50 protein-coding genes (1 of these 50 cut by a window edge) are annotated in these 56,968 nt (G+C 66.2%); 27 read left to right on the forward strand and 23 right to left on the reverse strand.

The annotated features are described in order from the left end of the window. The 3 genes from DDT93_RS24405 to DDT93_RS24415 all read right to left on the reverse strand — a co-directional run. Positions 1–127, reverse strand: a 127-nt coding sequence (locus DDT93_RS24405) for a GTP-binding protein (protein WP_232825566.1), incomplete at its 3' end; no start/stop codon positions are given. 125 nt (positions 128–252) lie between these two features. Further along, positions 253–855: a hypothetical protein gene (locus DDT93_RS24410; protein ID WP_109468538.1), complete on the reverse strand. Its 603-nt coding sequence runs from the start codon at positions 853–855 to the stop codon at positions 253–255. A 128-nt stretch (positions 856–983) separates the two neighbouring features. Continuing rightward, entirely contained in the window at positions 984–3,416 is a 2,433-nt protein-coding gene (locus tag DDT93_RS24415; protein ID WP_109468539.1) for a DNA topoisomerase IV subunit A, read from the reverse strand. A gap of 203 nt (positions 3,417–3,619) precedes the next feature. On the opposite strand from DDT93_RS24415, the gene DDT93_RS24420 reads away from it, so the two are divergent. The 6 genes from DDT93_RS24420 (at position 3,620) to DDT93_RS24445 (ending at position 8,020) form a co-directional block, all read left to right on the forward strand. Then, entirely contained in the window at positions 3,620–4,351 is a 732-nt protein-coding gene (locus DDT93_RS24420) for an SH3 domain-containing protein (RefSeq protein ID WP_157960284.1), read from the forward strand. Positions 4,352–4,430: 79 nt separating this feature from the next. Further along, the gene (locus tag DDT93_RS24425) at positions 4,431–5,258 is read left to right on the forward strand and encodes an SDR family NAD(P)-dependent oxidoreductase (RefSeq protein WP_109468541.1); all 828 of its coding nucleotides are present in this window, start codon (positions 4,431–4,433) and stop codon (positions 5,256–5,258) included. A gap of 76 nt (positions 5,259–5,334) precedes the next feature. Next, a complete protein-coding gene (locus DDT93_RS24430; RefSeq protein WP_109468542.1) occupies positions 5,335–5,541 on the forward strand; it encodes a twin transmembrane helix small protein in 207 nt (68 codons plus the stop codon). Next, positions 5,542–6,114 (forward strand): cob(I)yrinic acid a,c-diamide adenosyltransferase, encoded by a 573-nt coding sequence (locus DDT93_RS24435; RefSeq protein WP_109468543.1) that lies wholly within the window; start codon positions 5,542–5,544, stop codon positions 6,112–6,114. It begins immediately after the preceding gene. 221 nt (positions 6,115–6,335) lie between these two features. Further along, complete coding sequence (locus tag DDT93_RS24440) at positions 6,336–7,094, forward strand: electron transfer flavoprotein subunit beta/FixA family protein (protein WP_109468544.1); 759 nt, start codon at positions 6,336–6,338, stop codon at positions 7,092–7,094. After that, positions 7,094–8,020: an electron transfer flavoprotein subunit alpha/FixB family protein gene (locus DDT93_RS24445; protein ID WP_109468545.1), complete on the forward strand. Its 927-nt coding sequence runs from the start codon at positions 7,094–7,096 to the stop codon at positions 8,018–8,020. Before DDT93_RS24440 ends, DDT93_RS24445 begins: the two co-directional genes overlap by 1 nt. A 38-nt stretch (positions 8,021–8,058) precedes the next feature. Here DDT93_RS24445 and DDT93_RS24450 read toward each other — a convergent pair whose 3' ends face one another. After that, positions 8,059–8,886 carry a DUF6473 family protein gene (locus DDT93_RS24450; protein ID WP_109468546.1) on the reverse strand — a complete coding sequence of 276 codons (828 nt, stop codon included), beginning with the start codon at positions 8,884–8,886 and terminating at the stop codon, positions 8,059–8,061. A 202-nt stretch (positions 8,887–9,088) separates the two neighbouring features. Here DDT93_RS24450 and DDT93_RS24455 point away from each other — a divergent pair, with 202 nt between their 5' ends. Continuing rightward, the gene (locus tag DDT93_RS24455; RefSeq protein WP_109468547.1) at positions 9,089–9,964 is read left to right on the forward strand and encodes a 3-hydroxybutyryl-CoA dehydrogenase; all 876 of its coding nucleotides are present in this window, start codon (positions 9,089–9,091) and stop codon (positions 9,962–9,964) included. Between the two features lie 16 nt (positions 9,965–9,980). Here DDT93_RS24455 and DDT93_RS24460 read toward each other — a convergent pair whose 3' ends face one another. The 4 genes from DDT93_RS24460 to DDT93_RS24475 form a co-directional block, all read right to left on the reverse strand. Further along, on the reverse strand, positions 9,981–11,546 hold the full coding sequence (locus DDT93_RS24460) for a hydantoinase B/oxoprolinase family protein (protein WP_157960285.1): 1,566 nt from the start codon (positions 11,544–11,546) through the stop codon (positions 9,981–9,983). Continuing rightward, complete coding sequence (locus tag DDT93_RS24465; protein WP_198654963.1) at positions 11,543–13,324, reverse strand: hydantoinase/oxoprolinase N-terminal domain-containing protein; 1,782 nt, start codon at positions 13,322–13,324, stop codon at positions 11,543–11,545. Before DDT93_RS24465 ends, DDT93_RS24460 begins: the two co-directional genes overlap by 4 nt. Further along, positions 13,321–13,812: an ureidoglycolate lyase gene (locus DDT93_RS24470; protein WP_109468550.1), complete on the reverse strand. Its 492-nt coding sequence runs from the start codon at positions 13,810–13,812 to the stop codon at positions 13,321–13,323. Before DDT93_RS24470 ends, DDT93_RS24465 begins: the two co-directional genes overlap by 4 nt. 130 nt (positions 13,813–13,942) lie before the next feature. Then, the gene (locus DDT93_RS24475) at positions 13,943–15,340 is read right to left on the reverse strand and encodes a hypothetical protein (RefSeq protein ID WP_109468551.1); all 1,398 of its coding nucleotides are present in this window, start codon (positions 15,338–15,340) and stop codon (positions 13,943–13,945) included. A 235-nt stretch (positions 15,341–15,575) separates the two neighbouring features. Here DDT93_RS24475 and DDT93_RS24480 point away from each other — a divergent pair, with 235 nt between their 5' ends. The 9 genes from DDT93_RS24480 to DDT93_RS24520 all read left to right on the forward strand — a co-directional run bounded on the left by DDT93_RS24480 (position 15,576) and on the right by DDT93_RS24520 (position 26,105). Then, positions 15,576–16,466: a LysR family transcriptional regulator gene (locus DDT93_RS24480; RefSeq protein ID WP_109468552.1), complete on the forward strand. Its 891-nt coding sequence runs from the start codon at positions 15,576–15,578 to the stop codon at positions 16,464–16,466. Positions 16,467–16,571: 105 nt separating this feature from the next. Continuing rightward, positions 16,572–17,060 (forward strand): formate dehydrogenase subunit gamma, encoded by a 489-nt coding sequence (locus tag DDT93_RS24485; RefSeq protein WP_198654964.1) that lies wholly within the window; start codon positions 16,572–16,574, stop codon positions 17,058–17,060. Beyond that, the gene (locus DDT93_RS24490; protein ID WP_109468553.1) at positions 17,057–18,577 is read left to right on the forward strand and encodes a formate dehydrogenase beta subunit; all 1,521 of its coding nucleotides are present in this window, start codon (positions 17,057–17,059) and stop codon (positions 18,575–18,577) included. Before DDT93_RS24485 ends, DDT93_RS24490 begins: the two co-directional genes overlap by 4 nt. Before the next feature lie 79 nt (positions 18,578–18,656). After that, positions 18,657–21,575 carry a formate dehydrogenase subunit alpha gene (fdhF, locus tag DDT93_RS24495; RefSeq protein ID WP_109468554.1) on the forward strand — a complete coding sequence of 973 codons (2,919 nt, stop codon included), beginning with the start codon at positions 18,657–18,659 and terminating at the stop codon, positions 21,573–21,575. A 4-nt stretch (positions 21,576–21,579) separates the two neighbouring features. Further along, complete coding sequence (gene fdhD / locus DDT93_RS24500; protein ID WP_109468555.1) at positions 21,580–22,398, forward strand: formate dehydrogenase accessory sulfurtransferase FdhD; 819 nt, start codon at positions 21,580–21,582, stop codon at positions 22,396–22,398. Then, a complete protein-coding gene (locus DDT93_RS24505) occupies positions 22,388–22,606 on the forward strand; it encodes a formate dehydrogenase subunit delta (protein ID WP_109468556.1) in 219 nt (72 codons plus the stop codon). Before fdhD ends, DDT93_RS24505 begins: the two co-directional genes overlap by 11 nt. 173 nt (positions 22,607–22,779) lie before the next feature. Next, a complete protein-coding gene (locus tag DDT93_RS24510; RefSeq protein WP_109468557.1) occupies positions 22,780–23,580 on the forward strand; it encodes an HAD-IIB family hydrolase in 801 nt (266 codons plus the stop codon). Next, complete coding sequence (locus DDT93_RS24515) at positions 23,573–24,805, forward strand: glycosyltransferase family protein (protein WP_109468558.1); 1,233 nt, start codon at positions 23,573–23,575, stop codon at positions 24,803–24,805. The genes DDT93_RS24510 and DDT93_RS24515 overlap by 8 nt, the downstream gene beginning before the upstream one ends. A gap of 184 nt (positions 24,806–24,989) precedes the next feature. Further along, positions 24,990–26,105: a Do family serine endopeptidase gene (locus DDT93_RS24520; protein ID WP_232825561.1), complete on the forward strand. Its 1,116-nt coding sequence runs from the start codon at positions 24,990–24,992 to the stop codon at positions 26,103–26,105. Positions 26,106–26,309: 204 nt separating this feature from the next. Here DDT93_RS24520 and DDT93_RS24525 read toward each other — a convergent pair whose 3' ends face one another. Next, entirely contained in the window at positions 26,310–26,762 is a 453-nt protein-coding gene (locus DDT93_RS24525; RefSeq protein ID WP_232825562.1) for an Lrp/AsnC family transcriptional regulator, read from the reverse strand. Between the two features lie 119 nt (positions 26,763–26,881). On the opposite strand from DDT93_RS24525, the gene DDT93_RS24530 reads away from it, so the two are divergent. Next, the gene (locus tag DDT93_RS24530; RefSeq protein WP_109468559.1) at positions 26,882–30,286 is read left to right on the forward strand and encodes an indolepyruvate ferredoxin oxidoreductase family protein; all 3,405 of its coding nucleotides are present in this window, start codon (positions 26,882–26,884) and stop codon (positions 30,284–30,286) included. Positions 30,287–30,370: 84 nt separating this feature from the next. Next, the gene (gene cueR, locus DDT93_RS24535) at positions 30,371–30,766 is read left to right on the forward strand and encodes a Cu(I)-responsive transcriptional regulator (RefSeq protein ID WP_109468560.1); all 396 of its coding nucleotides are present in this window, start codon (positions 30,371–30,373) and stop codon (positions 30,764–30,766) included. A gap of 45 nt (positions 30,767–30,811) precedes the next feature. Here cueR and DDT93_RS24540 read toward each other — a convergent pair whose 3' ends face one another. Beyond that, complete coding sequence (locus tag DDT93_RS24540) at positions 30,812–32,470, reverse strand: amidohydrolase (protein WP_109468561.1); 1,659 nt, start codon at positions 32,468–32,470, stop codon at positions 30,812–30,814. A gap of 220 nt (positions 32,471–32,690) precedes the next feature. Between DDT93_RS24540 and DDT93_RS24545 the strand changes: the two genes are divergently transcribed. The 6 genes from DDT93_RS24545 (at position 32,691) to DDT93_RS24570 (ending at position 39,429) form a co-directional block, all read left to right on the forward strand. Beyond that, on the forward strand, positions 32,691–33,809 hold the full coding sequence (locus DDT93_RS24545; protein WP_109468562.1) for an ABC transporter ATP-binding protein: 1,119 nt from the start codon (positions 32,691–32,693) through the stop codon (positions 33,807–33,809). 3 nt (positions 33,810–33,812) lie between these two features. Continuing rightward, positions 33,813–34,757 carry an ABC transporter permease gene (locus DDT93_RS24550; RefSeq protein WP_109468563.1) on the forward strand — a complete coding sequence of 315 codons (945 nt, stop codon included), beginning with the start codon at positions 33,813–33,815 and terminating at the stop codon, positions 34,755–34,757. After that, positions 34,750–35,607 carry an ABC transporter permease gene (locus DDT93_RS24555; RefSeq protein ID WP_109468564.1) on the forward strand — a complete coding sequence of 286 codons (858 nt, stop codon included), beginning with the start codon at positions 34,750–34,752 and terminating at the stop codon, positions 35,605–35,607. Before DDT93_RS24550 ends, DDT93_RS24555 begins: the two co-directional genes overlap by 8 nt. A gap of 76 nt (positions 35,608–35,683) precedes the next feature. Then, complete coding sequence (locus DDT93_RS24560) at positions 35,684–36,703, forward strand: ABC transporter substrate-binding protein (protein WP_109468616.1); 1,020 nt, start codon at positions 35,684–35,686, stop codon at positions 36,701–36,703. Between the two features lie 72 nt (positions 36,704–36,775). Then, on the forward strand, positions 36,776–38,008 hold the full coding sequence (locus tag DDT93_RS24565; RefSeq protein WP_109468565.1) for a serine hydrolase domain-containing protein: 1,233 nt from the start codon (positions 36,776–36,778) through the stop codon (positions 38,006–38,008). Further along, positions 38,005–39,429: an amidase gene (locus DDT93_RS24570; RefSeq protein WP_109468566.1), complete on the forward strand. Its 1,425-nt coding sequence runs from the start codon at positions 38,005–38,007 to the stop codon at positions 39,427–39,429. The genes DDT93_RS24565 and DDT93_RS24570 overlap by 4 nt, the downstream gene beginning before the upstream one ends. A gap of 125 nt (positions 39,430–39,554) precedes the next feature. Here DDT93_RS24570 and xseA read toward each other — a convergent pair whose 3' ends face one another. After that, entirely contained in the window at positions 39,555–41,117 is a 1,563-nt protein-coding gene (xseA, locus tag DDT93_RS24575; protein ID WP_109468567.1) for an exodeoxyribonuclease VII large subunit, read from the reverse strand. Between the two features lie 85 nt (positions 41,118–41,202). Between xseA and purD the strand changes: the two genes are divergently transcribed. Beyond that, a complete protein-coding gene (gene purD / locus DDT93_RS24580; protein ID WP_109468568.1) occupies positions 41,203–42,471 on the forward strand; it encodes a phosphoribosylamine--glycine ligase in 1,269 nt (422 codons plus the stop codon). Between the two features lie 88 nt (positions 42,472–42,559). On the opposite strand, the gene DDT93_RS24585 is transcribed toward purD, so the two are convergent. Next, entirely contained in the window at positions 42,560–43,219 is a 660-nt protein-coding gene (locus DDT93_RS24585) for an FG-GAP repeat domain-containing protein (protein WP_109468617.1), read from the reverse strand. A gap of 182 nt (positions 43,220–43,401) precedes the next feature. Next, on the reverse strand, positions 43,402–43,725 hold the full coding sequence (locus tag DDT93_RS24590; protein WP_109468569.1) for a 2Fe-2S iron-sulfur cluster-binding protein: 324 nt from the start codon (positions 43,723–43,725) through the stop codon (positions 43,402–43,404). A 213-nt stretch (positions 43,726–43,938) separates the two neighbouring features. Here DDT93_RS24590 and DDT93_RS24595 point away from each other — a divergent pair, with 213 nt between their 5' ends. Both DDT93_RS24595 and DDT93_RS24600 read left to right on the forward strand, forming a co-directional pair. Further along, positions 43,939–44,475 (forward strand): peptidoglycan-binding domain-containing protein, encoded by a 537-nt coding sequence (locus DDT93_RS24595; protein ID WP_232825563.1) that lies wholly within the window; start codon positions 43,939–43,941, stop codon positions 44,473–44,475. 75 nt (positions 44,476–44,550) lie between these two features. Further along, on the forward strand, positions 44,551–45,225 hold the full coding sequence (locus tag DDT93_RS24600; protein WP_109468570.1) for a Crp/Fnr family transcriptional regulator: 675 nt from the start codon (positions 44,551–44,553) through the stop codon (positions 45,223–45,225). Between the two features lie 641 nt (positions 45,226–45,866). On the opposite strand, the gene DDT93_RS24610 is transcribed toward DDT93_RS24600, so the two are convergent. The 10 genes from DDT93_RS24610 to DDT93_RS24655 form a co-directional block, all read right to left on the reverse strand. Next, positions 45,867–47,348, reverse strand: a complete 1,482-nt coding sequence (locus DDT93_RS24610; protein ID WP_109468572.1) for a DegQ family serine endoprotease — start codon at positions 47,346–47,348, stop codon at positions 45,867–45,869. A gap of 196 nt (positions 47,349–47,544) precedes the next feature. Continuing rightward, the gene (locus DDT93_RS24615; protein WP_232825564.1) at positions 47,545–47,742 is read right to left on the reverse strand and encodes a DUF2065 domain-containing protein; all 198 of its coding nucleotides are present in this window, start codon (positions 47,740–47,742) and stop codon (positions 47,545–47,547) included. Continuing rightward, positions 47,739–48,650, reverse strand: a complete 912-nt coding sequence (hflC, locus tag DDT93_RS24620; protein WP_109468573.1) for a protease modulator HflC — start codon at positions 48,648–48,650, stop codon at positions 47,739–47,741. The genes DDT93_RS24615 and hflC overlap by 4 nt, the downstream gene beginning before the upstream one ends. Next, on the reverse strand, positions 48,650–49,834 hold the full coding sequence (hflK, locus tag DDT93_RS24625) for an FtsH protease activity modulator HflK (protein WP_109468574.1): 1,185 nt from the start codon (positions 49,832–49,834) through the stop codon (positions 48,650–48,652). Before hflK ends, hflC begins: the two co-directional genes overlap by 1 nt. Positions 49,835–49,899: 65 nt before the next feature. After that, a complete protein-coding gene (gor, locus tag DDT93_RS24630) occupies positions 49,900–51,261 on the reverse strand; it encodes a glutathione-disulfide reductase (protein WP_109468575.1) in 1,362 nt (453 codons plus the stop codon). A 79-nt stretch (positions 51,262–51,340) separates the two neighbouring features. Beyond that, on the reverse strand, positions 51,341–52,129 hold the full coding sequence (gene rpiA / locus DDT93_RS24635) for a ribose-5-phosphate isomerase RpiA (RefSeq protein WP_109468576.1): 789 nt from the start codon (positions 52,127–52,129) through the stop codon (positions 51,341–51,343). A 338-nt stretch (positions 52,130–52,467) separates the two neighbouring features. Next, the gene (locus DDT93_RS24640) at positions 52,468–54,669 is read right to left on the reverse strand and encodes a 3-hydroxyacyl-CoA dehydrogenase NAD-binding domain-containing protein (RefSeq protein WP_109468577.1); all 2,202 of its coding nucleotides are present in this window, start codon (positions 54,667–54,669) and stop codon (positions 52,468–52,470) included. After that, positions 54,670–55,152, reverse strand: coding sequence for a cupin domain-containing protein (locus DDT93_RS24645; protein ID WP_109468578.1), 483 nt, complete (start codon positions 55,150–55,152; stop codon positions 54,670–54,672). Then, on the reverse strand, positions 55,152–56,363 hold the full coding sequence (locus DDT93_RS24650) for an acetyl-CoA C-acetyltransferase (RefSeq protein WP_109468620.1): 1,212 nt from the start codon (positions 56,361–56,363) through the stop codon (positions 55,152–55,154). The genes DDT93_RS24645 and DDT93_RS24650 overlap by 1 nt, the downstream gene beginning before the upstream one ends. Before the next feature lie 11 nt (positions 56,364–56,374). Further along, a protein-coding gene (locus tag DDT93_RS24655) for a glutathione S-transferase family protein (protein WP_109468579.1) crosses the window boundary here: on the reverse strand, positions 56,375–56,968 show its 3' portion. Its footprint extends 45 nt past the window's final position; only the last 594 of its 639 coding nucleotides appear in the window; the start codon falls outside the window, past its right edge; its stop codon occupies positions 56,375–56,377.

Consider the following 56,968-nt stretch of genomic DNA (forward strand, 5'->3'; position numbering starts at 1 on the left):
CGTAGGCTTTGAAGTCACCAAAGTACTTGGTGATCGCTGCGGTCAGCGTCGTCTTGCCGTGGTCAACGTGACCGATCGTGCCGATGTTGACGTGCGGTTTCGTCCGTTCAAACTTTGCCTTTGCCATGTCTTTTAGGCGCCTTTTGATATCTGGGTCGCTGGGACCGTGGGTTTCGTCTCTGCGCGGGCGACATAGGGGGTTCAGGGGGGAAAATCAAGCAGATCTCGCCCCGCCCGCGCCTGCCGTGGTCGCTACTCGGAGACCGCCTGCATTTCGGGGTGGTCGACCACCGCCTCGGTGGCCGCACCCGCGCGCGGCTCGAACCATCCCTCGGCCTGCCGCTGCTCTGCCATCCAGGCCTCGATCTCGTGCACCGCGTTGCGCGCGAGGCCCTGCATCTGCTCTTCCCGCGTGCGTTCGCGGCCGGAGCCCAGGAAGAAGCTTTCCTGCGTCGTGGTCTCGTAGATGGTGAACTGTTTCGGCGACGGGTTCAGCTTTTGCTGGGCGGCGTCGTCGAACACCGTGACGTTGAGGATCAGCGCGGATTTCGGGTTGTAGAGCACCGGCACGCCCTTGGGCGCCAGCGCGTAGCCTTCGACGGAAATACCGAGGTGGTACAGCTGGTTGCCCTGGTACCGGCCAAAGCGTTTCGCCACCACCGGCTTCAGAACCGCGACCCATTCCTCTGGCGTCGCATCGCGCGAGACCGGGCCCTTCCGGGCCTTGTCTGCGAGCACCACGTTGTAGCCCAGCCGGAAGACTCCGAGGTCGGCCAGCGGTGCGTCCGGGTCGGGTGCGGCGGCACATCCGGCGAAAAGGACCAGCGCGGACAGCAGGGAAATCAGTCGGATCATGAGGCCTCTCAGCAGCGTCGTCTCAGATTTTCAGTCGGGATGGACATAGATCAGCCCGGCGCACCTGGCAAATCGCAAGGCGGCAACCTGCCGCCCCCGGAGCCCCGAAGGGCACCGGACGGCCCCCCTCAGGTAAAGCTGTTGTCACGCGGGAACCCTCGCGGTGCCATCCGGCCGGACCCGGCGCGCTTGCCGATCCATTCTTCCAGTTCCGTCTCGGTCCGGGTGCGACCCGCCGGGTCCTTCCAGCTCAGGCCCTCGGCCAGCACGAAGGTGGTGGCATCACTCAGCCCGCCATCCTTGTACTTCTGCAGCCGGACCCCCTTGCCGCGACCCATCTCGGGCAGCTCGTCCGCCATGAAGACCAGCACCTTGCGGTTCTGGCCGACCACCGCGACGGCATCGCCCCGCAGCGGTTTGCAGACTTTGGCGCGCACGTCGTCCTTCACGTTCAGGACCTGCTTGCCGCTGCGCGTCTGCGCGACGACCTCGGCCTCGGGCACGAGGAACCCGTCCCCGGCGGAGGAGGCGACCAGCAGCTTGCGGTCCGGCACGTGGATGAACATGTCGATGATCTCGGCCTCGTTCGGGAGGTCGACCATCAGGCGCAGCGGTTCGCCCATGCCGCGCCCGCCCGGCAGGTTGGCGGCGGAGAGCGTGTAGAAGCGGCCGTTCGAACCGAAGATCAGCAGCTTGTCCGTGGTCTCGGCATGGAAGATGAAGCGCGGCCCGTCCCCGTCCTTGAACTTCAGTTCGCGGTCGAGATCGATGTGGCCGGTCATCGCGCGGATCCAGCCCATCTGGGAGCAGACGACAGTGATCGGCTCGCGCTCGATCATGGCCTCGATCGGCACTTCCTCGGCCTCGCCCGCCTCTTCGATACGGGTCCGGCGGGCGCCGCCTTCGAAATCCTTGCCGAATTTCTGGCGGGTGGCGCGCAGCTGATCGGCGATGGTGGACCACTGACGGTCCTCGTTCTCCAGCAGGTCCTCGATCCCGGCGCGTTCTTCCATCAGCGCATCGCGCTCGCGCACCAGGGCTTCTTCCTCCAACCGGCGCAAGCTGCGCAGGCGCATGTTGAGGATGGCCTCGGCCTGAACGTCGGAGAGGCCGTTCTCGCGCCCCTCGTAGCTCTTGGGCGCGGTGTTCGGCGCGTCGTCCTCGAGGAAGCTCGGCGCCAGCGCGTCGAGATCCTGCACCAGCCTCAGCGCGGAGACATCGACGCCGATCAGCGGCGAGCGATAGTCGCTCTCGGAGGTGGCGCGCACGATGGTGGCCTGGTGCGGATGGCTCCAGTCCTCGTACATCAACGCCGCCTTGGGGTCGTCGTCGTAGCGGATGATGTCGATCACCCGGTCGAGGTTCAGGAAGGCGGTGATCAGGCCCGACAGCACCTCGAGCCGGTGGTCGATCTTGCCCATGCGGTGGCGTGACCGGCGCAGCAGCACTTCCTGCCGGAAATCGAGGAAGGCGCGCAGCACTTCCTTCATCGAGCAGACCTTGGGCGTCACGCCGTCGATCAGCACGTTCATGTTCAGCGAGAACCGCACCTCGAGATCCGAGTTGCGGAACAGCATGTTCATCAGGACTTCGGGGTCCACGTTCTTGGACCGGGGCTCCAGCACCATGCGCACGTCATCCGCGGATTCGTCGCGGACATCGGCCAGGATCGGCACCTTCTTGGTCTGGATCAGCTCGGCGATCTTCTCGACCAGCTTGGACTTCTGGACCTGATAGGGGATCTCGGTGACGACGATCTGCCACTGGCCGCGCCCAAGGTCCTCGACCTCCCAGACACAGCGCAGACGGAACGAGCCGCGCCCGGTGCGATAGGTCTGGGCAATGCTGGCAGGCGATTCAACGATCACGCCGCCGGTCGGAAAGTCTGGCGCCGGAACGTATTGCAGCAGCGTGTCGTCGCGCGCGTCCGGCGTCTTGATCAGGTGAAGGCAGGCGTTGCACAGCTCGGCGATGTTGTGCGGCGGAATGTTCGTCGCCATGCCGACCGCGATGCCTGCCGCGCCATTGGCCAGCAGGTTCGGGAACTCGGCCGGCAGTACCACCGGCTCCTGCAGGCGGCCATCGTAGTTGTCGCGGAAGTCGACGGCGTTCTCGTCGAGCCCCTCCAGCATCGCCTCGGCGACGAAGGTCATCCGCGCCTCTGTGTAACGGCTGGCGGCCGGGTTGTCGCCGTCGATGTTGCCGAAGTTGCCCTGCCCGTCGACCAGCGGGTAGCGGACGTTGAAGTCCTGCGCGAGGCGGGCCATCGCGTCATAGATCGCCGCGTCGCCATGCGGGTGGAAGTCCCCCATGGTGTCGCCCGAGATCTTCGCCGACTTCAGGAATCGCCCGTTCGATGCAAGCCTGAGGCGACTCATCGCGTAGAGGATTCGCCTGTGAACAGGCTTCAGACCGTCCCGCGCGTCCGGCAGAGCACGGTGCATGATGGTCGACAGCGCGTAGGTGAGATAGCGTTCGCCAATGGCGCGCCGCAGCGGTTCCGCTACTTCGCCGCCCTTGCCGGGCTCCTCCATGTTGGGGTCATCAACCAGATCACTCATAGATGCTGTGGTACAACGGGCACGAGCCGGGGTAAAGCAGCCTTAGAGGCTTATCCACATGCTTGGCGCGGATCGTGTCGTGCCGGTCAGCCCCTCGGGAAAATCCCCTCTGTCATGGAAAATCGACCGATTTTTCTGTAAGATATGGGAACCGAATGCTGCCAAGCGTTTTTCATTATCAGTGCTTTTGTCGGGGGAGCGTCATGCCACGCTATATTCTTGTTTCATTCATTTTCATGGGCTGGGCCTTTTACGAGTTGAGCGGAGGCGCGGATTTCATCGCCCCGACGCGGGAACCGGTGGTCGAGGTGGTTGCCGCCGCCGAAGCATCGCCCGCCCCTGCCCGTCCCGAACCCGCAGCCGCGCGTCCGGCACAGCCGGTGGAACAGCCGCAGGTCGCGGCACTCCAACCGGCCACGGAGCGGACCGCTTCCGCCCCCACCCGGACCGAGGCGGTGATCCTTCAGGCCAGTTCGCGCCCGCTGGAGGACAGCCAGATGAACGCGATCCCGCAGTCTGCCCTTGGCGCGCGGGTCAACATCCTCGACGGCCTGTCGCAATTCTCCAACCGCCCCTCGCTCCACATGGTGAACGGGGTGCAAGTGGCCTCGCTTGGCAATGACCGCCCCATCGGCCTGCCCGAAGAAGAACCGGCGCAGGTGGCCGAACCGGCACAGCCGCAGGCCGAGGCGGAGAACTATGCGGACTCACCGGCGGTCTCTGACATGCGCGAGGTGGTCGGCTCTCATGTCAACATGCGGACCGAGCCCACAACCCAGAGCGACATCATGGCCCGACTGGACCGCGGTCACCCGGTCGAGGTGCTGGGCGACAACAAGCGCGGCTGGCTGCGAATCCGCATCATGCCCGAGGACCGTGTCGGCTGGATCGCCGAGCGCTTGATCAGCCCCTCGGAAACCATCGCCTTCGACTGAGCATCTACCGGCAGGCGGGAATTGCATTTCCGCAGGGGACCGGCATAGCTGTGCGTGACCTAGACAAGCAGGACACGCCATGGCCAGAACGATCCTCATCACCGGCTGCTCCTCCGGCATCGGCTACGATGCGGCGCATGGCCTGCGCGCGCGGGGCTGGCGGGTGTTCGCCTCGTGCCGCGCGCATTCGGATTGCGACCGCCTGCGCAGCGAGGGGTTCGACGCCCCGAGGATCGACTACAACGACACAGCCAGCATCCAGTCCGGACTGGCCGAGGTTCTGGAGGCCACGGGCGGCACGCTCGATGCCCTGTTCAACAACGGCGCCCATTCCCTGAACGCTGCCATCGAGGACCTGCCCACCGATGGGCTGCGGGCGATCTTCGAGGCTAATTTCTTTGGCTGGCACGACCTGACGCGGCAGGTGATCCCGGTGATGCGGACGCAGGGCCACGGCCGGATCGTGCAGTGTTCCTCGGCACTCGGCTTCACCTACATGACCTGGCGCGGCGCCTATTCGGCCACCAAGCATGCCCTGGAAGGGTACACCGACGTGCTGCGGCTGGAGATGCGCGGCACAGGTATCCATGTCAGCCTGATCGAACCCGGCCCGATCACCACCGCCTTTCGGCGCAACGGGATCGCCCCGTTCGAGCGCTGGATCGACTGGCAGAACTCGCCCCGCCGCGCGGGGTACGAGAGCCAGATCATCCCCCGAATGTACCAGAGCGACGCGCCGGACCGGTTCGAACTGCCGCCCTCCGCCGTCACCGCCAAGCTGGTGCACGCCCTCGAGGCCGCGCGGCCCCGTCCCCGCTATCTCGTCACCGTACCCACCTACGTCTCGGCGTTGCTGGGCCGACTGCTGCCGACACGCCTGCAGGACTACCTGATCTCGCGCATCTGAGGGCGGGACAAATTGCCGTTCGCCTTTTGGGCCTCACCGCGCTAGATCCTGCGCTGACTCAACAGGAAGGACACCGATGTCCGGTCTCTACGCGCTGATCCTCGTGATGCTTGCCGCTGTCGTCATCGTTCTGGCGATCGGCATCGGCGGTTTTGCCAAGGGTGGCCAGTTCAACGCCAAATATGCCAACAAGATGATGCGCCTGCGGTTGCTGTTGCAGTTCCTCGCGGTGGTGCTGATCCTGCTCTTCGTCTTTCTGCGTGGCAAGTTCGGAGGGTCGTAAGTGGTTGTCCTCAACAAGATCTACACCCGGACCGGCGATACGGGCGAGACCGCGCTCGGCGACAATTCGCGGGTCGCCAAATACGCGCCCCGCGTTGCCGCCTATGGCACCGTGGACGAGTTGAACGCCCAGCTTGGCGTCGCGCGGCTGCATGCCAAGGACGAGACCGACGCGGCGCTGATGCGGATCCAGAACGACCTGTTCGATCTCGGGGCTGATCTCTGCCGCCCCAACATGGCCTCCGACGCCGAGGCCGAGTACCCGCCGCTGCGCATGATCCAGTCGCAGGTCGACAGGCTCGAAGCCGAGATCGACGCCATGAATGCCGATCTCTCGCCACTGCGCAGTTTTGTCCTGCCCGGCGGATCGCCGCTGGCCGCGCATTTCCACGTCTGCCGCACCGTGGCCCGCCGTGCCGAACGCCTGACCGTCGAACTGGCAAGCCGCCAGGATGTGAACCCGGCAGCGGTGAAGTACCTGAACCGACTGAGCGACTGGTTTTTCGTCGCTGCACGCACCGCCAACGATCAGGGCCGCGCAGATGTGCTCTGGGTGCCGGGCGCCAACCGCTGAGGATCGTAGCGATACGAACGGAAGAGTTTTCGCCAGCCCGTGTAACGGATAGCGCTATCAACGCCGGAGATCCGAAACCCACGCCCGCAAAACGCGACGTCTAACGTCGAAATGGTGACGATTTTACCCTGTTTCCGAGTGTTAACCCCCGCTATCAACTGCGGGAATGAATCAAGGATCGAGTCGGATTGCGGCTCATAAGACTGAGGAGAGAACCGCATATGAAGGTACTGGTACCTGTCAAGCGCGTGATCGACTATAACGTGAAGGTTCGCGTGAAAGCGGACGGAAGCGGTGTCGATCTGGCCAACGTGAAGATGTCGATGAACCCCTTTGACGAAATCGCCGTCGAAGAGGCGATCCGTCTGAAGGAGGCCGGCAAGGCCGAGGAAGTCGTCGCTGTCTCCATCGGGGTCAAGCAGGCGCAGGAAACCCTGCGGACCGCGCTGGCCATGGGCGCCGACCGTGCGATCCTCGTCGTCGCAGCCGACGACGTGCACACCGACATCGAGCCGCTGGCCGTTGCCAAGATCCTCGCCAAGATCGTCGAGGAAGAGCAGCCGGGCCTCGTGCTCGCCGGCAAGCAGGCGATCGACAACGACATGAACGCCACCGGCCAGATGCTGTCGGCGCTGCTGGGCTGGTCCCAGGGCACCTTCGCCTCTGAACTGGGTGTCGAGGGCGACCACGCCGTCGTGACCCGTGAAGTTGACGGCGGTCTGCAGACCATCAAGGTGAAGATGCCCGCCATCATCACCGTCGACCTGCGCCTGAACGAGCCGCGCTATGCGTCGCTGCCGAACATCATGAAGGCGAAGAAGAAGCCGCTGGACGAGAAAACCGCCGCCGACTACGGCGTCGACGTCACCCCGCGCCTTGCCATCGTCAAGACTGCCGAGCCCGAAGCCCGCGCTGCTGGCGAGATCGTTCCGGACGTCGATACGCTGGTCGCCAAACTCAAAGAAAAGGGAGTCGTGTAATGGCTGTTCTGCTTCTTGCCGAAGTGACCGACGGCGAACTGTCGCTGGACGCAACCGCCAAGGCCGTGACCGCTGCCAAGGCACTGGGCGACGTGACCGTGCTCTGCGCGGGTGGCTCTGCTGCCGCAGCCGGTGAAGCCGCCTCCAAGATCGACGGCGTTGCCAAGGTGCTGGTCGCCGAAGACCCGTCGCTGGGTCACCGCCTCGCCGAATCCACTGCCGCGCTGATCGTCAGCCTGGCAGGCGACTACGAGCACATCGTCGCTCCGGCCACCACCGACGCCAAGAACGTGATGCCGCGCGTTGCCGCGCTGCTCGACGTCATGGTGATCTCGGATGCGTCCGGCGTGGTCGACGGCTCGACCTTCGAGCGTCCGATCTACGCGGGCAACGCGATCCAGACCGTGAAGTCGTCGGATGCCAAGAAGGTCATCACCTTCCGCACCTCGACCTTCGACGCGGCCGGCACCGGCGGTTCGGCTTCAGTCGAAACCATTGGCGCAGCTGCGAACCCGGGCCTGTCCGAGTGGATCGAGGACAAGGTCGCGGCAAGCGATCGTCCCGAGCTGACCTCGGCTGGCATCGTCGTCTCCGGCGGCCGTGGCGTGGGTTCGGAAGAGAACTTCGAACTGATCGAGAAACTGGCCGACAAGCTCGGCGCTGCCGTCGGTGCATCCCGCGCCGCCGTCGACTCGGGCTTTGCTCCGAACGACTGGCAGGTGGGTCAGACCGGCAAGGTCGTCGCCCCCGAGCTTTATGTCGCTGTCGGCATCTCCGGCGCGATCCAGCACCTCGCCGGGATGAAGGACTCCAAGATCATCGTCGCGATTAACAAGGACGAAGAGGCACCGATCTTCCAGGTTGCCGACTACGGCCTGGTTGCCGACCTGTTCGAGGCTGTTCCGGCGCTGATCGAAAAGCTCTGAGGATACCCTCAGGCAAGTCATTCGACGGCCCGCCTGTTTCAGGCGGGCCGTTTCGATTCGGGCGCCTGCGGGAGCGCCGCCGCCAGCGCCTCGGCAATGGTGTAGTGGGCGCCCTGCCCGATCATCCGCGCTGCTGCGGCGGCTTGGGCCGGGGCATAGATCATCGCGTTCATCTCTCCCGCCACCGCCGCCGGTTCGGCCGGAACCTCGATCACCCGTGCCAGCGCGGGCGCCAGGGCAACGACCATCTCCTGCCCCACGAGGACCGGCTCCGGCCATGCACCGCCGCCGGGATCGTAACGCAGCCACAGCAGGACCGGCGGGCGCGGCAGGATTCCCAACAGGGCGCTCATTCGCTCCTGCCAGGTCTGGCGCAGTTCGGCCGCCACCGAGAGGTATCGCCGGTGCGACACCCCTGCGAGGACGGCGAGGAGGTGCCGGGTGAAGTGTATCTCGGTAAAATCGACCTCGGGGAAGAGCTGGCGCAGGGCCGGTTCCGGCGCCACGAAGCGGTCGTTCCGGCGCGGGTGAACGCGGTAGTATCGGTTCGTGAGGTTCTGCGCTCCCATCGCCTGAATCACCACCTGCGTCGCCCCGGCGGCAATCTCCAGCAGGGTGTCGTCTCCGAGGTAGGCGTCCACCCCCGCGTTGGTTGCGCCGAGATTGATGCAGACCTGCCCGATGTCACGTTCGAGCAAGGCGGCAAAGGGGCGTTTCACGTATTTCCCATAGGTCTCCGACTCGCCCAGAAAAGCGAAGTAGGGCGGCTCGGGGCGCCGTAACGGACCCCGGCATTGCAGTCTGGACCGGCCATAGCGGCACGGCGGCTCGTCAAGCGCGAATGCGCCGTGAATCTCGATGCTCATATGTCCCGCCACGCGTTTTCCCGGGCGGCACTGTCTCCCGAATCGCTTGCCAAAGACCTAACGCAGCCGATTTTCCTGCGCGCCGGAGCGGAACCGCACCCGGCGATGCAAATGCTGGTCCCGCCCCCCTTGTCCCTCCCCCGGAACCCCCGGTAATGTCGCCGCGTCACATAACGGGCTCACGGGGTTAAAGGCAGGACGCATGGCTATTGAAACAATCGGGGTGATCGGCGCAGGCCAGATGGGCAACGGCATCGCCCACGTGATGGCAGCCGCCGACTACAACGTGCTGATGACCGACATCAGCCAGGAAGCGCTCGACAAGGCGATGTCCACCATTCAGGGCAACCTGAGCCGCCAGGTCGCACGCGGGAAGATCTCCGAAGAGGCCATGCAGAACGCGCTGTCGCGCATCACCACCACGCTCAAGCTGTCAGATCTCGGCTCTGCCGACCTCGTGATCGAGGCCGCGACCGAGCGTGAGAGCGTGAAACAGGCGATCTTCGAAGATCTGCAGCCGCACCTCAAGCCCGAGACCATCCTGACCTCGAACACCTCTTCGATCTCGATCACCCGACTCGCGAGCCGCACCGACCGCCCCGAGAAATTCATGGGCTTCCACTTCATGAACCCGGTGCCGGTGATGCAGCTGGTCGAACTGATCCGGGGCATCGCCACCGACGAGGCCACCTACAAGGCCTGTCACGAGGTGGTCGCAAGGATCGGCAAGACCGCGTCCTCGGCCGAGGACTTCCCGGCCTTCATCGTGAACCGCATCCTGATGCCGATGATCAACGAGGCGGTCTATACGCTCTACGAGGGCGTCGGTAACGTGAAGAGCATCGACGAGGCGCTCAAGCTGGGCGCGAACCACCCGATGGGTCCGCTTGAGCTGGCCGACTTCATCGGGCTCGACACCTGCCTTGCCATCATGAACGTGCTGCACGACGGGCTGGCGGATACCAAGTACCGCCCCTGCCCGCTGCTGACCAAGTACGTCGAGGCCGGCTGGCTGGGCCGCAAGACCCAGCGTGGCTTCTACGACTACCGCGGCGAAACCCCGGTTCCGACCCGCTGAGAACGACGCCCGGCGCTCAAGCGCCGGGTTGTCCGTACCCGGCTCCGCCCGAACTTTCGATCACCAGCCGGTCGCCCCGGTCCAGCGTGATCGCCGAGCGTGCCGTCAGGTGCTCGACCTCTCCATTCGCCCTCAGAACCGTCGCCGCCGATCCGACCGGCGAGCCGCCGCCGTGGGCTCCCTTGGCGACCCGGGCAAAGCGTTCGCCCCGGATCGAGGCCGCGATCCCGTCGGTCAGCGCCTCGTAGACCCGGCGGATGCCGTCGCCACCCCGGAACTGCCCGGCTCCCCCAGACCCGCGCCTGCGCTCGGCCGAGAGCAGGCGCATCGGAACCAGCGTTTCCAGTGCCTCGGCGGAGATGTTCATCGCGTTGCCGACATCGGTCGAGATGCCCGAGGCCCCGTCCCTGTAAGGCCCGCCCCCGGCCCCGCCCGCGACGATCTCGGTCGAGAGGAACGGCTGTCCCTGCGGGTCGCGCCCCGAAAAGGCGATGACATAGGACATGCCGGAATTGGCGGCGGGCATGCGCGCGGCATCGGCTTCGGCCAGCGCCTGCAACACGGCGGAGGTGATGCAACGCACCATGTTCATCCGCGCGTTCACCGCCGCCGGTGGCGATGCGTTGACCACGCTGGCCTCTGGCAGGCGCAACGCGATGCGGCGAAGGATTCCGCCGTTTCGAAGTGCCTCGGGTCCGGCCAGCGTGAGCACTGCGTAGAGCACTGCCGAGAGGGGACCGGAGCGCACGCAGTTCACCGGCGCCTTGACCTGCGGAGAGGACCCCTCGAAGTCGGCCGTCAGGCGGCCCTCTGCAATGGTGACCGCCACCTTCGCCGCGCAGGGGCCGAGCGCCGGGACCGGGTCCAGTTCGTCGGCCCCGAGGAACGGCCCGGAAGGCAGGCGCGCGAGCGTGGCCTCGGTCTCGGCCTCCGCCCGGTCCAGCAGCGCGGCGACACTTGCCAGGAACTCCGCCGTGCCAAGGTCGGCAGCGATCCGAGCCACGCCCTCGGCCGCCCGGTGTCCGGCGGCGATCTGGGTTTCGAGATCGCCCATGACAACCTCCGGCGCGCGCGAGGCGGCACGGATCAGGCCCGCGAACTCGCGGCTGAAGGCCCCTTCGCTCCCTGCCTGCATCGGGGGGAGGCGCAGTCCCTCGTGGTAAATCTCGGTGGCGTCTGGCGGGACCGACCCGGCGCGGCTGCCACCCACGTCCTGATGATGAAGGAGGCTTGCCGTCAGGGCGACGAGCTGCTCCCCGGCAAAGACCGGCTGCACCAGCGCAATGTCGGGCAGGTGCGTTCCGCCCGAGAAGGGATCGTTGGTGACGAAGATATCGCCGGGCTTCATCCGGTCCGCCGGGTAGGCGTCGAGGATCGCGCCCACCGTGCCGGGCAAGGCGCCGAGCAGCAGCGGGATCGCTTCGGACAGCGCCAGCACCTCGCCATCGCGGGTGAACAGGGCGCAGGACGCGTCCGCCCCCTCGCGCACCACCGGCGAGACAGCGCAGCGCAGCAGGGTCTGTTGCATGACCTCGGCCAGACCGTCGAGGCGCAGTTGCAGGATGCGCGCGGGGTCACTCATGATGCGATCCTTTCCAACAGGGAATCGCCGTCGCCCGGAACGAGGCGCCAGCCCTCGGGCACCCAGACCACCCCTGCCGCGGTCGCCACCGCGCCCGGACCCGGCGATGTGGCGGAGGGGACGCCGGGAAAGAGCGCTCGCGGCGCATCGCGCCATGCGATCACGTGGAACAGGTGCCCGGGCCCGGGCGGCGCGATCCCGTAGGCGGCGGCATAGGCCTCAGCGAATGCCGTCAGGATCTCCTCGCCGGAGGCGGGCCGTTCGTGGAAACGCAGCGGAAAGGGATGCATGGGGCGTCGCGCCGCCAGCGCCAGCGACCAGACCGTCAGGCCCGGCGCATCGGCCAGCCTTGCGTCCAGATCCGTCAGCAGTTTCTCAAGCGTTGCCGGAGTCAGGTCTGCCAGCGGCGTATCGACAGCAACGCGGGCTTCGGCCCGGCGGGTCGACAGCGCCAGCCCCGTCGCGCCAGCGGCAGCGGGAGCGTCAGGCAGCGTTACCCGGTCGAGGCCCTTCGCCTGAGCCACACCGGCGGCAAGAAGTGCGCCGGTGCCGCCCATCACCACCAGTCGGGCGCGGGTCGGGTCGACGTTGCGGCGGGTGGCGAAGCGGGTCAGTTCGGCGGCCATCTCGGCCTCCGCCGAGGCCACGATGCGCTGCGCCGCCTCTTCCGGTGTCGTGCCGATGGAGGCGGCGATCGTGGCGAGGCGATCCGGCTGCCCCTCCTGCAACCGGCCCAACAGGCAGAGCGCATCGTCCAGCGTGGCCACGCCCTCCGCCCCATCGAACCGCAGTCGGCCGCCCTCGGCCCGCACCGCGCGGGACCCGCCGAGCGCGACACTTGCCATGTCCGCCGTCGTCATCCGCAGCGGCACCCCGGCGAGGCTGCCCTGCGGCTCGCTGATCACCTCTCCCCCGCGCGAGAGGGAGATATCCGCGCTCTGCGAGCCGATATCGACGGCAAGGGTTGCCTCGTCTGACAGGGCGGCCGCCGCGCGCGCCGCGGCCGCCGGGGCCCCCGCCAGCACCCTAGCGCGCTCAGCCTCTGCCGTTGCGGCGGGTACGAGCACCCCCTGCCCGTCGCCATAGAGCAGAGGACCGGAAAACCCGCGCGCCACGAGTTCGGTAGAAAGCGCCCGCATATCCGCCGCCGCCGTGGCCGAAAGCCAGGCATCCAGCAGGGTGGAAACCGTGCGTTCGTACTCGCGGGGGGCAGGATCGACCCGATGGGACAGCGAGACCGTGACGCCGGGCAGGCTCGCCGCCAGGGCTTGGGCGACCTCTTCCTCGTGGGTGGAATTGACATGGGCGAACAGCAGGCAGACCGCGATCGCCTCGGCCCCGGCGGCCCGGATCGCGGCGATGGCGGCGGCGAGGCCCTCCTGATCAAGCGGTTCGATCTCGGCCCCCTCGGCATCGAGACGACCGCTGACTTCGTGGATCGCCGTATCCTCGACAAGGAAGCGTGGTGCGGGTGATTGCGCGACAGGGTCATAGAGGGCGACGCGGTTCTGCCGCCCCAGTTGCAACGTGTCGGCAAACCCGCGCGTAGTGATCAGCGCCGTGCGGGCCGGTCGCCGGGCCAGAAGTGCATTCAGCGGGGCGGTGGTGACGATCCGCACGTCCTCCAACTCCGCCGCGTCGAGGGCGAGCTGCTCCAGCGCCTTGGCCAGCACCTCCGCCGGTTCGCCCGAGGGCAGTTTGACGATCCGTGCCCCGGTGTCGTCCCAGGCCAGCGCGTCGGTGAAGCGCGCGCCGAAGTCGATGGCCAGCCGTGTCATGCGGCGGGCCATGCGATATCGACCGGCGCGGCAAGATCGTGGAACTCGGTATCGCCGACCCCCTCGGCGCTTTTCCACATCAGCGAGGCAAAGCAGGCAGGCTGGTCCAGCGCGACAATCCCGTGATGCCAGAGCCCCGGCGCGTAGGTCACGACATCCTGTGGCCCGGCGACAAAGGCCAGCGGCGCGCCTTCCGGCCCATCGGGCCAGACCGCGACCAGCCAGCGCGCCACCCCCATCGGGCAGAACAGTTGCGCCGACCACGGATGCCGCTCGAGCCGCGACGCCCGCAGCGGCAGCGCATCGGGCGCGACCTCGTAGAAATCCAGTGCCGGTTCGGCGGCCTCCGGCAAGGTTCGGAACCGGGTCTCGGACTTGGACAGGCGCACCGCCCCGTCGCGGATGGTCTTGACCGCGCCAAGCCCCGGTCGGGCCACGTGACCGAAGGGTGCAAAGGTATCCGGCGTGAGAGGGCGGGTCTGGATCATGGGCGGCCCTTTCGAGTCGAGATGCTTTAGGCTTGAACCATGTGACTATCGCGCTGCCCGCCACGCGAGGCAACCTGTTGGTGCGGATCGCTTTTGCCTTTCTACCTTCGAAACCGTCGCCGCCCTACGATCAGGCCAGCACGTAGGCAAAGAACAGGACCCAGGCGGAGAGCAGCAGCAGCACGGCAGCGACGTAGCCCGCATTCCAGCGTACGCCGACATGGGCCGCGCTGACCCCGCCGAAAGACCCGATCAGTAGCGTGGTCGCCGTGAAAGGCGAGCTTGCACCGCTGATCGCCCAGCCCGAAACGATGGCGGTGACGATGGCGGCGGGCGGTACGCCCAGCGCGTCGGCGGTCGGGATGGAGGGCGCCAGCAGCGTGACCGCGAGGATCGGGTTCATGCCAAGCTGCCCCAGCAGCGGGATCAGCCAGACCAGCGCCACAAGGATCACCCCCGCGGGCAAGGCACCGAGGTCGAGACCCGCAGCCGCGATCACCGGGGCAAGCACGGGCGCGCCCACTGTCCCGATGAAGCCCGCCATCATCAGCAGCGTCAGCTCGCCCTTGTAGCCCGGCAGGTCATGGGTGAGGTAACGCCGGATGCGCGGTCCCGGTTCGGCCCCGGGCGCACCGCCGCGCCACTGGATCAGCGCCCAGATCGTCGAGATCAGCGGCACCTCAACCATCACGATGCCGACGATCCTGATGCCCGTCGCCTCGTGCAGGGTGAAGACAGTGATCCCCATCAGCGCCAGCAGGAACAAGAGCGGCAGCATCAGCGCCCAGCTTCCCTCCTGCGGTTTGCGAACGACCGGCGCGGACAGGCGGGGTTTGAATATGGTGTCGAGCGCCCAGCCCGTCGCCATCAGGATGACCGAGGCTCCAAGCCCGGGCAGGACCGCATCAGACCAGCGTGCGTCCGGGATCAGCGCAGTTGTGATCGCCATTGCAAAGGCCAGCGGCGACCAGGGGAGCGAGGCGACGAAACCGCGCTGGATCGCCAGCAGCATGCGCCGCGTCCGGTGCGAACGGATCACCGGGTCGGGTTCGGTCGCCGCACTGGTCGAGGCGAGGCTGCCCAGCAGCGAGATCGCCCCGTAGTTCAGCAGAAGCGCAAAGAGATGGCCCCCGGCGGTCAGCGCGGCATAGCGGCGGCCGGGCGGCTGCGCGGCAAGGAAGATGCCGCCCGCGCGGATCGCGGGCGAGGTCTCGGCCACGTTGCGCAGGGTCGAGAGCGCGGTGAAGAAAGCCGCGATGAAGGCCGAGGAACGCAGCGCGCGCACCGTGGTGTCCCACCACACGTCAGGATGGGTCAGTGCCAGCAGGAGCACCAGCGCCACCCCGACCCCGACGAAGACCCGACGTGCGTTGCGGACCCGGAAGAACAGGACGACGAGGACGAGCAATGTCAGCCCGGGGATCAGCGGATCGAACAGGTCGCTCCCCCATTCCGAGGTCGCCACCATGATCGTGAGCAGGATGAGCAGAAGGGCGGTGCAGCGATCCAGAAGCTGGGCGGATACCATCGAACGTGTCCCGAGTGGCGCGGATCCGGCCCGCGCGGTGCGGGCCTAGTCCAAACCGGGAAAGTGAACAAGGCAACCCCGCGTCCCGTTTTTTGCTTTGTGATCACAAGCTGTCCGGAGCGCCCGGTTTGCGTGCAGACTGCGATCTTGAGGGGACGCTCACGGCGCCTGTTCCGCGCGACCTCGCAAAGTGATAGAGATTTCCTATCAAATGAGCCAGGTGTGAGAGCCAATAATGATCAACAAGCTTGAAATGCTGATCGCCCTGTCCAAGGAACATCACTTCGGACGCGCGGCCGAAAGCCTTGGCATCACCCAGCCTACGCTCTCGACCGGCATTCGCCAGCTTGAAGACCATCTCGGGGTCAAACTGGTGCAGCGGGGCTCGCGCTTTGGCGGGTTCACCCCGGAGGGTCAGAGGGCGCTGGTCATGGCGCGGCGCATCGTCAGCGACGCCCGCCGCCTGCGCGACGAGATGCGCTTCTCGCACGAGGGACTTTCGGGGCAGATCCGGCTGGCGGTCATTCCCACGGCCCTGACCTGGGCCTCGCACCTGGCCAGCCGCTTCAACGCATTGCACCCCAACGTGGGCTTTTCGATCCTGTCGCGGAACTCGCAGGAAATCCTCTCGCGCATCGAAGATCTCGAGGCGGACGCGGGCATCACCTACCTCGACAACGAACCGCTCGGGCGCGTGGCCAGCACGCCGCTCTACCGGGAGACCTACACGCTGATCTGCAGCGAGACCCATCCGCTGGCCGCCCGAACCTCGATCTCGTGGAGCGAAATCGCCGGGCTCAAGCTGTGCCTGCTGACACCGGACATGCAGAACCGCAGGATCATCAACCGCAATTTCATGGAGGCCGGGCTGGCCCCGCCCTCCATGATCGAATCCAACTCGACCGTTGTGCTTGTTTCAAACGTGGTGAACGGCGACTGGGTCACCATCCTGCCCGATGACATCGCCGGGTTTCTGACGGCTGGCAAACCGGTGCGGGTGATCCCGCTGCGCGAGGGAGTCTCAGCGCGCATGGTCGGGCTGGTCGCCCAGTATCAGGAACCCCACACGCCGGTTCTGCAGGAGTTGTTCGACGTGGCGCATCAGATCGCTCGGACGGGCGAATGAGCCGGTATCTTTGATAGAGAACTTCAATCGTCTGACGGAATCGCAGTATTGAAACGCTATCACTCCGTCCGTTAGAAACAGCCAGTTCTATCGCCGGAGTCGCCAATGCCTCAGCCATCCGCCGTGCCGCTTCCCTTGCCCGATGCGCAAGAGATCCAGGCGCTGATCGACAGCCAGCTTCATCTCGAAGGCCCGTTGCTGCCCATCTTCCACGCGTTGCAGGCAGCCTTTGGCTACATCCCCGAGAGCGCGATCCCGATGATCGCGTCGGCGCTGAACATCACCGGTGCCGAGGTGCATGGCGTGATGAGTTTCTACCATGATTTCAGAACCGTGCCTGCCGGTCGCCGGGTGCTCAAGATCTGCCGGTCAGAGGCCTGTCAGGCGGTGGGAGGCGACGTGATGGCCGAGGCGGTGCTGAAGAAGCACAGGCTCGACTGGCACCAGACCACCCGTGACGGCGCGTTGACGGTCGAGCCGGTCTATTGCCTCGGGCTCTGCGCCTGTGGCCCCGCCGCGATGATGGACGGCAAGGTGATCGGGCGACTCGACGAGGCCGGAATGGACCGCATTCTGACGGAGGCCGGGGCATGAAGGTCTACGTCCCCCTCGACAGCGCCGCCAAGGCGCTGGGTGCAGATGCGGTCGCGGAGGCCATCCGCACCGAGGCCAGGTCGCGTGGCGTCGAGGTCGAGATCGTCCGCAACGGCTCGCGCGGGATGATCTGGCTGGAGCCATTGGTAGAGGTCGAACGTGACGGTGTGCGTCATGGCTACGGCCCCCTGCTGCCCAGCGAGGCGGCGGCTGTCTTCGACACCGACCACAAGAAGGCGCTCGGCCCGGTCGAGGACCTGGACTGGATGAAACGGCAGACGCGACTGACCTTTGCGCGCTGCGGCGTGGTCGACCCGCTGTCGCTGGACGATTACGAAGCGCACGGCGGGCTTGCCGGTCTGCGGCGTGCACTGGAGATGAGCGGCGAGACCATCGTGGACGAGGTCAAGGCCTCGGGACTGCGCGGGCGCGGCGGCGCGGGCTTCCCCACCGGGATCAAGTGGGACACCGTGCGGCTGGCCCATGCCGACCGCAAGTACATCGTATGCAACGCCGACGAGGGCGACAGCGGCACCTTTGCCGACCGGATGATCATGGAGGGCGACCCCTTTACCCTGATCGAGGGGATGGCCATCGCCGGGATCGCTGTCGGAGCAACCAAGGGCTATCTCTACACCCGCTCCGAATATCCCGACGCCATCGCCGTGATGGAGGCCGCGATCCGCGTGGCGCGCGCCCGTGGCGTTCTGGGTGTCGACGTGCTCGGCTCGGGCAAGGTGTTCGACATGGAAGTCCGCGTGGGCGCCGGGGCCTATGTCTGCGGCGAGGAAACCTCGCTGCTCAACTCGCTCGAGGGCAAGCGCGGCGTGGTGCGGGCCAAACCGCCGCTGCCCGCACTGGAAGGCGCCTTTGGCAAGCCGACGGTGGTGAACAACGTGATCTCGCTGGCGACGGTGCCGGTGATCTTCGAGAAGGGCGCGGCCCATTACGCGAGCTTCGGACTTGGCCGGTCCAAGGGCACCATGCCGATCCAGATCGCCGGGAACGTGGCGCGCGGCGGGCTGTTCGAAACCGCCTTCGGGATGCCGCTGGGCGACCTGGTCAACGAGATCGGCGGCGGCACCCGCTCGGGCCGCCCGGTCAAGGCCGTGCAGGTGGGCGGACCGCTGGGCGCCTACATGCCGGTCGAGAAGTTCGACACGCCTTTCGGCTACGAGGAGTTCGACGGCCAGGGCGGGCTGATCGGTCACGCGGGCGTCGTTGTCTTCGACGATACTGCGGACATGCTGAAGATGGCACGGTTTGCGATGGAGTTCTGCGCCATCGAGAGCTGCGGGAAGTGCACGCCCTGCCGGATCGGCGCGCGGCGCGGTGTCGAGACCATCGACCGCATCGCGCGGGGCGACGGCGCGGCGGTGGAACTGCTGACCGACCTCTGCGAGACCATGAAGGACGGCTCGCTTTGCGCGCTGGGGGGCTTTACGCCTTACCCGGTGATGTCGGCGCTGCAGGCTTTCCCCGAGGAATTCGGCGGCATGAAGGAGGCGGCGGAATGAGCGGGCCCCTGACCACGGGGGGCGCTGCCCCCCGCACCCCCCGGGATATTTGTGAACCCAAAGAAGCGAGGAGCGCGGCATGAAGGATTTCATCATTCCGTGGGACGACAAGGACATGGGCACCCCCGCCAAGGCGGGCAAGCCGGTGACGCTGACCATCGACGGGTTCGAGATCACGGTGCCCGAGGGCACCTCGGTCATGCGCGCGGCGGCCGAAGCCGGGATCGCGGTTCCCAAGCTCTGTGCCACCGACAGCCTGAACGCCTTCGGCTCGTGCCGCCTCTGCGTGGTCGAGATCGAGGGACGGCGGGGCACCCCCGCCTCCTGCACCACGCCGGTGCATCCCGGCATGGTGGTGCACACCCAATCCTCCAAGGTGAAGAAGATCCGCAAGGGTGTGATGGAGCTCTACATCTCCGATCACCCGCTGGACTGCCTGACCTGCGGCGCCAACGGCGACTGCGAGCTGCAGGACATGGCCGGGATGGTCGGTCTGCGTGACGTGCGCTACGAAGCGGGCGAGAACCACTATGCCAAGACCGCCGGAACGCTGGCGCAGGGCGACATGCGGGCCCGTGCTCCCGAGGGGGAGGCCAATCCGCTCTATATCCCCAAGGACGACAGCAACCCCTATTTCACCTACGACCCCTCCAAGTGCATCGTCTGCTCGCGCTGCGTGCGGGCCTGCGAGGAGGTGCAGGGCACCTTTGCCCTGACCATCGCGGGGCGCGGGTTCGACAGCCGGGTGTCGGCAGGCACGGCGGCGGACAATTTCCTGAGCTCGGACTGCGTGAGCTGCGGCGCCTGCGTGCAGGCCTGCCCCACCGCGACACTGCAGGAGAAGTCGGTGATCGAGATGGGCACACCGGAGCGCTCGGTCGTGACCACCTGCGCCTATTGCGGCGTCGGCTGCTCGTTCAAGGCCGAGCTGAACGGCGACCAGCTGGTGCGCATGGTGCCGTGGAAGCATGGCAAGGCGAACCGGGGCCATTCCTGCGTGAAGGGCCGCTTCGCCTATGGCTACGCCACCCACAAGGACCGCATCCTGAGCCCGATGATCCGGGACTCGATCGACGAGCCCTGGCAGGAGGTTTCGTGGGAGGAGGCGCTGAGCTTTGCCGCGCGCAAGATGCGGGGCCTGCAGGAGACCTATGGCCGCCGCTCGGTCGGGGTGATCACCTCCAGCCGCTGCACCAACGAGGAAACCTACCTGGTTCAGAAGCTGACGCGCGCGGTCTTCATGAACAACAATACGGACACCTGTGCACGGGTCTGCCACTCGCCGACCGGCTATGGCCTTGGCCAGACATTCGGCACCTCGGCGGGCACGCAGGACTTCGACTCGGTCGAACATACCGACGTGGTGATCGTGATCGGCGCCAATCCGACCGACGGGCATCCGGTCTTTGCCTCGCGGCTCAAGAAGCGGCTGCGGCAGGGCGCCAAGCTGATCGTGATCGACCCGCGGCGGATCGACCTCGTCAAATCGGCCCATGTCGAAGCCTCGCACCACCTTGCCCTGCGGCCCGGCACCAACGTGGCCGTGGTCACCGCGCTGGCGCATGTGATCGTCACCGAGGGGCTGATGGACGAGGGATACATCCGCGAGCGCTGCGACTGGGACGAGTTCCAGGAATACGCGGAGTTCGTGAGCGATCCGCGCCATAGCCCGGAAGCCACCGAGCTGCTGACCGGCGTGCCGGCGGCAGATCTGCGGGCGGCGGCGCGGCTGTTCGCAACTGGCGGCAACGGGGCCATCTACTACGGCCTCGGCGTGACCGAGCACAGCCAGGGCTCTACCACCGTGATCGGCATCGCCAACCTCGCCATGCTGACCGGCAACGTCGGGCGGCCCGGCGTGGGCGTGAACCCGCTGCGCGGGCAGAACAACGTGCAGGGCTCCTGCGACATGGGATCGTTCCCGCACGAGCTGCCAGGCTATCGACACGTCAAGCTGCCGGAGGTCCGCGCGATCTTCGAGGAGGCCTGGGGGGTCGAGATCGACCCGGAGCCGGGCCTGCGGATCCCGAACATGCTGGACGCGGCGGTCGATGGCACCTTCAAGGGGCTCTACTGCCAGGGCGAGGACATCCTGCAGTCCGACCCCGATACCAAGCACGTGGCGGCGGGCCTCGCGGCGATGGAATGCGTCATCGTGCATGACCTCTTCCTGAACGAGACCGCGAACTACGCGCATGTCTTCCTGCCGGGGTCGACCTTCCTCGAGAAGAACGGCACCTTCACCAATGCCGAACGCCGCATCAACATGGTGCGCCGGGTGATGGCGCCCCGGAACGGCTACGAGGACTGGGAAGTCACCCAGATGCTCGCGAACGCCATGGGCGCGGACTGGACCTATACGCACCCCTCGCAGATCATGGCCGAGATCGCAGCCACGACGCCCTCCTTCGCCGGGGTCACCTACGAGCGGCTCGAGGAGAAGGGTTCGCTGCAATGGCCGGTGAACGAGAAGACGCCCGATGGTACGCCGCTGATGCACGTCGACGGCTTCGTGCGCGGCAAGGGGCGGTTCATCGTCACCGAGTATGTCGCGACCGAGGAGCGCACCGGGCCCCGCTTCCCGCTGCTGCTGACCACAGGCCGCATCCTCAGCCAGTACAACGTGGGCGCCCAGACGCGGCGGACCGACAACGTCGTCTGGCACGGGCGGGACGAGCTGGAAATCCACCCGCATGATGCCGAGGTGCGCGGCGTGAACGAAGGCGACTGGGTACGGCTCGCCAGCCGCTCGGGCGAGACGACGCTGGTGGCCAAGCTGACCGACCGGGTCAGCCCCGGCGTGGTCTATACCACCTTCCACCATCCGGATACGCAGGCCAACGTGATCACCACCGACTACTCGGACTGGGCCACCAACTGCCCCGAGTACAAGGTCACCGCCGTTCAGGTCGCGCCCTCGAACGGGCCGACCGACTGGCAGGAGGACTATGCCGCGCAGGCCGAGCGCGCGCGGCGCATCCTCCCCGCGGCGGAGTAGCGCCATGGTCTTCCGGCCGGCCGTCAGCGTCCCGGGTCTGTCCGTCCAGCGTGACGGGCAGCGCGAGGTGGTGCGCACCCTGCCGGAAGAGGTGCCGGTGGCTCTGGTCTTCGGCGGCTCGACCTACGCCGTGATGATGGCGACGCCCTCGGACATCGAGGATTTCGCCATGGGCTTTGCGCTGACCGAGGGCGTGATCGACCGGCTCGACCAGATCGAAAGCTTCGAGATTGCCGAACATGAGGCGGGGATCGAAGCGCGGTTCTGGCTGGGCGGCGGGCGCGCCGAGGCACTTGACCGGCGGCGGCGGCACATGGCCGGGCCGGTCGGCTGCGGGCTCTGCGGCCTCGACAGCCTGGAGGAGGCAGTGCGCCCCCTGCCCCGGGTCTCGGGCACCGCTGTCCTCGCCCGGGCGGATGTGGCCCATGCCACCGACGCGCTACGCGATCACCAGCCCCTGCACGACCGGACCCACGCGGTGCATGCCGCCGGGTTCCTGCTGCCCGGGCGCGGCCTCGTCCTCGCCCGCGAGGACGTGGGACGGCACAATGCGCTCGACAAGCTGATCGGCGCCATGGCCCGCATCGGGACCGACGCCGGGGCCGGCGCCATCGTGCTCACCTCGCGCATCTCGGTCGAGATGGTGCAGAAGTGTGCCATGGCCGGCTGCCCGGTCCTCATTGCCGCCTCGGCCCCGACATCCCATGCCCTGCGCCTCGCCCAGGACGCGGGCCTCACCCTCGCCGCCTTTGCCCGTGGCGGCGGGTTCGACCTCTATTCCCATCCCGAACGCATCTCGACCGGAGCCTCCGATGTCGCCTGAGAAACTGGTCATGATGGCCAACCAGATCGCCACCTTCTTCGAGACCCAGCCCGGCGAGGGGCAGGCGGCCAAGGTTGCCGCCCATATCAACGACTTCTGGGAACCGCGCATGCGCCAGCAACTCGCCGCCCATGTCACCGCCGGCGGCGCGGGGCTGAAGCCACTGGTGATGGAGGCGTTCGCGCAGATCAGGGTGCCCGCGGACTGACCCACCGAGCCCGGCACACCGCTGCCGGGTTTGCGCGCGTTCGGGCAGTTTTCGACGCCCCGGGTCGCATTTGGAACGCCTCGGCGGTTCCCATGCGGGCGGACATGTCCTAACCTCGACGGGCAGCGCCATCCTGTCGCCGCTGCCGCCGATCAAGGATACGACCCGTCGCGATGCAGCTCCCTCTCCTCGTCTTCACCGATCTGGACGGCACGCTCCTCGGCCATCACAGCTATTCCCATGCCCCGGCCCGGCCCGCTCTGGACCGCCTCGCGCAGATCGGGGCCGGTGTGGTTCTGGCCAGCAGCAAGACCGCAGCCGAGATCGCGCCCCTGCGCACCGCCCTCGGGCTGGCGAACTGGCCCGCCATCGCCGAGAATGGCGCGGGCCTCGTCGCGCCGGGACAATCGGGCGAGGGGGATGACAGCGCCTACCGCGCTATCCGCGCGGCGCTTGCCAGCCTGCCCGACGCGCTGCGCCTGACCTTCCGCGGCTTCGGCGACATGGACGACGCGGGCGTGGCCGAGGTCACCGGGCTGCCCGTGGCACAGGCGCGGCTCGCCCGCCAGCGCCTTGCCTCAGAACCGGGGATCTGGTCGGGGAGCGACGACCGGCTCGCCGATTTCCTCGATGCACTGCAGAACAAGGGTATCGCGGCGCGACGCGGCGGCCGGTTCCTGACACTCTCGCACGGCAGCAGCAAGTCCGACCGCATGGCCGAGATCATCGCCGACTTGCGCCCCGGCGTCACCATCGCCCTCGGCGACGCCCCGAACGATGTCGAGATGCTGGAAGCCGCCGACCACGGGGTGATCATCGCCAACCCCGATGCCTCGCCGCTTCCCCCTCTTCAGGGCGAGGAAACAGGACGCATCCGGCGCACCCGGGAAAGCGGCCCGGCCGGTTGGAACCGTGCGATCCTCGATCTACTTTCCGAGTTGTCATTGTCACAGGAGCCCGCAGCGGATGGCTGACTTTCACCAGAACGGCAATATCGCCACGTTGCACAACCTGCGCACCCAATCCCTCGCCGAGATGACCTACGAGCTCGAGGTCTTTGCCCAGACCCGCAAGATCACCCTGATCCTGCCCTGCCTCTACTCCGAACTCGAGGGCCCGGCGATGCCCAACATCCTGGCCGAACTTGCAAAGGTGCCCTATCTGCACCGCATCATCATCGGGCTGGACCGCGCCGACGAAGCGCAGTTCAAGAAGGCCTGCGCGTTCTTCTCCGCCCTGCCGCAGAACCACGTGGTGATCTGGAACGACAGCCCCCGCAGCCTCGAGTTGATGCAGCGGCTGGAGGCCATGGGCCTCGCCCCGAACGAACCCGGCAAGGGCAAGAACGTCTGGACCTGCTTCGGCTACCTGATCGCCTGCGCCGACAGCGCGGTGATGGCGATCCACGACTGCGATATCGTGACCTACACCAACGAGATGCTGGCCCGCCTCGTCTACCCCGTCGCGAACCCGACCTTCCCCTACCAGGTGGCCAAGGGCTATTATCCGAGGATCGGGGACAACAAGCTGAACGGGCGCGTCACCCGCCTGCTGGTCAGCCCCTTGCTGATCGCGCTCAAGCGGGTGATCGGCGACCGCGACTACCTCGATTACCTGCGCGCCTTCCGCTACCCGCTCTCGGGCGAATTCGCCATGCGCACCGGCATCCTTCCCGACCTGCGCATTCCCTCCGACTGGGGGCTCGAGATCGGCATCCTCTCCGAAGCCTGGCGCAACCTCGCGCCCCATTCGGTCTGCCAGGTCGAAATTGCCGACGTTTACGACCACAAGCATCAGGACCTCTCGGCTGACGACGCCTCGACCGGCCTCGCCCGCATGTCCACCGACATCTGCAAGGCGATCTTCCGCAAGCTCGCGGCCGATGGAACCGTCTTCACCAGCCACACCTTTCGCACGCTCAAGGCGACCTACTACCGCTGCGCGCTCGACATGCTCGACGCCTACTACACCGACGCCAAGATGAACGGCCTCTCGATCGACCGCCACCGCGAGGAACTGTCGATCGAACTCTTCGCGGAATCCCTGATGAGGGCGGGCCAGGTGTTCCTCGAAAACCCGCAGGAGACGCCCTTCATCTCGACCTGGAACCGCGTCCATGCGGCGGACCCAGCCTTCCTTTCCAGCTTCAAGGCCGCGGTGTCCGCTGACCAGGACGAGTACTACCCCGCCCAGGGCTGACCTCCCTTCTTTGGGTTGCAAGTATCCCGGGGAGTGTGAGGGGCTGGCCCCTCACTCCCGACACCGCCACGACGCGCAGCCCAGCAGGCGGAGAATCCCGCTAACAAATTTGTATAGTCTGCCAAACCTGCCTGTGAGGCCGGGAACTCATATTCGATCCAGACATCGACAAACGGAGTTTCCCATGACCCAGTCCCCGACCAGACGCACCCGCGCCGCAGGCATCGCGCTCACCGCCCTGATGGCCTCGGCCAGCGTCATGACCCTGGCCGCCTCGCCGGCCCTCGCCGTTCCCGCGGGCGGCTATGGCGACCTCGTCGCCCAGGTCTCCCCCAGCGTCGTCTACATCGAGGTGACCGAGAAGGCCAAGGAGGTCGATATGACCCCCAACCTGCCGCAAGGCATGCCCGAGCAGATGCGCCGCCAGTTCGAACAGATGTTCCCCCGCGGCGGTGAAGTCCCCGAGCGGCAGGGCGTCGGTTCGGGGTTCATCATCTCCCGCGACGGCACCATCGTCACCAACAACCACGTGGTGGACGGTGCCGACAGCGTGGTGGTCAAGCTTCAGGATGGCCGCAGCTTCGACGCCAAGGTGATCGGCGCCGACCCGATGACCGATATCGCGGTGATCAAGGTCGACACCGGCGAGGACCTGCCCGCCGTCACCTTCGGCGACTCGGGCAAGATGCGCGCGGGGGACGAGGTGGTCGCGGTCGGCAACCCCTTCGGTCTGTCGAGCACCGTGACCTCCGGCATCATCTCGGCCACCTCGCGCGACATCCACTCCGGGCCCTATGACGATTTCATCCAGACCGACGCGGCCATCAACCGCGGCAACTCGGGCGGGCCGCTGTTCAACAACGCCGGTGAGGTCATCGGTGTGAACACGGCAATCTTCTCGCCCGACGGCGGCTCTGTCGGCATCGGCTTCGCCGTACCCTCGGATCTGGTCAAGACCGTGGTGGCCGACCTCGAGGACGATGGCACCATCACCCGCGGCTGGCTCGGTGTGCAGATCAAGCCGATGAGCCAGGAAATCGCCTCGGTGCTGGGCTACGACTCGCCCAAGGGCGCGGTGGTTTCGTCCGTGATGGATGACAGCCCGGCCAAGAAAGCGGGCCTGAAGGATGGCGACATCATCCTCAGCTTCGGCGGCAAGCAGATCAACGACCTGCGCGACCTGACGCGCGCCGTGGCCTCCACCGCACCGGACAAGCAGGCGGATGTTGTCCTGCTGCGCAAGGGCGAGAAGCTGACCGAAACCGTTACCGTTGGGACCATGGCCAAGTCCAAGGCCTGATCCCGCCCGACCCCCGGCGCCGGTCCCCCCGCGCCGGGGTCAATCCCGCACTCACGGGATGTCATGCCTCGGCGTCGGGGGAGTCGCCGGGGCATGATTAACGATCCCAATCTCCCCCTGCCGCGCGCTGCAGCCCCCTCATTCCGCAGCGCGCGGCATTTTTGCTGAAGGTGCGGTGTAACGAGTGGAGGGGGCGCCTTTTCCCTACCGTTTGAGCTCGCGCAGGATCACGTTGGTTTGGGCAGAACTGACCGCCGGAAGGCGGAACAGGACCTCTTCTAGAAAGGTGTTGTAGGCGGCGATATCGCGGCAGCGGACGCGGATGTGATAGTCGGCCTGCCCCGTGGTCGCGAAGCATTCCTGCACTTCCGGGCAGAGCACCACCGAGCGGTTGAAGTTGCGCACGCCCTCGGGGTCATGGCGCACCAGCTGGACATGGATCACGGCGTGGAACCCCTGCCCCATCTTCGCGTGGTTCAGCACGGCACCGTAGCGCTCTATGATCCCTTCCTCTTCGAAAGCCCGGATGCGGCGCCAGCAGGCCGAGGTCGACATGCCCACCTTCTCCGCCAGTTCCGCGTTGGTCTGGCGGGAGTCCTGCTCCAGCAGGGCAAGCAGTTTGAGATCCTTGTCATCGAGCTCCATGTGGTAGTTCATACCAAGATCAGTACCTCAAATGAACCAAAATTTCACAATTGACCGATCTCGAGCAAAAGCGGACACCGTTTTCCGGCGGCTCTGCGGTATCCTGACGGAAAGCCAGCAGTGAGTGAGCCATGTCCGAACCAAACCCGTCCTTCGCCGCCTACCAGCTTTCCGACCGTTACGACCTGACCAAGGGGCGCGTGTTCCTGACCGGGACGCAGGCGCTGGTGCGGATCATGCTGGATCAGGCACGACGGGACCGCGCGGCAGGGCTCAACAGCGCAGGTTTCGTGTCGGGCTACCGCGGCTCGCCGCTGGGCGGTCTCGACCTCGAGATGTGGCGCGAGAAAAAGCGGATCGCGGCCGAGGAGATCACCTTCATGCCTGCGGTGAACGAGGACCTTGGCGCCACTGCGGTTCTTGGCGCGCAACAGGCGGTTCTGTCGCCCGACTGCGAGGTCGAGGGCATCTTTTCCATGTGGTACGGCAAGGGCCCCGGCGTCGACCGTTCGGGCGACGCGCTGCGCCACGGCAATGCCTACGGCTCCTCGCCCAAGGGCGGCGTGCTGGTCGTCGCGGGCGACGATCACGGCTGTGTCTCCTCCTCGATGCCGCACCAGTCGGACGTGGCCTTCATGTCGTGGTTCATGCCGACGCTGAACCCGGCGAGCATCGACGAATACCTGAGCTTTGGCGAATACGGCATCGCCCTTTCGCGCTTCTCGGGCACTTGGGTCGGGTTCAAGGCGATCTCCGAAACGGTGGAATCGGGCCGCTCGGTTGAGCTGCCAGCCGACCGCACCTTTGCTCTTCCCGAATTCGCCACGCCTCCGGGCGGGCTGCACATCCGCGGATCGGACCTGCCCAGCGCCGAGATCGAGCTGCGGATCGGGCACAAGCTGCGTGCGGTGGAAGCCTTCGTCGAAGCCAACCCGATCGACCGCACCATCTACGACATTCCGGATGCCACCTATGGCTTCGTCACCACCGGCAAGGGGCACCTCGACCTGATGGAGGCGCTGCGCCTGCTGGGGCTGGACGAGGCGGAGTGCCGGCGCCTTGGCATCGACATCTACAAGGTCGGGATGGTCTGGCCGCTGGCCCGGCGCGACGCGCTGGAGTTCGTGAAGGAAAAGCGCGAGGTCCTCGTTGTCGAGGAGAAACGCGGGATCATCGAGAGCCAGTTCAAGGAGTATTTCTATGACTGGCCGGGCCACAAGCCCGAGAAGATGGTCGGCAAGCATGACGCCGCCGCGACCCGTGATCTGGTGCCGTGGGTGGGAGAACTGCACCCCCTGCAACTGGTCCCCATCGTGGCCGAGCGGCTGCACAGCTTCTTTCCGGACGAGAATTTCCCGGCCCGCGCCGCCGCGCTGACCGAAGTGAAACCGCCGGTGCTGAACGTGCCGGGCGCGACACGGACGCCCTATTTCTGCTCTGGCTGCCCGCACAACACCTCGACCCGCGTGCCCGAAGGCAGCACCGCCATGAGCGGGATCGGCTGCCACGTCATGGCAAGCTGGATGAACCGCTCGACCGGCGGGTTTGCCCAGATGGGCGGCGAAGGCGTGCCCACCGCCGTCGCGCAGATGTTCAACGGCGGCAAGCACGTGTTCCAGAACCTCGGCGAAGGCACGTGGTATCACTCCGGGTCGATGGCAATCCGGCAGGCCGTGGCGGTAAAGGCCAACATCACCTACAAGGTGCTCTACAACGACGCCGTGGCGATGACCGGCGGCCAGCCGGTGGACGGGCCCGTCTCGGTCCACGGCATCGCATGGAACGCGCGGGCCGAGGGTGTCGAGCGCATCGCGCTGGTCAGCGACAACATCGGCAAGTTCACCCAAGAGGATTTCCCGCCGGGAACCTCGTTCCACCCTCGCGAGGATCTCGACCCGGTGCAGCGCGAACTGCGCGAGGTGAAGGGCGTCTCGGTCCTGATCTACGAACAGACCTGCGCCACCGAGAAGCGCCGCCGCCGCAAGCGTGGCACGATGGAAGACCCGGACCGCTTTGCCGTGATCAACGAACTGGTCTGCGAGGGCTGCGGCGATTGTTCGGTCGCCTCCAACTGCCTGAGCGTGGAGCCGGTCGAAACCGAGTTCGGCCGCAAGCGTCGGATCAACCAGAACACCTGCAACAAGGATTTCTCCTGCGTGCAGGGCTTCTGCCCCAGTTTTGTCACCGTCTCCGGCGTGCAACGGCGCAAGAAGTCGGGCGCCGAGCTCGACCTCGCCGCGCTGACCGCCGGGCTGGCTGCGCCGGTCCTGCCGTCGCTCGACCGTCCCTTCGATCTGCTGGTAACCGGCGTGGGCGGCACCGGCGTGGTGACCGTCGGCGCGCTGATCACCATGGCGGCACACCTCGAAGGGCGCGGGGCCAGCGTTCTGGACTTCACCGGCTTCGCCCAGAAGTTCGGAACGGTGCTGAGCTACATCCGGCTGGGCGCCACACCCGACGCGATCCATCAGGTGCGCATCGAGGAAGGCGCTGCCGATGCGGTGATTGGCTGCGACGTGGTGGTGTCCTCGGCTCCCAAGGCCTCGGTCCATTACCGCCGTGGCAGCCGCATGGTGCTGAACACAGCCGCCATGCCCACTGGCGACCTGGTTCTGAACCGTGACGCCGACCTCAAGATCGGTCAGCGCGAAGAACTGATCGCCCGGACCGTGGGCGACGCGAACCTCTCTGCGCTCGACGCCAACAAGGCCGCCGAGCGGCTGATGGGCGACAGCGTCTTCGCCAACGTGATGATGCTGGGCTACGCTTGGCAGAAGGGCCTGGTGCCGGTCAGCGAGCTGGCGCTGAAGCAGGCGATCCTGCTGAACGGCGTGGCAGTCGAGAAGAACGCCCGCGCCTTCGACCTTGGCCGCGTCATGGCCGAGACCCCCGAGGCGCTGCCGATGGAGGAGAAGCCGAAGGCCGAAACGCTCGACGAAGCCGTCCAGCGGCGCGCGGCCTTCCTGACCGACTATCAGGACGCGGCCTATGCCGGGCGCTTTGTCGCACGTATCGAGAAGTTGCGCGGCGCCCTGCCCGGCGACCGGGAAGACCTCGTGCGTCAGGCGGCGGTCTCTCTGTTCCGCCTGATGGCCTACAAGGACGAGTACGAGGTGGCGCGCCTGATGACGCAGACCGGCTTCGAAGATCGGCTGAAGCAGGATTTCGAGGGGGACATGAAGGTCCATTATCACATGGCGCCGCCGTTCCTGCCGTCGAAGAAGGACGCGCGTGGACGCCCGGTGAAGAAGACCTTTGGCGGCTGGATGACCCCGGTTCTTGGCGCGATGACGCGGTTCAAGGGGTTGCGCGGCACGGCCTTCGACCCCTTCGGCTATACCGTCGACCGCAAGCTCGATCGTGATCTCATCGACTGGTACCTGCAGGCGCTGGATAAGCTGGAGGGTGGATACGAGGCCCTGTCAGACGAGCAACGGATGCTGCTGGCCACCGCCCCGCAGGAGATCCGCGGCTATGGCCCGGTGCGCGAAACGGCGGCCGAGGAGGTCCGCAAACGGGTGGCCACCATCGCCTGAGCTGAACCTTCCCGCGGGGGAAGCGGCTTGCGTCCCAGCCGCTTCCTACCCACATTGGCCGGGAAAGACGCGCAGGAGGAAGGCATGAATATCGGAGAAGTGGCCGACCGGTCGGGGCTGCCGGCGAAGACGATCCGCTATTACGAGGATATCGGTCTGATCAAGCCGCTGCGCGACGTGAACGGCTATCGCGCCTTCCGGCAGAGCGACCTGCACAAGCTGGCCTTCCTTGGCCGGGCGCGCAAGCTGGGCTTTTCCATCGAGGATTGCCGCAACCTGCTTCACCTTTACGAGGACGATACCCGCACTTCTGCCGAGGTGAAGGAAATCGCCAAGGGCCACCTTGCCGAGATCGAGGAGCGCATCTCGGACCTTGTCGAGATGCGCAACACCTTGTCGACGCTGGTGCGCTGCTGCGCCGGGGATGACCGGCCCGACTGCCCGATCCTCGAGTCGCTGGCGGAAACCCCGGAGAACTGAGGCCCCGGCCCGGATGTCCGGACCGGGACCACAATCAGTTCAACCTCATGCCTCCCAGGTGACCTCTCCGCCGCAGAGGGTCAGCGCGGCCCGGGCGGTGCCGAGATCCTGCGGGGCGAGCGACTCGATGTCGTGGCTCATGACCACGATGTCGGCCAGCAATCCGGGGGCAAGCCGACCAAGACGGTTCTCGTCGAAGCCGGTATAGGCCCCGCCGACCGTGTAGTAGGACAGCGCCTGCATCAGCGAGGAGGCGTGCGAGGGGTGACCCTCCTTCCACGGTTTGCGCATCACTGCCGCCATCACGCCGCGCATCGGGTCGATGTCGGCCACCGGCCAATCCGAGGCAAAGGTGATCGGAACGCCCTCGTCACGCAGGTACTGGACCGGGAAGGACCAGGGCCAGCGCGCTTCGCCCACCTTGGCGGTCCACGGCAGGAACGGGAAGTCGAGCGCCAGCGGTGGGTGCTGCGGCTGCATCGACGCCACCACGCCCAGTTCCTTGAACCGATGCAGGTCTTCGGGGTTCAGGACTTCGATGTGCTCGATCCGGTGACGCGAATCGCGCTTGCCGTTGGCCTTCTGCGCCGCCTCGTAGCCGTCGAGCACCCGGCGCACGGCAGCGTCGCCAATCGCGTGGACCGCGATCTGCAGGCCGTTCCGGTCAATCTCGATGGCCGCCGCGTTGAAACGTTCGGCGGTGTGCAGCGCCTCGCAGTTCTTGCCGTCGTCGGCATAGGGTTCGACCATGAAGGCGGTGCCGCTGTCGATCACGCCGTCCATGAACATCTTGACCCGGCCAGAGCGGAGCCGGTCCGACTTGTACTGACGGTTCATCTCGACCGCCTCTTCGATCATCGAGAGCGGCTTGGACGGGGTCAGGTGATAAGGAATCTCGGTCCGGCACAGCAGGTCGCCGCGATCTTCTAGGATCTTGAGCACTTCGAGCTGGTAGAAGTTGCCGTCCATGTTGTGGATCGAGGTGAATCCGTAGGACGCGCAGTATTTCAGACCGTCCAGCAGGATCTCGGCATCTGCCGCGCGGCTGGCGGCGGTGGCGCCTTTCGGTTCGATCCCGGTCATGCCGGCGTTGTCGCGGCCCCCGTCGCTGTCCAGCGCCATTACGTGCTTGTAGGCTTCGAACTCCCTTAGTTCGCCCGAGGCCTTGCCGTCCTCGCCCATCACCACCTCGTTGCCCACCGGCACGTCCATCCCGTTGATCAGGCCCGCTTTTTCAAGCGCGAAGGTGTTGGCCCAAGCCGTGTGGTGATCCGGCGCGATCAGCACCAGCGGGCGGTCCGACACTGCCTTGTCCAGTTCGTGGCGGGTGATATGCGTTCCCACGCCGAAGAGGTCGTAACCCGCCGATTTGCAGACCAGCAGCTCGGCATCCGGATTGGCGGCGGCATAGGCCTGCACCGCCTCGCAGAAGGCAGGAACGCCCCGGATCTTGTCGAGGTGGAGGAGCTTCAGGCCCAGCGAGCCGGGGAAGATATGCAGGTGCGATTCCACGAAGCCCGGGAGCACCGTCTTGCCCTGCGCGTCGAAGCGCCGGGTGTCGGGCCCGGCAAAGGCATCCATGTCCTCGCGGCTACCGACGCCCAGAATCATCGCCCCTCCGATGGCCACCGCCTCGGCGCGCGGACGGTCGGGATCCATCGTCAGAACGCGGGCGTTCTCGATGATCAGTGTCGCTTTTGACATGAGTAGCTTCCTTGTTTTCCTGTTGGGACCAGCGTTTCGACGCGGCCGTTATCGCCCCTATCGGGTCCCCCGAAGGCGGCCCAAATTTAGGACAGGTGAATTTTGTTCGCTCAAAACTTGATCAAATTTCTTGAAAAACGGAAGACCCGGCGTCTACCCTGAGTGAGAAAACGGAATCCGACGCACTTCATGCGCCGAGAAAAAAGCCGACGGGAGCCCCATGAACGCACTTCATTCCACCGCCGCCCCACCCTCGTCCGCAGCCGAACGCGAGACCGCGATCGAGGCGCGCGGGATCACCAAGATCTTCGGAGCCGCAAACGGGTTCATGGCCCTCGACAACGTTTCCGTCGCGATCCGGCGGAACGAGTTCTTCACCCTCCTTGGTCCCTCCGGCTGCGGCAAGACCACCCTGCTGCGGGTGATCGCAGGGTTCGAGCCGCCGACCATGGGGGTACTCTCGCTGAACGGGCGCGACATCTCTCAACTGCCGCCCAACAAGCGCCCGGTGAACACCGTGTTCCAGAACTACGCGCTGTTCCCGCACATGAGCGTCGCCAACAACATCGCCTTCGGTCTGGAGATGCTCGGCAAGTCAAAGTCCGAGATCAAGGACACGGTGACCGAGATGCTCAAGCTGGTGCAGATGGAGCATCTGCGCTCGCGCCGGACCTCGGAACTCTCCGGCGGCCAGCAACAGCGCGTCGCCCTTGCCCGGGCGCTGGCTCCCAAGCCCGAGGTTCTGCTTCTGGACGAGCCGCTCAGCGCGCTGGATCTCAAGCTGCGCAAGGAAATGCAGATCGAATTGAAGCGTCTGCAGCACGAAACCGGGATCACCTTCATCTTCGTCACCCATGACCAGGAAGAAGCGCTGACCATGTCGGATCGAATCGCGGTGATGAGCGCGGGCAAGATCCTGCAAGTCGGTTCGCCGCGCGAGATCTACGCCAAACCGGCGGAGCGTTTCGTCGCCAACTTCATCGGCGAGTCGAACTTCCTGAACGCGACGCTAGCGGGCGACAGCGTCACGCTGGACGCCGGCGGCCGCTTTACCGTGACCCCGCCCGAGGGCGTGGCGGACGGCGAGGTCAGCGTGCTGGTCCGCCCCGAACACGCCAGCGTCCGCGCGGGCGAGCCGGGTGCCGGTGAGCTGGCGGTCACGGTCGAAACCATCGTCTACTCGGGTGACGCAACCACGCTGCACCTCAAGCTGGCCACCGGCGAAACCTTCAAGGCCAAGCAGCCGAACGCTCCCGCCGAGGCAGGCGTCCTGCCCGCCGAGGGAGACTCCGCCGCTCTAACCATCGCGCCCGGCGCGGTCACCGTTCTGAAGGACTAGGACATGACCGACAGCGCACTCGCCTCCGAACCCGCCCCGGGCGCATTGGAAGCCCACGCCGCGCGGCAGGACTCCCGCAACCGCTGGCTGCTTTCACTTCCGGCACTTCTGATCATATTCCTGTTCGCCTCCGGCCCCCTGTTCGTGATGGTGATCTACTCGTTCCTGTCGCCGGGCGACTACGGCAACGTGAAGTGGGACTTTTCCACCGACGGCTGGGTAAACGTCCTGCTGCAACGCGACATCTTCGACGACACGCTGATGTGGGCGGATGCGCACCTGTCGATCTTCTGGCGCAGCCTGTCGCTCTCGCTGATCACCACGGTCCTGACGCTGATCTTCGGGGTGCCGACCGCGTGGTTCATCGCAACCCAGCGACCGGGCAAACGTGAATTCTGGCTTTTTCTCGTGACGGTTCCGTTCTGGACCAACCTGCTGGTGCGGACCATCGCCATTCAGGAACTGATCCGCGCCGAGGGGGTCATCAACAACGTCCTGCTGGCCCTGCACATCATCGACGAGCCGTTGCAGATGATGTTCACCGATTTCGCCATCGGCTTCGGTATGACCTACGTCTACCTCCCGCTGATGGTGCTGCCGGTCTACGCTGCGGTCGAGAAGCTGGACTTCCGCCTGGTCGAAGCCGCCTACGACCTCTACGCCTCGCGCTGGACGGCGTTCCGGCGGGTTATCCTGCCTTTGATCAAACCCGGGATCATTGCCGGTTCGATCCTCGTCTTCATTCCCTGCCTCGGCGCCTACGTCACCCCGCGCGTGCTGGGCGGCGGCAAGAACCTGATGTTCGGGAACCTGATCGAGCTCCAGTTCGGCGCTGGCCGTAACTGGCCCCTCGGGGCGGCGCTGTCGCTGACCCTGATGGCCATCGTGATGGTCGCGCTGATCTACTACGTGCGCATCACCTCGCGGGAGGAGAAGAAGGATGTCTGAGGCCAGCCTGACCACTGCCATCGTCGAAGAACGTGTGAAACCCGCCAAGCGCCGTCGCGCCTACAATGTGCGCCGCCTTCCCGGCTTTGCCCCGATTGCGTTGTTCACCTTCTTCGCGCTCTACGCGCCGCTCTCGATCCTCGTGTTCTATTCCTTCAACGCGGGCACCTCGCTCGCCATCTGGGAAGGGTTCTCGCTGCGCTGGTATCAGCAGGCGGCGAACAACGCGCAGGTGCTGGATGCGGCGGTGCGCTCGCTGCTGCTGGCTGCGGTTTCGGCCTCGGTTGCCAGTGTCGCCGCGACCATGGCGGCGCTCGCCACCACGCGGACCCGGCGGTTCAAGGGGCGCACGATGATCTACGCGCTGATCAACCAGCCGCTGATGGTGCCCGAGATCGTGACGGCGGTTGCCCTGCTGATCGTCTTTGCATGGATCAAGGTGGCGACCGGCTACACCGGGATGATCTACCTGATCGCGGCCCATACCGCCTTCTGCATTCCGTTCTGTTACCTGCCGATCCGTGCCCGGCTGGAGACCATGGACGACACGCTGGAAGTTGCCGCGCGCGATCTCTACGCGCCACCGCTGAAGGTGCTGACTCGGGTGACCCTGCCGCTGCTCTGGCCGGGGATCATCGCGGGATACATGCTCGCCTTCGTGATCTCGCTCGACGACGTGGTGATCACCGAATTCGTGAAATCCGCAGGCCAGGAAACTATCCCGACCTACATGCTGGGCCAGCTGCGCCGCGTGGTCACCCCCGAGGTCAACGCGATCTCGACCGTGATCCTCGTCGCCGGGGCCGTGCTGGTCACGCTGTTCTTCTGGATCAGCCGGGGACGCCGCTGATAGACTCTCGACACAACCGGTCACCAAGAAGCCGGACAACAAGACCAAGATCTCAACAAGGAGTGTAAACGACATGATGAAACTGTTCGCAGCCGCGTCTGCCCTGGCAATGGCCGCCTCCGGCGCCATGGCCCAGGAACTGAACATCTACAACTGGGGGAACTACACCAACCCGAAGCTGATCGAGAAATTCGAGGCTGAGACCGGGATCAAGGTGACCATCACCGACTACGACAGCAACGACACCGCGCTGGCCAAGGTCAAGGCTGGTGGCGCGGGCTTCGACATCGTCGTTCCCTCGGCCACCTACGTGCCGATCTGGATCAAGGAAGGCCTGCTGCTGGAGAGCCGCCCCGACCAGATGGAAAACTTCAAGAACATGGACCCCGCCTGGGTCGACGTGGACTGGGATCCGGGCCGCCACTATACGGTTCCCTGGCAGTGGGGCACCACCGGCGTCGTGGTCAACACCAAGTACTACAAGGGTGACATCGACACCTCGGCGATCTTCATGGACCCGCCCGAGGAGCTGAAAGGCAAGATCAACGTTGTTCCCGAGATGGGCGATGTGATGGGCCTCGCCATCATGTACTACGGCGGCGAACCCTGCACCAACGACAAGGAAGTGCTGAAGAAGGTCCGCGACGGCCTCGTCGAAGCCAAGAAGAGCTGGCTCGGCATGGACTATGGCAACATCGAGAAGTTCGCCAAGGAAGACCTCTGGGCCGGCGTGAACTGGAACGGTTCGACCTTCCGCATGCGCCTCGCCAACGCCGATATCCACTACGGCTATCCCAAGGAAGGCTACGTGATGTGGATGGACTCGGTCGCCGTGCTGGCCGACGCCAAGAACGTCGAGGAAGCCAAGACCTTCCAGAACTTCATCATGGAACCGGAAAACGCCGCGCTGATCTCGGACTTCGCCCGCTACGCCAACGGCATCAAGGGCTCGGAAGAGTTCATGCCCGAGGATATGAAGACCGCGCGCGAGATCATCATCCCGGACGAGCTGAAGGACAAGGGCGTCTTCCTGCCCACCTGCGATCCGGACACCCAGGCGCTCTACACGCGCATCTGGACCGACCTCCAGAAGTAAGCACTGCGAATGAACGACACGACAGGCGGCCCCCGGGCCGCCTGTCTTCCTTGACGCGCGGGAGGAGGCCCGATGTCCAGCAGTTACCGCAATTCCGATCCGCGTCCGCCGATCATGCAGGGCCACCCGGTACCGAAGGAGTGGCAACTCCCCGAATATGACTGGGACGGTCCGCCGTGGAACCGCTGGAGCTTTCACCACATCCGCGAACTGGTCACCACGGTGAACGTCCACCGCGGCCCGGACACTTGGGACCTGGCGGAAGACGTGCAGGATATCGACGGCCTCGCCTTCGACCTCGCCGACGGCACACCGACCACCTGGGCCGGGATGCTGGACCGGACCTACACCGATGCCACGCTGGTCTGGCTCGATGGACGGATCATCGCCGAGAGCTACTGGAACGGCATGGCACGGGCCACGCCGCATATCGCCTTCTCTGTTTCCAAGAGCATCACCTCGGCGGTGGCCGGGACGCTGGTCGCCGACGGGCTGCTCGACCCGGCCGCCCCGGTGACCGGCATCCTGCCCGAACTTGCGGCGACCGCCTGGAACGGCGCCACGGTGCAGCAGGTGCTGGACATGACCACCGGCGTCGCCTTCGACGAGACTTATGGCAACCCAGACTCCGAGGTCTTTCTCCTGGATGTCGCCGCGAACTGGAAGCCGCCCTACCCCTTCATGAATCCCGAGGAAACGCCCCGCACCACATGGGAGCTGATCCTGCAACTGGTGGACAAGGAGGCCGAGCATGGGTCCCGGTTCGAGTACCGCTCGATCGAGACCGACCTGCTGGGCCACCTGATGGAGCGCGTTTCGGGCACACGACTGGCCGACCTCGCCTCCGACCGGCTCTGGGCCCCGATGGGCGCCGAGCAGGACGGATACTTCACCGTCGACAAGGCCGGTTTCCCCCTGGCCGACGGCGGGTTCAACGCCTGCCTGCGCGATTTCGCCCGTTTCGGCCGGCTGATGCTGCAGGACGGGCGCCGCGATGGTCGGCAGGTGATCCCGAAGAGCTGGATCGACGATATCCGCGCCGGTGCCCACGGGCTGGCGAACGACGACCTCCGCGCCTTCCTGCCAAAGGGGTGCTATCGCAACCAGTTCTGGATCGAGGACGAAGACAGGCCCTCGCACCTCTGCCTCGGCATCTTCGGCCAGCACATCTACGTCGACGTCTCCCTCGGGCTCGTCGCGGTGAAACTGTCGAGCTGGCCCACCGCTCTCAGTGAAGAGGGTTACCTGATCGACTGGCTGAACGGCGTGAAGGCCGTGGCCCGGGCACATGGAGCAAACGCATGAGTGAAGACCTTCTCTACCTGACCGCAACCGAAGCGCTGGCCCGGTTCCACGACAAGACCCTCTCGCCAGTGGAACTGCTTGAGGCCCAGATCGCGCGGGCGGAGGCCACGGGGGAGAGCGTGAATGCCTTCACCTTCACCTACTTCGACGAAGCGATGGAGGCGGCCCGCGCCGCCGAGGCCCGCTACGCCAAAGGTGCGCCGGAGGGGCAGCTCGACGGGCTGGCGGTGGCGATCAAGGACGAGAGCTATGTCGCCGGCAGGCCCACCACCAACGGCTCCCTGCTGATGCAGGATTTCGTGGCGGATCATACCTCCCCGATCAACGAAAGGGTGCTGGGAGAAGGCGCCATCATGCACGCCCGCACGGCAACGCCGGAGTTTTCGTCGGCCGTGGTCTGCTGGTCCAAGGTCTGGGGCGTCACGCGCAACCCGTGGAACACCGACTTCACCCCCGGCGGCTCGTCGGGCGGCGCGGCTGCCTCTCTGGCGCTCGGGACCTCGGCGCTGGTCACCGGCTCCGACATCGGCGGTTCGATCCGCTGCCCGGCCTCCTGCTGCGGCGTCGTGGGGTACAAGCCCCCCTATGGCCGCAACCCGGAGGAACCGCCCTTCAACCTCGATTTCTACAACCACGGCGGCCCGCTCGCCCGCAGCGTCGACGACGTGATCCTGCTGCAGAACATCATGAGCGGCCCGCACCCGCTGGACCTCGCCTCGCTGCACCCCAAGCTGGTGCTGCCCACTGAGTACCCGGACCTCAAGGGCTGGAAGATCGCGCTGTCGATGGACCTCGGCTTCTTCTCGGTCTCCGAAGAGGTACGCCGCAACACGCTGGCCGCCGCCGACACCTTCCGCGCGCTTGGCGCGACGGTGGACGAGATCGACATCGGCTGGGGCTCGGAGATGCTGGAGAACGCCGTCGCCTACCTGACCCATATTTTCGGCGGCTCGATCGCCGGGGTCATGGCCGAACACGGCGACAAGATGACCTCCTACGCCCGCAAGATCGCCGAGGACTCGCTCAACTCCACCCCGGCCGATTTCGTACAGGCCCTGACGGTGGCCGGTGAGAGTTACAAGAAGCTCGGCCCGCTGCTGGAACGCTATGACCTGCTGATCTGCCCGACCACCGCGATCCCGGCGGTTCCCGCCGACTTCGACCCGGCGAACGACAAGGTCAGCATCGACGGCAAGGCGCCCCGCTCGGATCTCGGCTGGGTGATGACCACGCCCTTCAACATGATGAGCCGCTGCCCGGTGATCTCGGTCCCCTCGGGCTTCGGCGAAAACGGCGTTCCCACCGGCCTGCAACTCGTCGCCCCCACCTACCGCGACGCGGTCGCCTTTCAGGCGGCCAAGGCTTTCGAGGCGGCAGTCGGCGGCTGGTACCGGACACCCGGGGCGCAGCCCGTGCTCTGAGGCTGAGACGCGCGTCCCGGCGGCAACGAGAGGATCTGAGTATTTAGAGAGAAAAGATGGCCCGTATTTCTTTTCTCTTCAAATACTCATGCAGCGCCGACGCGCTCGCGCCCCCGAGAGGTCAGTCAGAACAGAGAGCCCTGATCCGGCGCGTCGCCCTTCGCGCCCTTGCGCGGTTTCGATCCGGCGGCGCCGACCGTGAGGCGGCCGTCGGCGAACTGGATTTCCAGCAGCGGATGTTTCGCCGCCTCCGCCTCGGTTGTAACGAGCACGCCCTCGGCGCGCACCACGGCATAGCCGCGCTCCAGCGTCGCCTCGTAGCCGAGGGTCGAGAGCATGCGGTCCGCCGTCGAAAGGCGGGCGGAGAGGGTTCGGACCTGCGCCTGCCCCGCGACCGAGAAGCGGCGCGAGAGGCGGTCGAGGTCCTGTTTTTGCCGGGCGATCTGGGCGCTCAGCTGTCCCGGGCGCAGACGGGCGGCTCGGGCGAGGTAGGCGTCACGCTGCTTGGCGAGGCCCCGGCTCAGGGCCGGGGCGAGGCGGGCGGACTGGCGCGCGAGGTCGCGGCTCTCGGCGGCGATGCGGCGGGTCAGCAGGCCGGGGCGCAGGCTGCCGCTGGTTTCCGAGAGATGCACGCGGTGACGCTGGACCCCGGCGATCAGTGCGCCGGGGAGTTGGTCGGAGGCACGGTCGAGCCGCTGGCGGGCGGTGGCGAGCAGGCTGTCGCCCCGCGGCAGGGCGCGCGAGAGGTCGGCGAGGCGCTGGCGGCGCTGGCGCAGGGCCGTCTGCGCCGCGCGGATCAGTCGGGCCCCCTGCGACTCGGTCCAGGCCAGCAGCTCCATCCGCACCGGCACGGCGAGTTCGGCAGCGGCGGTGGGAGTCGGCGCACGGCGGTCCGAGACGAAGTCGATCAGCGTGGTGTCGGTCTCGTGCCCCACGGCCGAGATCAGCGGGATCCGCGAGGCGGCGGCGGCGCGAGCCGCGATCTCCTCGTTAAAACCCCAGAGGTCCTCGACCGAGCCGCCGCCGCGGGCGACGATGATGAGATCGGGGCGTGGCAGGGCGCCGCCGGGGGTGAGCCGGTTGAAGCCCTCGATGGCGCGGGCGACCTCGGGGGCGCAATTCGCGCCCTGCACCGCCACCGGCCAGATCAGCACCTTGCGCGGGAAGCGGTCGCGCAGGCGATGCAGGATGTCGCGGATCACCGCCCCGGAGGGCGAGGTGACCACGCCGATGATGTTCGGCAGATAGGGCAGCGGTTTCTTGCGGGCTTCGTCGAATAGCCCCTCGGCGGCGAGCTGCTTCTTGCGTTTCTCCAGCAGCGCCATCAGTGCGCCCTGCCCCGCGACCTCCACCTCGTCCACGTTCATGTTGTACTTGGACTGCGCGCCAAAGGCGGTCAGGCGGCCGGTGACCACCACCTCCAGCCCCTCTTCCGGGACCACGGAGAGGCTGGCGATCTGCCCCTTCCACGTGGTGCAGGCGAGCACGCTGCGGTCGTCCTTGACGTCATAGTAGAGGTGACCCGAGCGCGCCTTGAACACGCGGCCGACCTCGCCGCGCACGCGGATGCGGCCGAATTCGCCCTCGAGCGTGCGCTTGATCGCCCCCGAGATCTCGGACACGCTGAATTCCGGGGTGTTGCCGCCCGCGCCGGGGGCCGGGGCCGGGTCCTCGAATAGGTCGCTCATGCGTCTGCCTTGCCTTGTCTCGCCTCGGCGCAGAGCTTAGAACGCGCGCACGGCAAGGCCAAGGGCAGGCGGAACGGAGACGCGCATGAACATCCTCATTCTGGGCAGCGGCGGGCGCGAACATGCGCTGGCCTGGGCGGTGATGCAGAACCCCAAGTGCGACAAGCTGATCGTCGCACCGGGCAACGCGGGCATCGCGGGGATCGCCACCTGCGCCGATCTCGACATCCTCGACGGGGCCGCTGTGGTGGAGTTCTGCGAGAACAATGTCATCGACTTCGTGATCGTGGGCCCCGAGGCGCCGCTGGCGGCGGGCGTGGCGGACCGGCTGCGCGACGGCGGGTTCCTCGTGTTCGGCCCCTCGGAGGGCGCGGCGCGGCTGGAGGCCTCCAAGGCCTTTACCAAGGAGATCTGCGATGCGGCCAACGCGCCGACCGCAGGCTATGCGCGCTTCACCGAGGCAGGCCCGGCCAAGGACTACATCCGCGCCGAGGGCGCGCCCATCGTGGTCAAGGCAGATGGCCTGGCCGCCGGCAAGGGCGTGATCGTCGCGATGACCGAGGAAGAAGCGGTGGAGGCCATCGACGACATGTTCGGCGGCGAGTTCGGCAGCGCGGGGGCCGAGGTGGTGATCGAGGAGTTCATGGAAGGCGAGGAAGCCTCGTTCTTCGTGCTCTGTGACGGCGAGACCGTGCTGCCTATCGGCACGGCGCAGGACCACAAGCGCGTGGGCGACGGCGACACCGGCCCGAACACCGGCGGCATGGGCGCCTACTCCCCGGCACCGGTGATGACCGACGCCGTGACGCAGAAGGCGCTGGACGAGATCGTCAAGCCGACGATGGCCGAGATGGCGAAGCGCGGCACCCCCTACCAGGGCGTTCTCTACGTCGGGTTGATGATCAAGGACGGTCAGCCGCGACTGGTGGAATACAACGTGCGCTTCGGCGACCCGGAATGCCAGGTGCTGATGATGCGGCTTGGCGCGCAGGCGATGGACCTGATGCATGCCGCCGCCGAGGGGCGGCTGGCGGAGACCAAGGTGAACTGGTCCGAGGATCACGCGCTGACCATCGTTCTGGCGGCCGAGGGCTATCCGGGCACCTACCGGAAGGGCACCGAGATCCGGGGGCTGGACACCCTGCCCGAGACCAGCCAGCAGATGTGTTTCCATGCCGGGACCGCGATGAAGGATGGCAAGCTGGTCTCCAACGGCGGACGGGTGCTGAACGTCACCGCGCGCGGTGCGACGCTGGCCGAGGCGGCCGAGCGCGCCTATGCCATGGCAGGGGCCATTGACTGGCCCGAGGGCTTCTTCCGCAGCGATATCGGCTGGCGCGCGCTCTCGCGGTAATGCGGTGGAGGGGGCGCTGCCGCCTCTTGGCCCTTTGGGCCAATTCACCCCCGGGATATTTGGAACCCAAAGAAGCGGCCTGCCCTATCTAGGGGCAGGCGAGCGCCTTTGCGATGTCGGCGGGCGCGCGATATGGGCCGAGGTCACGCGACGTGAGCGTGCCGGAGACAAGGCGCGTGGCGATGATGCGGGACCAGTCGGCGTTGACCGTGACGATCTCGGGCGGCTGGGCGCAATTGCGGATGCCGCCGGTGATCACCGTGTCGCCGATGCGGTGGTTGGTCAGTCCCGGCGCACTGGCGACTTCGGTCAGGCGGCCCTTGCGATAGCGCCAGACCCGCAGGGTCCTGGCGAGGTGGGGACGGTCGACATAGGCAATCTCCACCGCACCGTCGCCATCGAGATCCGCCGCGCCGAGCGGGGCGAGCCAGCGCCGGGACTGGCCGATGTAGGGGGTGGCGGCCAGCAGGCGGGCACGGCGGTCGTAGATGGCGAGCCGCGCGCCCTCGGACAGGCTGCTCTGGACCACGATCACCTCGGGCATGCCGTCGCCGTCGAGATCGGCGAGACGCGGGGCGAAATCCTCGAAGACCTCGCCCTCGGGCAGCAGGACCTCGGCGGGGCAACTGACCCGGCTGTCTCCCTCGCGCGAGATATGGATGGTGAGGCCCTTGGCGTCCTGCAGCGGACCCATGATGTTGTGACCGTATTCCGCGGTCTCGCTCGCGAGGGCGGCGGTCATGATCATGCGCGCCCCCGCGGGCGCCCAGTATTCATGGCGCCCACCGGCGCTGCGGTTCGGGAAAGTGATTTCAGTCGCGCGGCCAGGAAGGCCGCCGACGGGAAACTGCGGCGAGCAGGCGACAAGAGGCGCGCCCGCACCGGCCGTGGCAAGGAGACAGGCGAGCGAGAAGATCGCCCGCCGCACCATCAGATCTGCTTTTCGGGCATCTGCACGACGAGACCGTCGAGGGCGTCGGTCACGCGGAGCTGACAGGTCAGGCGCGAACGCGCCGGGTCGGGCTCGTAGGCAAAGTCGAGCATGTCCTCTTCCATGTCTTCCTTGGCCGGAAGCTTGTCGACCCAGGCCGGGTCCACGTAGACATGGCAGGTGGAGCAGGCACAGGCACCGCCGCAATCGGCCTCGATGCCGGGAATGTTGTTGTCGCGTGCGCCTTCCATGACGGTCAGGCCATTGGCGACGTCGACCACATGTTCGGTGCCGTTGTGCTCGATGTAGGTAATCTTTGCCATTCGGGCGTTTCCCTTTCGATCTTAAGCCATGCCTGTCTAGCCAACCGTCCTTGGGACTGCCAGCCCCTTTTGGCCCGGGTTCCGGGACAGGGGCCGGGGATATGCCCGAACGCCCTCAGACGGGCACGCCGACGCCGCCGCGACTGGGTGCTTGGCCCCCTCCCCCGGTTTGGTCTAATCTGCACCCCGAAACGCCCGACAGAGGCCACGAGCATGTTCTTCCCCCGACCGGTCATTGCCCTGCTGGCGCTGAGCCTGATGGCCCAGGCCGCCTGCATGGACGGTCTGCAGTCGGGAGCGGAGAACCCGGTGGCGGTGGACGGGCGGGTGAGCGCTCCGCCCGGCGCCCCGGAGGGCAGTTGCTGGGCGCGGCACGTGACCCCGGCGGTGATCGAGACCCGCATCCACCAAGCCGTGGCGCGCCCTGCGGAGTACGCCAGCGACGGCACACTGCTGCGCCCGCCGCTCTATCACAGCGAGACCCGGCAGGAGATCGTGACCCCACGGCGCGAGACCCTGTTCGAGACGGTCTGCCCCGAGCGGCTGACACCGGAGTTCATCACTTCGCTGCAGCGGGCGCTGGCGGTGCGGGGGCTGCTTGGCGGCCACATGAGCGGTGTGCTCGACGCACCGACCCGCCGCGCGATCCGCACCTATCAGGCCGGGGACGGGATCGCCTCGGACATCCTGTCGTTGCAGAGCGCCCGCCGCATCGGGCTGGTCGCCATTCCCCGGGCCGAGCAGGGCTGATCCCCGGATCGCCTTAAACGCCTTGAGATAAGGGAATTTCTTGCTAGTCTGGCGCCGCAATCGCAAGGCGAGCCCATGACCTCAGACAAACTTCCCAAAACCGGCTTCCTGTCCGAGGCCTCGGACGCGCTCATCGACATGCTGGAAGCGGTTTCAGTGGAAAGCAAACTCGCCTCCGGCGAGGTGCTGTTCGAGCAGGGCGACGAGGCGCGGGCGCTCTATGCGTTGATCGATGGCACGCTCGAAGTCTCGGTCCTGTCGATGGACGGGCGCAAGCTGGCACTGAACGTGATGCGGCCCGGTGCGCTGTTCGGCGAGATCGCCCTCTTCGACCCGGGCGAGCGCACGGCGACCATCAGCGCGCTGGAGCCCTGCATCCTGCGCCGGGTCCGTTATGACGACGTGCTGGCCAAGGTGCGCGAGGAACCGGACCTTGCCATCGACCTGATCCAGCTGGCCGGCCAGCGGATGCGCTGGATGGACCGGCAGCTGAACGAGCAGGTGTTCCTGCCCCTGCCGACCCGGCTCGCCCGCAAGATCCTCTACCTGACCGACCGTCCCGACGGGGATTCCAGCCGCCTGTCGCTGAGCCAGTCGGAGCTGGCGGAATTCGTGGGCGCGACGCGCGAGGCGGTGTCCAAGACGCTCTCGGTCTGGAAGAAGCTTGGCGTGGTCGGGTCCTCACGCGGGGCACTGTCGGTTCTCGACCGGCCCGCGCTGCAGGCCCTTGCCGACCCGGACCAGGTCTGATCCCGGACGAATCCCCGAACGGAATCGCTGAAACGGCCTGCCGGACCCCGGCAGGTTCTGCAGAGTGCATGCGCTCAATCTAAGCCCCCTCAATCTGCGGCTGTGCCGCCTGCGATTCAGAATCGGATGAGAAGGCAGATACGCCCGGAAATTCGCGTCCTGCGCGAACGAGAAACAAAGCCCACCATCGAGCCAAGATTATTTCGCCAAACCGGGTGTTTTTGCGGAATTTCGGGGCTGTGTGACGTCCTTCACATACGTAGCCCGAGTCATGCGCCATATTGGGCTCATGAGGTCGCCATCCCATCCCCATGAACCCGGCGGCCTCCGGAAAGGAGCCGGTCATGATCAACAAGTCCTCCCCAGACTGCCGCATGGTCCGCTCCGCCATGGTCCCTGTCCGGCGCGGCTTTACTGTCCCGTCCCGAACCTTCCGCGCCGGGCAGGACCAGAACACGGTACTACGTTTTGTTTTCCTTACGAGTTTGCCAGCCATTCTGCTGGTTTGGTCCCTGCTTATTCACACGCTACTGCAAAACTTCTGATTTCTAACGAGTCTCAGGTTCAAGAGTAAAAAGGCCATGTGCACGTAGCACATGGCCTTGCAGTTTCTGGAGGGAACGGGCCCGGAGGCCCTGCCCTTACTCGTCCAGCGTCAGCGCCACGAAGCGCGGCTCGCCAGCGCGGCGAACCAGCAGCAGCAGGGACTTGCGGCCGCCTTCCTTGGCTTCCTTGATGCGGTCGTCGAGATCGCTCAGCTCGGCCACTTTCTGCTGGCCTGCCTCGGTGATCACGTCACCCATGCGCAGACCCTTTTCAAAGGCTTCGCTGGCTTCGTCGACGTTCACGACGACAAGGCCCTCGGTCCCGTCGGGGATGTTCATCTCGCTGCGGATCTCCGGGGTCAGGACGCTCAGCGTCAGGCCCAGCACGTCCTTCTCCTGCTGATCCGGCTGTGTTGCGCCCGGTTCGGCAGCGGGGGTGTCACGCTCGGCATCCTCGCGGCGGCCCAGCGTCACAAGAACGGTCTTGGTGGCGCCTTCGCGGAACACGGTCACGCGCACGGCCTTGCCCACGGTGGTGTTGCCGACCTGACGCACCAGCGCACGGGTGTCCTTGACCTCTACCCCGTCAAAGCTCTGGATCACGTCGCCCGACAGCAGGCCTGCGTCCTTGGCGGGACCATCGGGAACGTCGGTGACCAGCGCGCCTTCGGCCTTGGCCAGACCCATGGCCTCGGCCACGTCGTCGGTCACGTCCTGAATGCGGACGCCCAGCCAGCCACGGCGTGTCTCGCCGAATTCCTTGAGCTGCGCCACCACCTTGCTGACGACGTTCGATGCCATGGAGAAGCCGATGCCGATCGAGCCACCGTTGGGCGACAGGATCGCGGTGTTCACGCCGATCACTTCGCCGTCCATGTTGAACAGCGGGCCGCCCGAGTTGCCCCGGTTGATGGCCGCGTCGGTCTGGATGTAGTCATCGTAGGTGCCCGAGAGGGCGCGGTTGCGGGCCGAGACGATACCGGAGGACACGGAGAAGCCCTGCCCCAGCGGGTTGCCCATGGCGATGACCCAGTCGCCCACGCGGGCCTGATCGCTGTCACCGAAGCTGACGAAGGGAAGCGGGTGATCCGCCTCGACCTTGAGCAGCGCGATATCCGTGTTCGGGTCGGTTCCGACGACCTTGGCCGGCAGTTCCTCGCCCGAGAAGAATTCGATGGTGATCTCGTCGGCGCCGTCGATCACGTGGTTGTTGGTGACAACGTAGCCATCCTCGGAAATCACGAAACCGGACCCTAGCGCCGAGGAGCGGCGGGGCTTGGGCGCGTCACCGTTGTTGTTGCGGTTCTGGAAGTCGCGGAAGAAGTCCTCGAAGGGCGAGCCCTCCGGCACGATGCCCTGCGGGCCGGTGCGCCCTTCGACAAGGGTCGAGGTGGTGATGTTCACCACCGAGGGGCTGATCTTTTCCGCCAGCGGCGCGAGGCTCTCCATCTTGGCCTGTGCCGACAGCGCCTGTACCGCCAGGAACAGAAGGCTGAGGACGCCGATCCAGAACATGCGTGCGCGCATCTCGGTCTGCGGGGACCGGGCGCGCGCCCTGGTGACTGCCTGTGATTGCAATGGTACTCTCCTCGTGGACTTTGTTACTTTGACCCGTGCCACGGGCCCGCCAAGGCGGCGGAAGAGCCGCCAGGCCGCACTCGCCGGACAATGTAGTCGCTTTGCGTCCGACCGCAAAGGGTGTTGCCGCCAATAGGGCGCCATTCAAGCCCCGATCAAGTCGATGTGAGCGCCCGGCGCGCGGGGTTTCGCCATGTCACGGGCCAAAGACCTGTGCGACCCACAGCAAAAAGGCCCCTGCCACCATGACAAGGGCCCCGATCTGGCGTCGCGCGGGCAAGGGAAGCTCGCGCAGGAACACCAGGAGTTGTTCGACCATGTTGGGTGCCACGGCCCAGACCAGCCCCTCGATCACGAGAACCAGTCCAAGGCCGAAGCAGAGGGCCGCGATCAATTCGACGCGGCCCCGGTGGTCGGTGCCGGTGCAGGAGCGGGTGTGCCCTCGGCAGACTTCAGGAACTTGAAGAACTCCGAGTCGGGCGACAGCACCATGCTGGAATTGCCGCCTTTCAGGGCACGCGCATAGGCCGTCAGCGAGCGATAGAACTCAAAGAAGTCCTCGTCACGACCGAAGGCCTCGGCAAAGATACTGTTCCGCTCGGCATCGGCCTCGCCTCGGGCGATCTCGGCCTCACGCTGTGCGTCCGACACCAGTTCGACCACGGTCCGGTCGGCCTGCGCGCGGATACGCTGCGCGGCTTCCTGACCGCGGGCGCGCTCGTCCGTCGCCTCGCGTTCCCGCTCGGCCCGCATCCGTTCGAAGGTTGCCGCGAGGTTCTGCTGCGGCAGGTCGGTGGATTGCAGGCGCACGTCGATGATGTCGACGCCCAGCGCGCGCGCCTCGGCGATGGCGCCGTTGCGGATGCGCAGCATCAGGGCCGCGCGGTCGGAACTCAGGATGTCGTTGGACGACACGGAACCCAGCACTTCCCGGGTCTGCGACCGCAGGATCGAGTCGAGACGGCTTTCGGCGATGGTGATGCCACCGGCACCGACGGCCTGACGGAACCGGGTGACGTCGGAGATCCGGTAGCGCGCGAAGGCATCCACCACGAGGCGGCGGTCATCGAGCGGCGTGACTTCCAGCGGCTCGACATCCCGGCTGAGGATACGGCTGTCATAGCGCACGACTTCCTGGATCAGCGGGATCTTGAACGCGAGGCCCGGATCTTCCTTGACCGCGACAACGCGACCGAACTGAAGCACCAGCGCCTTCTCACGCTCGTCCACGATGAAGATCGAGGACAGCAGGAGCACCAGCGCGATGACGACGACCGGCAGAGCAAAAGTCGATTTCCGCATCAGTTCGATCCTCCCGAGGTGGTGCTGTCGACGGTGGTCGCAGGCTTGGTGCGCGTCAGTTCGTTGAGCGGCAGGTAGGGCACGACACCGCTGCCGGAGGTCTTGTCGTCCACGACGATCTTGTCGAGACCGCCAAGAACCTCTTCCATCGTTTCGAGGTAGAGACGCTTGCGGGTCACTTCCGGCGCCTTCAGGTACTCTTCGAGCACCGCGCTGAAGCGGCTGGCTTCACCCATCGCCTCGTTGACGACGCGGGCGCGGTAACCTTCGGCCTCTTCGACGATCTGCGCGGCCTTACCGCGCGCCTCGGCGAGAACCCTGTTGGCATAGGCGTCAGCCACGTTGCGCGTACGGGTGCGTTCCTGCTCGGCCGCCTGAACGTCGCGGAAGGCGTCGATCACCGGCTGCGGCGGGTCGGCCCGGTCAAAGTTGACGCGGATGATGGTCACGCCGCTGTCGTAGGCGTCGAGCGTGCTCTGGATCAGGTCATGCAACTGGTCCGCGATCACGCCGCGGTCACGGTTGAGGATCGGGGCAAGCTGCGACTGCGCGATGATCTCGCGCATGGCCGATTCCGAAACCGCGCGGATCGTCGGCTTGGGGTCGCGCAGGTTGAACAGGTACTTGGCCGGATCGTTGATGTTCCAGACCACCTGAAAGTCGATGTCGACCACGTTCTCGTCGCCGGTCAGCATCAGACCCGCATCGGTGCCGCGCGTCCCGGTCCCGATGTCCTCGGTGTTTTCGCGGGTGACCGGGATGACCTCTGCCGTGACTATGGGCCAGGGCGCAAAGTTCAGGCCCGGCTCGCCGATGGCATAGAACTTGCCCAGCAGCAGCTCGACGGATTTCTCTTCCGGCTTAACCGTATAGAAGCTCGCCAGCGCCCAGAGCACCAGCGCCGCGACGATGCCGAGACCGATAGTTCCGCGGGTGAACATGGGGCCGCTGCGGCGCGGACCGCCGCCCTGCCCGCCCGAACCGCCACGGCCGCCCATCAGGACGCGCAGCTGTTCCTGACCACGTTTCACGAGATCGTCGATCTCGGGGATCTGCGATCCACCGCCTTCGGGACGACGACCGCCGCCCCCGTTGTTCCGGTCGCCGCCGTTGTTGCCCCGGTTGCCTCCGCCGCCTCCGGAAGAGCCTCCGCCCCCCCAAGGCCCGCCGCTGTTGCCTGCCATACAGTTTCCCCTCTGCGCCGCCAGATGCGGCAATCTCTTATAACGCGAATACGACCCGGCTCAAATCAAGCCGTTCGGGTCGGGTTTCGCATGGTGACGATTTCTTCCGACATGGTCGGGTGCACCGCCACGGTCCGGTCGAAATCTTCCTTGGTTGCCCCCATCTTGATGGCAATCCCTGCCATCTGGATCAACTCGCCTGCCTCGGGCGCGACGATATGGCACCCGAGTATCTTGCGCGTCTTCTGCGACACGATGAGCTTCATCATCACCCGGTCCGGTTGATCGGCGAACGAGACCTTCATCGGACGGAACGAGGTTGCGTAGACCTCGATGGGTTCCTGCGCCGCCGCGTCTTCCTCGCTGAGGCCGACGGTGCCAAGTTCCGGCTGGGTGAAGATCGCCGAGGGGATCAGGTCGTGATCCACCGGCGTCGGGTTGCCCTTGAACACCGTCTCGACGAAAGCCATGCCCTCGCGGATCGCGACAGGTGTCAGGTTCACCCGGTCGGTGACGTCGCCGATGGCATAGATCGAGGGCACGGCCGTCTGGCTGTACGCGTCGACCACGATTTCGCCCTTGCGGCCCAGTTCGACGCCCACGGCCTCCAGCCCCATCCCCGCCGTGTTCGGGCTGCGCCCGGTGGCGAAGAAGACGGTTTCGAAGCTGCGTTCGGCCCCGGTGGTCGACTTGACGCGGATACCGCCCTCGGCGTCGCGCGCCATCTCGGCGATGTCGGTGCCGGTCTGCAGATCGATGCCACGGCCTTTCATGGCATCGGCCACCAGCGCCCGCGCCTCGCCGTCAAAACCACGCAGGATCTGCTCGCCACGGTAGTATTGCGTCACCTCGACGCCAAGCCCGTGCAGGATGCAGGCGAACTCGCAGGCGATGTAGCCGCCGCCGATGATCAGGATCGACTTGGGCAGCGTCTCGAGGTTGAAGATGTCGTCGGACACGATCCCGAGATCGGCATTCGGGATGTCCGGGCGCACCGGGCGTCCGCCGGTGGCGACAAGGATGTGCTTGGCGGTGAAGCTGCGCCCGTCCGACAGTTCGACCGTATGGGCATCGGCGACACGCGCGCGCGCGTCGAAGGATTCGACGCCGGAATTCTTGAGCAGGTTGCGATAGATGCCTTCCAGCCGGTCGAGTTCGGCGTGCAGGCGCCCCTTGAAGGCCAACCAGTCGAAGGGGCCCAGCTGCATGTCCCATCCGTAGGCCCCGGCAGAGGCCGGCAGCTCGGAATAGGTCGAGGCAAAGACCATGAGCTTTTTCGGCACGCAGCCGCGGATCACGCAGGTGCCGCCGTAGCGATCTTCCTCAGCGAGAGCCACCTTGGCGCCAGCCTCGCCTGCCGCCACACGGGCCGCGCGCACACCTCCCGATCCGCCCCCGATGACGAACAGATCATAGTCAAAACTCATGTCGGATAGTCCTCAGTCAATGCGGCCGCCCGCGCGGCGGCCTTTCGGTTCATCGCCCGCGGGCGCGTTGCGGCCGGGGTCAGTCGCCCAGATCGGTGAACAGGTTGTCGGTTTCGACGAAATCCAGCCGGTCATGTTCGACGGTACCCTTGTTGATGTCGCGCAGTTCGACCCGGCCATCGCCGAACCCCACTATCACGATGTCACAGATATCAATGAAAAGTCCGTTTTCAACCACGCCCGGCATCTGGTTCAGCACCAAAGCAAGCTGGCGCGGGTTACCGATGCGTTTCAGGTGCAGATCCAGGATGTGATTGCCCTCGTCGGTCATGAAGGGGCGGTCATTGTTCATCCGCAGGGTCGAGCTCCGGCCCAGCACGTCCATCGAGATCAGCGTCTCTTCCACCAGCGCCTGCGTGGTCTGCCAGCCGAAGGGGATCACCTCGATCGGCAGGGGGAAGGCGCCAAGCGTCTCGACCTCCTTCCCGGCGTCCGCGATGACGATCATCTGGTCCGATGCGGTGGCGACGATCTTTTCCTGCAGCAGCGCGCCGCCGCCGCCCTTGATCAGGTTCAGGTCACCGTCGAATTCGTCGGCGCCGTCGATGGTCAGGTCCAGCCACTTGGCCTCGTCCAGCGAAATCACGTCGATGCCCACGTCCCGAGCCAGTTCGGCGGTGCGGGTCGAGGTCGGCACTCCCTTGATGCGCAACCCCTCCTCGCGCACCATCTCGCCGAGGCAGCGGACCAGCCACGCGGCGGTGCTGCCGGTGCCCAGCCCGACGCGCATGCCATCCTCGACGAAATCCGCCGCCCGTCGGGCAGCGACGAACTTGGCCTTGTCGATGGGCGACAGCTCTCCGGACATGGGCGGCTCCAAAATGGTTCCGGAGGTTTATAGGGGCAATGCAACCCGGGGGCGAGGGGGAATTGGGTTGGATTTGAACACGTTCGGGTCAGGCCGGGCAGCGGCCGACCGCGGGGGGACGCTGCAACAGTTTCAAGCCGGGCGCTTTATGGCGACGCCACATCGGACGAGTGAACGGGGCCCATTCGTTGACGTAGCGGCCGCCCGGGGGGCGGTCGGCCGCTGCCCGTCGGCGCGCTTCGCGCGCCTCTGTTCCGGGCAAGGGGATGACCTCACACAAGAAACCCCCGGCCTTTCGACCGGGGGTTCCCCATTTCCCAAAGTCAGGCTTTGCCTGATCAGGCCGCCTTCGCCTCGGGCGAGAAGCGCTCGTAGAAGGTCTCGCCCTTCTCGGCCATCTCGCGCAGCAGCGGTGGGCACTTGAAGCGTTCGCCATAGGCCGCCTCGAGCTGGTCGCAGCGCTCGGCGGCGTATTCGGCGCCGATGATGTCGAGCCAGCTGAACGGGCCGCCGGACCAGGGTGCAAAGCCCCAGGCCAGGATCGCGCCGACGTCGCCTTCGCGAATGTCCTCCAGCACGCCTTCCTCCAGCGCGCGGACCGCCTCCAGCACCTGGCTGAACATCAGGCGCTCCTGCACCTCGATCAGGTCGGGTTGTTGCTCGGCCAGCGGGAAGCGGTCGTGCAGACCGTGCCAGTAGCCGGTGCGCTTGCCCTTCTCGTCGTAGTCGAAGAAGCCCGCCTTGGACTTGCGGCCCAGACGCCCCTGCTCTTCCATGAAGAAGATCAGGTCATCGGACGGGCTCTCGGGATAGGCATTGCCCATCGCCGCCTTGGTCGCCCGCGCGATCTTGGCGCCAAGGTCGATCGAGGTCTCGTCGGTCAGCTGGATCGGCCCGACCGGGAAGCCCAGTTGCTCGGCCGCGTGGTCGATCAGCACCGGCTTCACGCCTTCGGTGATCATCCGTGCGCCCTCGTTGATGTAGGGGATGATGCAGCGGTTGCAGTAGAAGAACCGCGCGTCGTTCACCACGATCGGCGTCTTGCGGATCTGGCGCACGTAGTCGAGCGCCTTGGCCACGGCCACGTCACCGGTTTCCTTGCCCTTGATGATCTCGACCAGCAGCATCTTCTCGACCGGCGAGAAGAAGTGGATGCCGATGAAGTTGTCCGGCTTGTGGAACGCCTTGGCGAGGCCGGTGATCGGCAGGGTCGAGGTGTTGGAGGCAAAGATGCAGTCGGCGGGGATGATCTTTTCCACCTTCTGGGTGATCTCGGCCTTCACGCCCGGATCCTCGAATACCGCTTCGATGATCAGGTCACAGCCGGCCAGCTTGTCGAGGTCGGGGGTGGCGGTGATGAGGTTCAGCATCGCCTCCTTCTTCTCGGGCGTGACCTTCTTCCGCGCGATGCCCTTGTCGAGATAGGCCTCGGAATAGGCCTTGCCCTTGTCGGCAGCAGCCTGGTCACGGTCGATCAGCACGACCTCCATGCCCGCCTGCGCCGAGACCAGCGCGATGCCCGCGCCCATCATGCCCGCGCCGAGTACGCCGAGCTTCTTCACGCGCTGGTCCGGCACGTCCTTGGGCCGCACCGCGCCCTTTTCCAGCGCTTCCTTGTTCAGGAACAGCGAGCGGATCATCGCGCCCGAGGAGGGGTTCATCAGAACATGGGTGAACCAGCGCGCCTCGATCTTCAGCGCGGTGTCGAAGGGCACCAGCGCGCCTTCGTAAACCGCCGAGAGCAGCGCCTTGGGCGCCGGGTAGGCCCCCTTGGAGTTCGCGTTCACCATGGCGTTGGCGCCCACGAAGGTCATGAAGCCCGCCGGGTGGTAGGGCGCGCCGCCGGGCATCTTGTAGCCCTTGGCATCCCACGGCTTGACGATGTCGGCGTCGGTCGCACCCAACACCCACGCCTTGGCGGCGGCGAGCGGATCCTCGACCACCTCGTCGATCAGACCCGCGGCCTTGGCCTTCTTGGGCTCGACCATCTTGCCTTCCAGCAGGAAGGGCGAGGCGCCCATGGCGCCCAGCTTGCGCACCAGGCGGGTGGTGCCGCCCGCGCCCGGGAAGATGCCGACCATGATCTCCGGCAGGCCGATGCGGGCCTTGGGGTTGTCGGCGACAAAGATGCGATGGGTCGCCAGCGGCAGTTCCAGGCCGATGCCCGCGGCCGTGCCAGGCAGCGCGGCGGCAATCGGCTTGCCGCCCTTGTTGGTCTTGGCATCCATGCCCGCGCGCTCGATTTTGCGCAGCAGGCCGTGCATCTGCATCGTTCCCTCGAACAGGCCGCGGGCCGGGTCGTCGCCCGCCTGTTCCTTCATCACCGCCAGCAGGTTCAGGTCCATGCCGCCGGCAAAGGAGCCTTCCTTGCCCGAGGTGATGACGATGCCCTTCACGGCCTCGTCGGCGAGGGCGTCGGTGATGCAGGCATCAAGCTCCGAGAGTCCGTCGATGGACATCACGTTCATCGACTTGCCCGGGCAGTCCCAGGTGATGATGGCGACGCCGTCGGCGCCCTTTTCCATGGTGAAATCGGTCATTCAGTTCTCTCCCGTTTCGCTGGGGATGAAGTCGGTGCCGTCCGCGTTCAGGAAACGCGAGCGCCCGGCCTCCGATTCGACTTTGATGTTCATGTCGGGATAGGTCGCGACCTCGCTCGGGGCCCGCGAGCCCACGACGAGGAAGGAGGCGACGCTCTCCGTCCGGTTGATCAGGCAGTGTCCGTCGGCAACGCCCGCCGGAAAGGCGGCGCAGTCGCCGGGCAGCATCTCGGTCTCGCCGTCATCCATCACGAGGATCAGGGCACCCTGGGTGACCATCACGAACTCGTCCTCGTTCAGGTGCCAGTGCCGCATGGAGCTGTTGGCTCCCGGCTCCAGCGCCACGAGGTTGACGCCGAACTGGGTCAGCCCCCCCGCGTCGCCCAGCGGCAGCCAGGATCTCCCGGCCACCACCTGGTCGAGCGGAGGCGGATAGCTTGTCCCCGCCCGGCGCATCACACGGCTGAGATCGAGTTTGCCCATCACACCCGCTCGATGATCGTCGCGGCGCCCATGCCCGACGCGATGCAGAGCGTGGCGAGCCCGACTTCCTTGTCGGTGCGCTCCAGCTCGTCCAGCAGGGTGCCGATGATCATCGCGCCGGTGGCGCCCAGCGGGTGGCCCATGGCAATGGAGCCGCCGTTCACGTTGACCTTGGAGTGATCCACGTCAAAGGCCTGCATGAAGCGCAGCACCACCGAGGCAAAGGCCTCGTTGACCTCGAACAGGTCGATGTCGCCGATGCTCATGCCGTTGTCCTTGAGGATCTTCTCGGTCACCGGCACCGGGCCGGTCAGCATGATGGTCGGATCGGTGCCGATCTTGGCGGTCGCCCTGATGCGCGCGCGCGGCTTGATGCCGTATTTCTCGCCGAATTCCTTGTTGCCGATGAGCACGGCGGCGGCGCCGTCGACGATGCCCGAGGAGTTGCCAGCATGGTGGATGTGGTTGATCGCCTCGAGGTGCGGATACTTGAGCATCGCCACCTTGTCGAAGCCGGGCATCACCTCGCCCATGTCCTTGAAGGAGGCCTTGAGCGCGCCCAGCGTCTGCATGTCTGTCTCGGGGCGCATGTATTCGTCATGGCTCAGGATCTCGAGCCCGTTCTGGTCGCGCACGGTGATCACCGACTTGGCAAAGCGGTTGTCGTCCCAGGCGGCCTTGGCGCGCTTCTGGGATTCCACGGCAAAGGCATCGGCCTCGTCACGGGAAAACCCGTACTCGGTCGCGATGATATCGGCCGAGATGCCCTGCGGCACGAAATAGCGCTCCATCGCCAGCGTCGGATCTACGGCGATAGCCGCCCCGTCCGAGCCCATGGCCACGCGGCCCATCATCTCGACGCCGCCAGCGATGTAGGCCTCGCCGGCACCGCCCCTGACCTGGTTGGCGGCAAGGTTCACCGCCTCCATGCCCGAGGCGCAGAAACGGTTGATCGAAAGGCCGGGGATCGACTCGTCAAGATCGGAGGCCAGAACGGCGGAGCGGGCGAGGCAACCGCCCTGCTCCATCACCTGGGTGACATTGCCCCAGATCACGTCCTCGACCGCATGGCCGTCGAGGTTGTTGCGTTCCTTCATCGCGTTCAGGGTCAGGGCGGAGAGCCGCAGCGAGGTCACCTCGTGCAGCGCGCCATCCTTGCGGCCCTTGCCGCGCGGGGTGCGCAGGGCGTCGTAGATATAGGCTTCGGTCATCATGTCCTCCTTCAGGCCCGGTCCGCGGGGGAGCCGGGCATCAAGCCATAGGGGTGTTTCCAGCCCGGCTGCTCACTGAGGCGCGTCAGCCAGGCGTCGATGTTGGGCCAGTCCTTGCGGTCAAAGCCAAAGGGTTCCGGGTAGTAGAGATAGCCACAGCAGGAGAGGTCCGCATTGGTGACGTCGCGACCGACGATCCAGTCGCGCCCCTTCAGATGGGCGTCGAGCACCGCATAGGCGGCCTTGAGCCGCCCCTGGCTAAAGGCGATCACGTCCGGGTTGCGATGCTGTTCGGGAAGGAAGTTCATCAGGAAGCGGGTCATGCCCGCCATCGAAGAAAGCTTGTGGTTGTCCCAGAGCACCCAGCGCATCACGTCATAGGCCTCGGCCCGGTCGGCGCCGCCGAACTTACCGCTCTTGTCGGTGACATATTGCTGGATCACGCCGGACTGCGACAGCTTCACGTCACCATCCACCATGACCGGCGCTTCGCCCATCTCGTTGACGTCGGCACGGTATTCCGGCGTGCGGGTCGCGCCGTTGAAGAAGTCGACATAGACCGGCTCCCAGTCGAGACCGGAGAGCTGCAGCGCCAGCGCCGCCTT

This window comes from Albibacillus kandeliae, assembly GCF_003116585.1.
GTDB lineage: Bacteria > Pseudomonadota > Alphaproteobacteria > Rhodobacterales > Rhodobacteraceae > Albibacillus > Albibacillus kandeliae.

Coding starts and splice junctions, on each gene's coding strand:
- DDT93_RS24410 (WP_109468538.1), bottom strand. CDS start 855: ATGATCCGACTGATTTCCCTGCTGTCCGCGCTGGTCCTTTTCGCCGGA.
- DDT93_RS24415 (WP_109468539.1), bottom strand. CDS start 3,416: ATGAGTGATCTGGTTGATGACCCCAACATGGAGGAGCCCGGCAAGGGC.
- DDT93_RS24420 (WP_157960284.1), top strand. CDS start 3,620: ATGCCACGCTATATTCTTGTTTCATTCATTTTCATGGGCTGGGCCTTT.
- DDT93_RS24425 (WP_109468541.1), top strand. CDS start 4,431: ATGGCCAGAACGATCCTCATCACCGGCTGCTCCTCCGGCATCGGCTAC.
- DDT93_RS24430 (WP_109468542.1), top strand. CDS start 5,335: ATGTCCGGTCTCTACGCGCTGATCCTCGTGATGCTTGCCGCTGTCGTC.
- DDT93_RS24440 (WP_109468544.1), top strand. CDS start 6,336: ATGAAGGTACTGGTACCTGTCAAGCGCGTGATCGACTATAACGTGAAG.
- DDT93_RS24445 (WP_109468545.1), top strand. CDS start 7,094: ATGGCTGTTCTGCTTCTTGCCGAAGTGACCGACGGCGAACTGTCGCTG.
- DDT93_RS24450 (WP_109468546.1), bottom strand. CDS start 8,886: ATGAGCATCGAGATTCACGGCGCATTCGCGCTTGACGAGCCGCCGTGC.
- DDT93_RS24455 (WP_109468547.1), top strand. CDS start 9,089: ATGGCTATTGAAACAATCGGGGTGATCGGCGCAGGCCAGATGGGCAAC.
- DDT93_RS24460 (WP_157960285.1), bottom strand. CDS start 11,546: ATGAGTGACCCCGCGCGCATCCTGCAACTGCGCCTCGACGGTCTGGCC.
- DDT93_RS24465 (WP_198654963.1), bottom strand. CDS start 13,324: ATGACACGGCTGGCCATCGACTTCGGCGCGCGCTTCACCGACGCGCTG.
- DDT93_RS24470 (WP_109468550.1), bottom strand. CDS start 13,812: ATGATCCAGACCCGCCCTCTCACGCCGGATACCTTTGCACCCTTCGGT.
- DDT93_RS24475 (WP_109468551.1), bottom strand. CDS start 15,340: ATGGTATCCGCCCAGCTTCTGGATCGCTGCACCGCCCTTCTGCTCATC.
- DDT93_RS24480 (WP_109468552.1), top strand. CDS start 15,576: ATGATCAACAAGCTTGAAATGCTGATCGCCCTGTCCAAGGAACATCAC.
- DDT93_RS24485 (WP_198654964.1), top strand. CDS start 16,572: ATGCCTCAGCCATCCGCCGTGCCGCTTCCCTTGCCCGATGCGCAAGAG.
- DDT93_RS24490 (WP_109468553.1), top strand. CDS start 17,057: ATGAAGGTCTACGTCCCCCTCGACAGCGCCGCCAAGGCGCTGGGTGCA.
- fdhF (WP_109468554.1), top strand. CDS start 18,657: ATGAAGGATTTCATCATTCCGTGGGACGACAAGGACATGGGCACCCCC.
- fdhD (WP_109468555.1), top strand. CDS start 21,580: ATGGTCTTCCGGCCGGCCGTCAGCGTCCCGGGTCTGTCCGTCCAGCGT.
- DDT93_RS24505 (WP_109468556.1), top strand. CDS start 22,388: ATGTCGCCTGAGAAACTGGTCATGATGGCCAACCAGATCGCCACCTTC.
- DDT93_RS24510 (WP_109468557.1), top strand. CDS start 22,780: ATGCAGCTCCCTCTCCTCGTCTTCACCGATCTGGACGGCACGCTCCTC.
- DDT93_RS24515 (WP_109468558.1), top strand. CDS start 23,573: ATGGCTGACTTTCACCAGAACGGCAATATCGCCACGTTGCACAACCTG.
- DDT93_RS24520 (WP_232825561.1), top strand. CDS start 24,990: ATGACCCAGTCCCCGACCAGACGCACCCGCGCCGCAGGCATCGCGCTC.
- DDT93_RS24525 (WP_232825562.1), bottom strand. CDS start 26,762: ATGAACTACCACATGGAGCTCGATGACAAGGATCTCAAACTGCTTGCC.
- DDT93_RS24530 (WP_109468559.1), top strand. CDS start 26,882: ATGTCCGAACCAAACCCGTCCTTCGCCGCCTACCAGCTTTCCGACCGT.
- cueR (WP_109468560.1), top strand. CDS start 30,371: ATGAATATCGGAGAAGTGGCCGACCGGTCGGGGCTGCCGGCGAAGACG.
- DDT93_RS24540 (WP_109468561.1), bottom strand. CDS start 32,470: ATGTCAAAAGCGACACTGATCATCGAGAACGCCCGCGTTCTGACGATG.
- DDT93_RS24545 (WP_109468562.1), top strand. CDS start 32,691: ATGAACGCACTTCATTCCACCGCCGCCCCACCCTCGTCCGCAGCCGAA.
- DDT93_RS24550 (WP_109468563.1), top strand. CDS start 33,813: ATGACCGACAGCGCACTCGCCTCCGAACCCGCCCCGGGCGCATTGGAA.
- DDT93_RS24555 (WP_109468564.1), top strand. CDS start 34,750: ATGTCTGAGGCCAGCCTGACCACTGCCATCGTCGAAGAACGTGTGAAA.
- DDT93_RS24560 (WP_109468616.1), top strand. CDS start 35,684: ATGAAACTGTTCGCAGCCGCGTCTGCCCTGGCAATGGCCGCCTCCGGC.
- DDT93_RS24565 (WP_109468565.1), top strand. CDS start 36,776: ATGTCCAGCAGTTACCGCAATTCCGATCCGCGTCCGCCGATCATGCAG.
- DDT93_RS24570 (WP_109468566.1), top strand. CDS start 38,005: ATGAGTGAAGACCTTCTCTACCTGACCGCAACCGAAGCGCTGGCCCGG.
- xseA (WP_109468567.1), bottom strand. CDS start 41,117: ATGAGCGACCTATTCGAGGACCCGGCCCCGGCCCCCGGCGCGGGCGGC.
- purD (WP_109468568.1), top strand. CDS start 41,203: ATGAACATCCTCATTCTGGGCAGCGGCGGGCGCGAACATGCGCTGGCC.
- DDT93_RS24585 (WP_109468617.1), bottom strand. CDS start 43,219: ATGATCATGACCGCCGCCCTCGCGAGCGAGACCGCGGAATACGGTCAC.
- DDT93_RS24590 (WP_109468569.1), bottom strand. CDS start 43,725: ATGGCAAAGATTACCTACATCGAGCACAACGGCACCGAACATGTGGTC.
- DDT93_RS24595 (WP_232825563.1), top strand. CDS start 43,939: ATGTTCTTCCCCCGACCGGTCATTGCCCTGCTGGCGCTGAGCCTGATG.
- DDT93_RS24600 (WP_109468570.1), top strand. CDS start 44,551: ATGACCTCAGACAAACTTCCCAAAACCGGCTTCCTGTCCGAGGCCTCG.
- hflC (WP_109468573.1), bottom strand. CDS start 48,650: ATGCGGAAATCGACTTTTGCTCTGCCGGTCGTCGTCATCGCGCTGGTG.
- hflK (WP_109468574.1), bottom strand. CDS start 49,834: ATGGCAGGCAACAGCGGCGGGCCTTGGGGGGGCGGAGGCTCTTCCGGA.
- gor (WP_109468575.1), bottom strand. CDS start 51,261: ATGAGTTTTGACTATGATCTGTTCGTCATCGGGGGCGGATCGGGAGGT.
- rpiA (WP_109468576.1), bottom strand. CDS start 52,129: ATGTCCGGAGAGCTGTCGCCCATCGACAAGGCCAAGTTCGTCGCTGCC.
- DDT93_RS24640 (WP_109468577.1), bottom strand. CDS start 54,669: ATGACCGATTTCACCATGGAAAAGGGCGCCGACGGCGTCGCCATCATC.
- DDT93_RS24645 (WP_109468578.1), bottom strand. CDS start 55,152: ATGGGCAAACTCGATCTCAGCCGTGTGATGCGCCGGGCGGGGACAAGC.
- DDT93_RS24650 (WP_109468620.1), bottom strand. CDS start 56,363: ATGACCGAAGCCTATATCTACGACGCCCTGCGCACCCCGCGCGGCAAG.